58 protein-coding genes and 2 tRNA genes (2 of these 60 cut by a window edge) are annotated in these 55944 nt (G+C 71.1%); 38 read left to right on the top strand and 22 right to left on the bottom strand.

The window, feature by feature from the left end; all coding sequences use genetic code 11:
* Both ACFVU2_RS20575 and ACFVU2_RS20570 read right to left on the bottom strand, forming a co-directional pair.
* On the bottom strand, positions 1-945 hold the beginning of the coding sequence (locus tag ACFVU2_RS20575) for a CDP-glycerol glycerophosphotransferase family protein (RefSeq protein ID WP_387878425.1). The gene continues 1569 nt to the left of window position 1, outside the view; the window shows 945 of its 2514 coding nt (coding positions 1-945); its start codon is at positions 943-945; its stop codon lies off the left edge, out of view.
* A gap of 78 nt (positions 946-1023) precedes the next feature.
* Complete coding sequence (locus ACFVU2_RS20570) at positions 1024-1536, bottom strand: MarR family winged helix-turn-helix transcriptional regulator (RefSeq protein ID WP_387878424.1); 513 nt, start codon at positions 1534-1536, stop codon at positions 1024-1026.
* 85 nt (positions 1537-1621) lie between these two features.
* On the opposite strand from ACFVU2_RS20570, the gene ACFVU2_RS20565 reads away from it, so the two are divergent.
* The 3 genes from ACFVU2_RS20565 (at position 1622) to ACFVU2_RS20555 (ending at position 4127) form a co-directional block, all read left to right on the top strand.
* A tRNA-Gln gene (locus tag ACFVU2_RS20565) sits at positions 1622-1693 on the top strand.
* A 31-nt stretch (positions 1694-1724) separates the two neighbouring features.
* Positions 1725-3149: a bifunctional UDP-N-acetylglucosamine diphosphorylase/glucosamine-1-phosphate N-acetyltransferase GlmU gene (gene glmU / locus ACFVU2_RS20560; RefSeq protein WP_387878422.1), complete on the top strand. Its 1425-nt coding sequence runs from the start codon at positions 1725-1727 to the stop codon at positions 3147-3149.
* On the top strand, positions 3150-4127 hold the full coding sequence (locus ACFVU2_RS20555) for a ribose-phosphate diphosphokinase (RefSeq protein ID WP_387878419.1): 978 nt from the start codon (positions 3150-3152) through the stop codon (positions 4125-4127).
* Here the strand turns inward: ACFVU2_RS20555 and ACFVU2_RS20550 are convergent.
* Positions 4084-5409: a glycosyltransferase gene (locus ACFVU2_RS20550; RefSeq protein ID WP_387878417.1), complete on the bottom strand. Its 1326-nt coding sequence runs from the start codon at positions 5407-5409 to the stop codon at positions 4084-4086. The genes ACFVU2_RS20555 and ACFVU2_RS20550 overlap by 44 nt on opposite strands.
* 71 nt (positions 5410-5480) lie before the next feature.
* Here ACFVU2_RS20550 and ACFVU2_RS20545 point away from each other — a divergent pair, with 71 nt between their 5' ends.
* Entirely contained in the window at positions 5481-6149 is a 669-nt protein-coding gene (locus ACFVU2_RS20545) for a TetR family transcriptional regulator (protein ID WP_387878415.1), read from the top strand.
* On the opposite strand, the gene ACFVU2_RS20540 is transcribed toward ACFVU2_RS20545, so the two are convergent.
* Both ACFVU2_RS20540 and gndA read right to left on the bottom strand, forming a co-directional pair.
* A complete protein-coding gene (locus ACFVU2_RS20540; RefSeq protein WP_387878413.1) occupies positions 6118-6462 on the bottom strand; it encodes a hypothetical protein in 345 nt (114 codons plus the stop codon). The genes ACFVU2_RS20545 and ACFVU2_RS20540 overlap by 32 nt on opposite strands.
* Before the next feature lie 91 nt (positions 6463-6553).
* Complete coding sequence (gene gndA / locus ACFVU2_RS20535) at positions 6554-8038, bottom strand: NADP-dependent phosphogluconate dehydrogenase (RefSeq protein WP_387878411.1); 1485 nt, start codon at positions 8036-8038, stop codon at positions 6554-6556.
* 128 nt (positions 8039-8166) lie between these two features.
* On the opposite strand from gndA, the gene ACFVU2_RS20530 reads away from it, so the two are divergent.
* From ACFVU2_RS20530 to mfd, 7 genes are all read left to right on the top strand, one after another.
* Positions 8167-9219, top strand: a complete 1053-nt coding sequence (locus ACFVU2_RS20530; RefSeq protein WP_387878409.1) for a D-2-hydroxyacid dehydrogenase — start codon at positions 8167-8169, stop codon at positions 9217-9219.
* 2 nt (positions 9220-9221) lie between these two features.
* The gene (locus tag ACFVU2_RS20525) at positions 9222-9749 is read left to right on the top strand and encodes a gluconokinase (RefSeq protein WP_387878407.1); all 528 of its coding nucleotides are present in this window, start codon (positions 9222-9224) and stop codon (positions 9747-9749) included.
* A gap of 179 nt (positions 9750-9928) precedes the next feature.
* The gene (locus ACFVU2_RS20520; protein WP_387878405.1) at positions 9929-10543 is read left to right on the top strand and encodes a 50S ribosomal protein L25/general stress protein Ctc; all 615 of its coding nucleotides are present in this window, start codon (positions 9929-9931) and stop codon (positions 10541-10543) included.
* 9 nt (positions 10544-10552) lie between these two features.
* Positions 10553-11152 carry an aminoacyl-tRNA hydrolase gene (pth, locus tag ACFVU2_RS20515; protein ID WP_387878403.1) on the top strand — a complete coding sequence of 200 codons (600 nt, stop codon included), beginning with the start codon at positions 10553-10555 and terminating at the stop codon, positions 11150-11152.
* 102 nt (positions 11153-11254) lie between these two features.
* On the top strand, positions 11255-11959 hold the full coding sequence (locus ACFVU2_RS20510; RefSeq protein WP_387878400.1) for an alpha/beta fold hydrolase: 705 nt from the start codon (positions 11255-11257) through the stop codon (positions 11957-11959).
* A 36-nt stretch (positions 11960-11995) separates the two neighbouring features.
* Complete coding sequence (locus ACFVU2_RS20505) at positions 11996-12691, top strand: 4'-phosphopantetheinyl transferase superfamily protein (RefSeq protein ID WP_387878398.1); 696 nt, start codon at positions 11996-11998, stop codon at positions 12689-12691.
* Between the two features lie 10 nt (positions 12692-12701).
* Positions 12702-16337 carry a transcription-repair coupling factor gene (gene mfd, locus ACFVU2_RS20500; RefSeq protein WP_387878397.1) on the top strand — a complete coding sequence of 1212 codons (3636 nt, stop codon included), beginning with the start codon at positions 12702-12704 and terminating at the stop codon, positions 16335-16337.
* A gap of 111 nt (positions 16338-16448) precedes the next feature.
* On the opposite strand, the gene nhaA is transcribed toward mfd, so the two are convergent.
* A complete protein-coding gene (nhaA, locus tag ACFVU2_RS20495) occupies positions 16449-17594 on the bottom strand; it encodes a Na+/H+ antiporter NhaA (RefSeq protein WP_387878394.1) in 1146 nt (381 codons plus the stop codon).
* Positions 17595-17698: 104 nt separating this feature from the next.
* Complete coding sequence (locus tag ACFVU2_RS20490; protein ID WP_387878392.1) at positions 17699-18109, bottom strand: VOC family protein; 411 nt, start codon at positions 18107-18109, stop codon at positions 17699-17701.
* Positions 18110-18170: 61 nt separating this feature from the next.
* Between ACFVU2_RS20490 and ACFVU2_RS20485 the strand changes: the two genes are divergently transcribed.
* The 12 genes from ACFVU2_RS20485 (at position 18171) to ACFVU2_RS20430 (ending at position 30738) form a co-directional block, all read left to right on the top strand.
* The gene (locus tag ACFVU2_RS20485; RefSeq protein WP_387878390.1) at positions 18171-18833 is read left to right on the top strand and encodes a MazG family protein; all 663 of its coding nucleotides are present in this window, start codon (positions 18171-18173) and stop codon (positions 18831-18833) included.
* A gap of 109 nt (positions 18834-18942) precedes the next feature.
* Positions 18943-19998, top strand: a complete 1056-nt coding sequence (locus tag ACFVU2_RS20480; protein WP_387878388.1) for an iron-siderophore ABC transporter substrate-binding protein — start codon at positions 18943-18945, stop codon at positions 19996-19998.
* Positions 19999-20003: 5 nt separating this feature from the next.
* A complete protein-coding gene (locus ACFVU2_RS20475; RefSeq protein WP_387878387.1) occupies positions 20004-21065 on the top strand; it encodes a FecCD family ABC transporter permease in 1062 nt (353 codons plus the stop codon).
* Entirely contained in the window at positions 21062-22084 is a 1023-nt protein-coding gene (locus ACFVU2_RS20470; RefSeq protein WP_387878385.1) for a FecCD family ABC transporter permease, read from the top strand. The genes ACFVU2_RS20475 and ACFVU2_RS20470 overlap by 4 nt, the downstream gene beginning before the upstream one ends.
* 1 nt (position 22085) lies before the next feature.
* On the top strand, positions 22086-22886 hold the full coding sequence (locus ACFVU2_RS20465; RefSeq protein WP_387878383.1) for an ABC transporter ATP-binding protein: 801 nt from the start codon (positions 22086-22088) through the stop codon (positions 22884-22886).
* A gap of 335 nt (positions 22887-23221) precedes the next feature.
* Positions 23222-24514 (top strand): histidine--tRNA ligase, encoded by a 1293-nt coding sequence (hisS, locus tag ACFVU2_RS20460; protein ID WP_387878380.1) that lies wholly within the window; start codon positions 23222-23224, stop codon positions 24512-24514.
* Between the two features lie 114 nt (positions 24515-24628).
* Positions 24629-25909: a phosphopyruvate hydratase gene (gene eno / locus ACFVU2_RS20455; protein ID WP_387878378.1), complete on the top strand. Its 1281-nt coding sequence runs from the start codon at positions 24629-24631 to the stop codon at positions 25907-25909.
* A 351-nt stretch (positions 25910-26260) separates the two neighbouring features.
* Complete coding sequence (locus ACFVU2_RS20450; RefSeq protein WP_387878376.1) at positions 26261-26629, top strand: hypothetical protein; 369 nt, start codon at positions 26261-26263, stop codon at positions 26627-26629.
* A gap of 155 nt (positions 26630-26784) precedes the next feature.
* Positions 26785-27456 carry a septum formation initiator family protein gene (locus ACFVU2_RS20445; protein WP_387878374.1) on the top strand — a complete coding sequence of 224 codons (672 nt, stop codon included), beginning with the start codon at positions 26785-26787 and terminating at the stop codon, positions 27454-27456.
* Positions 27457-27466: 10 nt separating this feature from the next.
* The gene (locus ACFVU2_RS20440) at positions 27467-27982 is read left to right on the top strand and encodes a DUF501 domain-containing protein (RefSeq protein ID WP_387878371.1); all 516 of its coding nucleotides are present in this window, start codon (positions 27467-27469) and stop codon (positions 27980-27982) included.
* Positions 27979-29295, top strand: a complete 1317-nt coding sequence (locus ACFVU2_RS20435) for a S8 family serine peptidase (RefSeq protein WP_387878370.1) — start codon at positions 27979-27981, stop codon at positions 29293-29295. Before ACFVU2_RS20440 ends, ACFVU2_RS20435 begins: the two co-directional genes overlap by 4 nt.
* A gap of 39 nt (positions 29296-29334) precedes the next feature.
* Positions 29335-30738, top strand: coding sequence for an NAD(P)/FAD-dependent oxidoreductase (locus ACFVU2_RS20430; RefSeq protein WP_387878368.1), 1404 nt, complete (start codon positions 29335-29337; stop codon positions 30736-30738).
* Between the two features lie 71 nt (positions 30739-30809).
* Here the strand turns inward: ACFVU2_RS20430 and ACFVU2_RS20425 are convergent, their stop codons facing one another.
* Complete coding sequence (locus ACFVU2_RS20425; RefSeq protein WP_387878366.1) at positions 30810-31394, bottom strand: IMPACT family protein; 585 nt, start codon at positions 31392-31394, stop codon at positions 30810-30812.
* Between the two features lie 24 nt (positions 31395-31418).
* Positions 31419-31862, bottom strand: a complete 444-nt coding sequence (locus ACFVU2_RS20420; RefSeq protein WP_387878363.1) for a MarR family winged helix-turn-helix transcriptional regulator — start codon at positions 31860-31862, stop codon at positions 31419-31421.
* A gap of 46 nt (positions 31863-31908) precedes the next feature.
* Between ACFVU2_RS20420 and ACFVU2_RS20415 the strand changes: the two genes are divergently transcribed.
* Positions 31909-33315 carry an MFS transporter gene (locus ACFVU2_RS20415; protein WP_387878360.1) on the top strand — a complete coding sequence of 469 codons (1407 nt, stop codon included), beginning with the start codon at positions 31909-31911 and terminating at the stop codon, positions 33313-33315.
* A 17-nt stretch (positions 33316-33332) separates the two neighbouring features.
* Here ACFVU2_RS20415 and ACFVU2_RS20410 read toward each other — a convergent pair.
* Positions 33333-33406, bottom strand: a tRNA-Leu gene (locus ACFVU2_RS20410).
* A 234-nt stretch (positions 33407-33640) separates the two neighbouring features.
* On the opposite strand from ACFVU2_RS20410, the gene ACFVU2_RS20405 reads away from it, so the two are divergent.
* From ACFVU2_RS20405 to ACFVU2_RS20395, 3 genes are all read left to right on the top strand, one after another.
* The gene (locus tag ACFVU2_RS20405; protein ID WP_387878358.1) at positions 33641-34057 is read left to right on the top strand and encodes a VOC family protein; all 417 of its coding nucleotides are present in this window, start codon (positions 33641-33643) and stop codon (positions 34055-34057) included.
* A gap of 160 nt (positions 34058-34217) precedes the next feature.
* Entirely contained in the window at positions 34218-34589 is a 372-nt protein-coding gene (locus ACFVU2_RS20400; RefSeq protein ID WP_387878357.1) for a YchJ family protein, read from the top strand.
* Complete coding sequence (locus tag ACFVU2_RS20395; RefSeq protein ID WP_387878355.1) at positions 34590-35060, top strand: hemerythrin domain-containing protein; 471 nt, start codon at positions 34590-34592, stop codon at positions 35058-35060.
* 24 nt (positions 35061-35084) lie between these two features.
* Here the strand turns inward: ACFVU2_RS20395 and ACFVU2_RS20390 are convergent, their stop codons facing one another.
* Positions 35085-37277, bottom strand: a complete 2193-nt coding sequence (locus ACFVU2_RS20390; RefSeq protein WP_387878352.1) for a hypothetical protein — start codon at positions 37275-37277, stop codon at positions 35085-35087.
* Positions 37278-37413: 136 nt separating this feature from the next.
* Here ACFVU2_RS20390 and ACFVU2_RS20385 point away from each other — a divergent pair, with 136 nt between their 5' ends.
* From ACFVU2_RS20385 to ACFVU2_RS20370, 4 genes are read left to right on the top strand one after another with little or no spacing between them, the layout of a single operon-like run.
* On the top strand, positions 37414-38088 hold the full coding sequence (locus ACFVU2_RS20385) for a TetR/AcrR family transcriptional regulator (protein ID WP_387878351.1): 675 nt from the start codon (positions 37414-37416) through the stop codon (positions 38086-38088).
* Positions 38085-39341: an MFS transporter gene (locus ACFVU2_RS20380; RefSeq protein ID WP_387878348.1), complete on the top strand. Its 1257-nt coding sequence runs from the start codon at positions 38085-38087 to the stop codon at positions 39339-39341. The genes ACFVU2_RS20385 and ACFVU2_RS20380 overlap by 4 nt, the downstream gene beginning before the upstream one ends.
* A complete protein-coding gene (locus ACFVU2_RS20375) occupies positions 39341-40606 on the top strand; it encodes an amino acid deaminase/aldolase (RefSeq protein WP_387878346.1) in 1266 nt (421 codons plus the stop codon). The genes ACFVU2_RS20380 and ACFVU2_RS20375 overlap by 1 nt, the downstream gene beginning before the upstream one ends.
* Positions 40603-41925, top strand: coding sequence for a D-arabinono-1,4-lactone oxidase (locus ACFVU2_RS20370; RefSeq protein ID WP_387878343.1), 1323 nt, complete (start codon positions 40603-40605; stop codon positions 41923-41925). Before ACFVU2_RS20375 ends, ACFVU2_RS20370 begins: the two co-directional genes overlap by 4 nt.
* 4 nt (positions 41926-41929) lie before the next feature.
* On the opposite strand, the gene ACFVU2_RS20365 is transcribed toward ACFVU2_RS20370, so the two are convergent.
* The 8 genes from ACFVU2_RS20365 to ACFVU2_RS20330 form a co-directional block, all read right to left on the bottom strand.
* On the bottom strand, positions 41930-42370 hold the full coding sequence (locus tag ACFVU2_RS20365) for a hypothetical protein (protein WP_387878340.1): 441 nt from the start codon (positions 42368-42370) through the stop codon (positions 41930-41932).
* Positions 42367-43128, bottom strand: coding sequence for a hypothetical protein (locus ACFVU2_RS20360; protein WP_387878337.1), 762 nt, complete (start codon positions 43126-43128; stop codon positions 42367-42369). The genes ACFVU2_RS20365 and ACFVU2_RS20360 overlap by 4 nt, the downstream gene beginning before the upstream one ends.
* Complete coding sequence (locus ACFVU2_RS20355) at positions 43125-43448, bottom strand: hypothetical protein (protein WP_387878335.1); 324 nt, start codon at positions 43446-43448, stop codon at positions 43125-43127. Before ACFVU2_RS20355 ends, ACFVU2_RS20360 begins: the two co-directional genes overlap by 4 nt.
* Positions 43445-43984: a hypothetical protein gene (locus tag ACFVU2_RS20350; RefSeq protein ID WP_387878333.1), complete on the bottom strand. Its 540-nt coding sequence runs from the start codon at positions 43982-43984 to the stop codon at positions 43445-43447. The genes ACFVU2_RS20355 and ACFVU2_RS20350 overlap by 4 nt, the downstream gene beginning before the upstream one ends.
* Positions 43975-44265, bottom strand: coding sequence for a WXG100 family type VII secretion target (locus tag ACFVU2_RS20345; RefSeq protein WP_387878330.1), 291 nt, complete (start codon positions 44263-44265; stop codon positions 43975-43977). The genes ACFVU2_RS20350 and ACFVU2_RS20345 overlap by 10 nt, the downstream gene beginning before the upstream one ends.
* Before the next feature lie 69 nt (positions 44266-44334).
* A complete protein-coding gene (locus ACFVU2_RS20340; protein WP_387878327.1) occupies positions 44335-45069 on the bottom strand; it encodes an ABC transporter permease in 735 nt (244 codons plus the stop codon).
* Positions 45066-45851, bottom strand: coding sequence for an ABC transporter ATP-binding protein (locus ACFVU2_RS20335; protein WP_387878325.1), 786 nt, complete (start codon positions 45849-45851; stop codon positions 45066-45068). The genes ACFVU2_RS20340 and ACFVU2_RS20335 overlap by 4 nt, the downstream gene beginning before the upstream one ends.
* 47 nt (positions 45852-45898) lie before the next feature.
* Positions 45899-46543 carry a TetR family transcriptional regulator gene (locus ACFVU2_RS20330; protein WP_387878322.1) on the bottom strand — a complete coding sequence of 215 codons (645 nt, stop codon included), beginning with the start codon at positions 46541-46543 and terminating at the stop codon, positions 45899-45901.
* A gap of 170 nt (positions 46544-46713) precedes the next feature.
* Between ACFVU2_RS20330 and ACFVU2_RS20325 the strand changes: the two genes are divergently transcribed.
* Positions 46714-47280, top strand: a complete 567-nt coding sequence (locus ACFVU2_RS20325; RefSeq protein ID WP_025158674.1) for a LemA family protein — start codon at positions 46714-46716, stop codon at positions 47278-47280.
* Between the two features lie 7 nt (positions 47281-47287).
* On the top strand, positions 47288-48199 hold the full coding sequence (locus tag ACFVU2_RS20320) for a M48 family metalloprotease (RefSeq protein WP_387878321.1): 912 nt from the start codon (positions 47288-47290) through the stop codon (positions 48197-48199).
* A 17-nt stretch (positions 48200-48216) separates the two neighbouring features.
* Here ACFVU2_RS20320 and ACFVU2_RS20315 read toward each other — a convergent pair whose 3' ends face one another.
* Both ACFVU2_RS20315 and ACFVU2_RS20310 read right to left on the bottom strand, forming a co-directional pair.
* Complete coding sequence (locus ACFVU2_RS20315) at positions 48217-48762, bottom strand: AAA family ATPase (RefSeq protein WP_387878319.1); 546 nt, start codon at positions 48760-48762, stop codon at positions 48217-48219.
* A 32-nt stretch (positions 48763-48794) separates the two neighbouring features.
* Complete coding sequence (locus ACFVU2_RS20310) at positions 48795-50033, bottom strand: winged helix-turn-helix domain-containing protein (protein ID WP_387878619.1); 1239 nt, start codon at positions 50031-50033, stop codon at positions 48795-48797.
* 151 nt (positions 50034-50184) lie between these two features.
* Between ACFVU2_RS20310 and ACFVU2_RS20305 the strand changes: the two genes are divergently transcribed.
* The 4 genes from ACFVU2_RS20305 to ACFVU2_RS20290 are packed head-to-tail and all read left to right on the top strand — an operon-like array spanning position 50185 to position 54204.
* The gene (locus ACFVU2_RS20305) at positions 50185-51324 is read left to right on the top strand and encodes an ABC transporter substrate-binding protein (RefSeq protein WP_387878317.1); all 1140 of its coding nucleotides are present in this window, start codon (positions 50185-50187) and stop codon (positions 51322-51324) included.
* A complete protein-coding gene (locus ACFVU2_RS20300) occupies positions 51303-52295 on the top strand; it encodes an ABC transporter permease (RefSeq protein ID WP_387878616.1) in 993 nt (330 codons plus the stop codon). The genes ACFVU2_RS20305 and ACFVU2_RS20300 overlap by 22 nt, the downstream gene beginning before the upstream one ends.
* Positions 52292-53107, top strand: coding sequence for an ABC transporter permease (locus tag ACFVU2_RS20295; protein ID WP_387878316.1), 816 nt, complete (start codon positions 52292-52294; stop codon positions 53105-53107). Before ACFVU2_RS20300 ends, ACFVU2_RS20295 begins: the two co-directional genes overlap by 4 nt.
* Before the next feature lie 2 nt (positions 53108-53109).
* On the top strand, positions 53110-54204 hold the full coding sequence (locus ACFVU2_RS20290; protein ID WP_387878315.1) for an ABC transporter ATP-binding protein: 1095 nt from the start codon (positions 53110-53112) through the stop codon (positions 54202-54204).
* Here ACFVU2_RS20290 and ACFVU2_RS20285 read toward each other — a convergent pair.
* Complete coding sequence (locus tag ACFVU2_RS20285) at positions 54152-55459, bottom strand: FtsW/RodA/SpoVE family cell cycle protein (RefSeq protein ID WP_387878313.1); 1308 nt, start codon at positions 55457-55459, stop codon at positions 54152-54154. The two genes, ACFVU2_RS20290 and ACFVU2_RS20285, sit on opposite strands and share 53 nt — an antisense overlap.
* Before the next feature lie 235 nt (positions 55460-55694).
* Between ACFVU2_RS20285 and ACFVU2_RS20280 the strand changes: the two genes are divergently transcribed.
* Positions 55695-55944: the 5' end (the start) of an AI-2E family transporter gene (locus ACFVU2_RS20280; RefSeq protein WP_387878311.1), read on the top strand. It continues 995 nt past the right edge of the window; the window shows 250 of its 1245 coding nt (coding positions 1-250); it begins with the start codon at positions 55695-55697; its stop codon lies beyond the right edge, outside the window.

Below are 55944 nucleotides of genomic sequence, written 5' to 3'. Positions count from 1 at the left end.
GAAGAAGATGCTCGAGTAGTCCGAGACGAGCAGGTCCGAGACGCCGAGGACGAGGTTGGTCGGGATCTCGTTCGGGACCAGCAGGCGCTTCAGCTCCGGCCGGTGCGCGGCGAGCTTGTGCACCGACTGATGCGTCTTCAGGAGCACGACGTACCGGCTGGTGTCGATCTGCTCCTCGATGCGGTGGATGTGCCCGAGGAGCTCGTCGAGGTCGTCGGTCGGCCGGCCGAAGGTCGCGCCCTTCCAGGTCGGCGCGTAGAGCACCACCTTGCGGTCCCCCAGCGGGATCCCGGCCGCGACGAGCTGCCGGCGCACGGCAGCGCGCCCGGGCTCGTCGAGGAACTGCCGGTCGATGCGCGGGTACCCCTCCTCGACCAGGACGCCGCGGTAGATGCCGGTCAGCTTGTAGGCCGTCTGGTACATCTGCTCGGTCATGAACGGGTTCGCCGACAGCAGGTAGTCCGCCTGCACGAAGTTGCGGATGATGTTGGCGGTGCCGAGGGCGCCCTCGTCGATGTCGTAGCCCATCCGCTTCAACGGAGTGCCGTGCCAGGTGTTCAGATACACCTGTCCGCGACGCTTCGAGAAGTCCGGAGGGAAGGTCGCGTTGTTCACCAGGTACTGGCTGGTCGCCAGTGCCCGGTAGTACGCCGCGGAGCCGTAGCGCACGAAGCCGACCCGGTCGTCGCCCGCGAACTCCTCGACGGCCGAGCGGTACTGATCGAGGTCGGAGAGCGCCCAGATGTGCGTCAGGCCCTGGAGGTCGGGGGAGGCGAGCAGGGCGCGGAACACGGCCTCGGGGTTGTCGAGCATCCCGTTGCCCGAGAAGGACTCGTAGAAGACGCTGCCCGCGACCAGCGGCTGGCGACGCCAGTGCGCGTGGATCTCGAAACGGGCGGCGCGTTTCACCCGGGACGGCAGTCGCTTCAGTCGGGAGAGTCTCATATCGGGTGCGAGTTTATGAGAGCGGGATAACGGTCACCTGGGAGTGCGGCAGGAGGTGGCTGCACGACGACCGCGATATCAGGCGTCGAAACCCAGGCTCAGCTTGCGCAGGAGGCCTGCCAGGCGCTCCTGATCGGACGCGGACAGCGCGTCGAGCAGATCGGCCTCGGCGTCGACCAGCCGGGTGATCGCGGCGTCGACGCGGGCCAGGCCCTGCGCCGACATCTGCACGAGGATCCCGCGGCCGTCGTTGGGGTCGGTGCGACGCTCGACGAGGCCGCGGGCGACCAGGCGGTCGATCCGGTTGGTCATCGTCCCGCTGGAGACGAGCGTCTGCTGCAGGAGCGATTTGGGGCTCAGCTGGTACGGGGACCCGGCCCGCCGGAGGGCAGAGAGCACGTCGAACTCCCAGGAGTCGAGGTCCGACCGGTCGAAGGCCGCCCGGCGCGCCCGGTCGAGGTGCCGGGAGAGCCGGTCGACGCGCGAGAGCACCTGCAGGGGCGAGAAGTCGAGGTCGGGGCGCTCGCGCAGCCACGCGCCGACGATGCGGTCCACTTCGTCGCGCGGTCCACCGTCGCGTGCGTCACCCATCCCTCCATCGTATTCACCGTCGACGGGATTCACCGTCGCCGCAGTGCGCGTCTGGCAGACTGTCACGTGCGCGTTTTCCGCGCGTTCCGCCTTGGTGTAATGGCAGCACGACAGCCTTTGGAGCTGTTAGGTCCAGGTTCGAGTCCTGGAGGCGGAGCGGCATCAGCCGAACCGACCCCGGGAGGGACATGACCGACCAGAATCTCGCCATCGTCGTGCTTGCGGCGGGCCAGGGCACGCGGATGAAGTCCTCGACTCCGAAGCTCCTGCACGAGCTCGGGGGCATCCCGATCGTGGGCCACGTGCTCGCCACGGCGCGCGCGCTCGACGCGGCGCACGTCGTCGCCGTGGTCCGGCACGAGCGCGACCGCCTGGCCGCGGTCATCGCGTCCGACCTGCCGGAGGCCGTCATCGTCGACCAGGACGAGATCCCAGGCACCGGACGAGCCGTCGAGCAGGCCGTCGCCGCACTCCCCGCCGACTTCAGCGGCGACGTGCTCGTCGTCAACGGCGACGTGCCGCTGCTCGACGCGGCGACCCTGAACGAGCTCATCGCCACGCACCGCGGGAGCGGCTCGGCGGCGACCATCCTCTCCAGCTTCCCCGCCGACGCGACCGGCTACGGCCGCATCGTGCGCAACGCCGCAGGCACCCTCGACCGCATCGTGGAGCACAAGGACGCGAGCGACGAGGAGCGCGCCATCGGCGAGATCAACGCCGGCATCTACCTCTTCGGCGCGGCGGCGCTGCGCGACGAGCTCGCCGCGATCACCACGGACAACGCCCAGGGCGAGAAGTACCTCACCGACGTGATCGGGCTCCTCCGCGAGGCCGGCTTCGACGTGGACGCCCTCCCGGTCGCCGACTCCTGGCTGGTCGAGGGGATCAACGACCGTGCCCAGCTCAGCGAGATGGCCGCCAAGCTCAACGCGCTTCTCGTGCGCACCTGGCAGCTCGCCGGTGTGACGGTGCAGGACCCCGCGACCACCTGGATCGATGTGCGGGCCAAGCTCGCGCCCGACGTGACGATCCTCCCCGGCACGCAGCTGCGCGGCGCGACCCTGGTCGAGACCGGCGCGACGATCGGGCCCGACACCACCCTCCTCGACTGCGAGGTCGGCGCGGGAGCGACGGTCAAGCGCACCGACGCCACCCTCGCCGTCATCGGCGCCGGAGCCACCGTCGGACCCTTCGCCTACCTGCGGCCCGGGACCGTGCTCGGCGCCGACGGCAAGATCGGCACCTTCGTCGAGACCAAGAACGCCACCATCGGCGCCGGAACCAAGCTGGCGCACTTCAACTATGTCGGCGACGCCGAGGTGGGCGAGAAGTCGAACCTGGGCGCCGGGGTCATCACGGCGAACTACGACGGCGTGAACAAGCACCGCACGCAGATCGGATCGCACGTGCGTGCAGCGACGAACACGGTGTTCGTGGCGCCGGTTAGGATGGGTGACGGAGCGTACACAGGAGCGGGAACCGTCGTCCGCAAGGACGTCCCGGCGGGCTCGCTGGCCATCACCGTCGCCCCTCAACGCAACATCGAAGGCTGGGTCGCGCAGAAGCGGCCGGGCACCGACGCCGCCCGAGCTGCGGAAGAAAGCGGAGAATAAGTGTCTGGGATCACCGCGAACGGCCAGAAGCGCCTCGTCCTCATCTCGGGGAGGGCGCACCCCCAGCTGGCCCAGGAGATCGCCGAGAGCCTCGGCAGCGAGTTGGTCCCCACCGACGCCCGCACCTTCGCCAACGGCGAGATCTACGCCCGCTTCGACGAGAGCGTGCGCGGCTCCGATGCGTTCGTCATCCAGTCGCACACCTCGCCGATCAACGAGTGGCTGATGGAGCAGCTGATCATGGTGGACGCCCTCAAGCGGGCCTCCGCCAAGCGCATCACCGTCGTCGCCCCGTTCTACCCGTATGCACGGCAGGACAAGAAGGGTCGCGGCCGCGAGCCGATCTCGGCGCGCCTCGTCGCCGACCTGTTCAAGGCGGCGGGTGCCGACCGCATCATGTCGGTCGACCTCCACGCCGCCCAGATCCAGGGCTTCTTCGACGGTCCGGTCGACCATCTCTTCGCGATGCCGGTGCTCCTGGAGCACATGAAGCGCGAGCTCGACCCGTCGACGCTCACCGTCGTCTCTCCGGACATGGGCCGCGTGCGCGTCGCCGACATCTGGAGCGACAAGCTGGGCGCGCCGCTCGCGATCATCCACAAGCGCCGCGACCCGCTCGTCCCGAACCAGGTGTCGGTGCACGAGATCGTCGGCGATGTGAAGGGCCGCGTCTGCCTCCTGGTCGACGACCTGATCGACACCGGCCGGACGATCGTGAAGGCCGCGGAGGCCCTCAAGGCCGCCGGTGCGACCGGTGTCGTCGTCGCGGCGACGCACGCCGTCTTCAGCGACCCCGCCGTCGAGCTGCTGCAGTCCGACTTCATCGACTCGGTGGTCGTCACCGACACCCTCCCGCTGCCGGAGCACAAGCGCTGGGACAAGCTCACCGTCCTGCCGATCGCGCCGCTGCTCGCGGACGCGATCGAGCAGGTCTTCACCGACGGTTCGGTGACGTCGATGTTCGACGGGGCCGCGTAGTCCCGGAAGAACCGGCCGAAACGACGGCTTTCTCCACACCGTCGAGCCCGGACGAGGAGCGGATGGCCGCTCCGATCCGGCTGCTGGCGTCCGCGTAGCGGCGATCGCCGAGCACGGTCCTCACCGCGGCGGCGATGGCGTCCGGCGCCGGCTTGTTGGTCCCGAGGCTGATCCCCACGCCGGTCCATGCGACCCGGGCCGAGACCTCCGTCTTGTCCTCCGTCGTCCCGGCGATCACGACGGGCACCCCGTGCTCCATCGCGTAGTGCACCCCGCCGTACCCGCCATTGGTCACATAGACGGCCGTCCGGGGCAGGAGCTCGTCGTACGGCAGGTAGGGGGCGACGCGCGCGTTGGCCGGGAGGTCCGCGCCCAGGTCGACGACGGGCCGGCCGCCGGTGCTGGCGACGACCCAGACGTCGGCGTCCGCCAGGGCGCGGATCGTGGGGAGGATCAGGTCGCCGAGCTCGCGGTTGGCCACCGTGCCCTGGGTGACGTGCACGATCGGGCGGCCGTCGGCGAGGTCGTCCCACCAGGCGGGCAGCGGAGCGGCGGAGCGCTGGGTGCGCGAGACCGGTCCGACGAAGTGGACGGGGACGGCGGCATCCCGACGGGGGTACTCGAACTCGGGAACGGTGAACTGCACGACCCCGTCCGCGTGCGACGGCCAGTCGAGGATGAACCCGTCGAGGGGGGTTCCGGCCGCGCGGGCGATGCGCACCGCCTCCTTCTGCACCGGGGCGAACACGGCCTTCTCGGCGACGAGGGTGAGGAGCGCGTTGCGGACGCGACCGGCCGCGCCCGCCTTCGGCGGCACCCCGAGGCCGAACGGTGCGGTGTCCCTGCTCTTCAGTCCGAGCGGCACGATGCCGAGGTTGAGGACCGGCGGGCGCGCGGCACTGGGCCGGGCGGTGAGCAGCGCGGCGCCGAGGAAGAGGCTCTCGGCCAGGACCACGTCGATCCCGTGCCGGTCGATCGCGGCGTCCATCGCGGCGAGCTGCACCGGGGAGGGGCGGAGGAAGATGGCGCGCATGTCGTACCGGATGCCCGCGGGACCGGTGAGCCCGACCCGTCCGGGGAACGCCGCATCCATGTCGGTGTCGTCGTAGTCGGCGTCGGCGGGGAGGGGCAGGACGGTCGCCCCGGTGTCGGCCGCGCGGCCCGCGTACCGGGCTCCGGTGAGGAAGAAGACGTCGTGCCCGCGTTCGACGAGCGCACGGCTCACCGCGAGGAGGGGCGTGACGTGGCCGTGGACGGGTGTGCTGCAGAGGAGGATGTTCATGAGTTCTCGCATCTCGGGTTAGAGTTGAATAAACGTCAACAGTATTCACTACACACGAAGGGTAGTCAATAGTGCCGGAGTCGACCACGCGCCCCTATCGCTCCACGCTGCGTCAGGAGCAGGCCAGGCAGACCCGCGAGCGCATCCTGGATGCGGCGGGCGCGGTGTTCGCCGCGCGGGGATACGCCGGGGCGTCGCTGGCGGAGATCGCGACGGCGGCCGGTGTCTCGGTCGAGAGCGTGAAGGTGCACGGGCCCAAGCGCGCATTGCTGCTGGCGGCGTTCGAGCGCGCCTTCGCGGGGGAGGCCGGGGAGGCGTCGCTGACCGACCGCCCCGAGATCGCTGCGATCGCCGCGATCAAGGACCCGGACCGGATGCTCGGCGAGCTCGTCCCGTTCATCGCCGTCGCGAACGCGCGAACGGGCGCGCTCTGGGCGGCGTTCACGGCAGCGGCACGAGACGATGCCGAGGTGGGCGTCGCGATGGCCGGCCTGCTCGAGCGCCGGCACGCCGACTACGGCGGCATGGTCGAGCTGCTGGCGGTGCGAGGGCTGCCGGGGCTCCGCGACACCGGCGAGGGCGAGCGGCGGGAGCTGGCCGATGCCCTGTCGTTCGTGATGTCGCCGGAAGGGCATCAGCAGCTCGTCGGCGAGAGCGGCTGGACGTTCGAGCGTTACAGCGCGTGGCTGCTGGCGACCGTCCGGACCCTCACGGCAGGCGGTGCGGCGTCGAGGGGATGAGGCCGAGCGGAGCGACGAACGTCGCGTCGCCCTCGGTGTTGAGGGCGTAGCACTGCCAGCCGGGGCCGACCGGACCGGCGAGCTCGAACCGCGCCGATGAGCCGGTCGCGTCGGGCTCGTACTGGCGCACGTAGACCGCGCAGGTGCTCTCTGCGGTCGCGGTCTGGATGTTGATCGTCAGCAGGACGCCCGGCAGCACGAGTGCGGCGAGGGCGACGACCACGAACACGCGCGTGGCGATCATCCGCCGATGATTCGGCGATCGGTCGAGCGGCTCGTACTCCGCCAGCTCCGGGTGCTCATCGAACGTCACCCTCCGAGTCTCGTCTCCCGCGCGCCCCGAGTACAGCGGAAGTGCTCCGAATCCTGTCGATTCGGAGCACTTTCCCTGTGGTTCGCCGCTGTCAGTGCGAGGAGCCCTCGGACTCGATCTCGGTGCGGTCGCCCGACCACAGCGTGTGGAACGTGCCGTCCTTGTCGACGCGCTTGTAGGTGTGCGCGCCGAAGAAGTCGCGCTGGCCCTGGACCAGGGCGGCCGGGAGCCGCGTGGACGCGAGCGAGTCGTAGTACGACAGTGCGGCGCCGAATCCGGGGACCGGGACGCCCGAGAGCGCGGCCGTGGCGACGATGCGGCGCCAGGCGGCCTCGCCCTCGCGGACGGCGTCGGCGAAGTACGGCGCCTCGAGCAGCGTCGCGATGTCGGGGTTCTCGTCGTAGGCGTCGGCGATGCGGTTGAGGAACTGTGCGCGGATGATGCAGCCGCCGCGCCAGATCTTGGCGATCTTGTCCTTGTTGATGTTCCAGCCGTACTTCTCGGCGCCGGCGATGATCGCGTCGAAGCCCTGCGCGTACGCGACGACCTTCGAGGCGTAGAGCGCCTTGGAGACGTCGTCGGCGAAGGCGGCCACGTCGGAGGTCTTCTGCACCTGGGGGCGGGACTGGATGGTCGCCTGCACGGCGGCGCGCTGGCCCGGCTTGGAGGAGACCGCGCGGGCGAAGACCGCCTCGGCGATCCCGCCGACCGGCACGCCCAGGTCGAGCGCGTTCTGGACCGTCCAGACGCCGGTGCCCTTCGAGCCCGCCTGGTCGAGCACGATGTCGACGAACGGCTTGCCGGTCTCCGCATCCACCTGGCGCAGCACCTCGGCGGTGATCTCGATCAGGTACGACTCCAGGTAGCCCGCGTTCCACTCGGTGAACACGTCGGCGATCGCGGCGGGCTCGAGCCCGCCGACCGTGCGGAGCAGGTCGTAGGCCTCGGCGATGAGCTGCATGTCGGCGTACTCGATGCCGTTGTGGATCATCTTCACGAAGTGGCCGGCGCCGTCGGTGCCGACGTGCGTCACGCACGCCTCGCCCTCGGCGACCGCGGCGATGGACGACAGGATCGGGCCTAGGGTCTCCCACGACTCGGCCGATCCGCCCGGCATGATCGACGGGCCCTTGAGCGCGCCCTCCTCGCCGCCGGAGATCCCGGTGCCGACGAAGTGGATTCCGGAGGGGCTGATCCGCTTCTCGCGTTCGATGGTGTCGAGGAAGTTCGCGTTGCCGCCGTCGACGATGATGTCGCCGGGCTCGAAGCGCTCGGCGAGCTGCTCGATGACCGCGTCCGTGCCCTTCCCGGCCTGGACCATGATGATCGCCGTGCGCGGCGTGGCGAGCGAGGCCACGAAGTCGTCGATCGACTCGGAGGCGACGAACCCTGCTTCGGGATGCGCGCCGATCAGCTCCTCGGTGCGGGCGTAGGTGCGGTTGTAGACAGCGACCGTGTTGCCCTCGCGGGAGGCGAGGTTGCGGGCCAGGTTGGAGCCCATCACCGCCAGACCGACGACTCCGATGTTGGCGGTTGCTTCCTGTGACACGTGGTGCTCCTTCAGAGATGCCGTCATGGCGGAGGGCTTCCGCCACGACGGGGTGAGGTCGGGGGATCGGCTCTCCCGCTGGTGGCAAGAAATCGAGCGACTGCCCGTCCACCCTATCCCGCGGTCGGGGGCCGTCGTACGGATAGCGTGGGTATATGACGAACCCCGAGCTCCGCGTCGCCGTGGTGACGCCCTTCGATCCCGGTCTGGCGGAGCTCGTGGTCCGTCTGGAGCCGCGGATTCGGCTCGACTGGGATCCCGAGCTGCTTCCTCCCATGCGCCGGGCGGCCGACTTCGGCGGCGACCCGGCCTTCCGGCGGACATCCGAGCAGCAGCGGCGCTTCGAGGCGTCGATCGACCGTGCCGATGCTCTCTACGGCATCCCCGACCTGAGCGCCGACGAGATCGCCCGGGCGGTTCGGGCCAACCCGCGTCTGCGCTGGGTGCACACGATGGCCGCGGGCGGCGGCGGCACCGTCAAACGCGCCGGGCTCACAGCGGAGGAGCTGCGCCGAGTCGCGTTCACGACCTCCGCCGGCGTCCACGGGGGTCCGTTGGCCGAGTTCGCCCTGTTCGGATTGCTCGCCGGCGCCAAAGACCTCCCCCGCCTCCGGGCGGACCAGCAGTCGCGTACGTGGCCGGAGCGCTGGGGCATGGGCCAGCTCGCCGACCAGACCGTCCTCGTGCTCGGGCTCGGTGGCATCGGCGGCGAGGTCGCGCGCCTGCTGACGGCGTTCGGCGCCCGGGTGATCGGGACCTCCCGTCACGAGCGGCACGCGCCGGACGTGGACGAGCAGGTGCGACCGGAGGCCCTGATCGCGGTGGCGGCCCGGGTGGACGCGGTCGTCGTGGCGCTCCCCGGGACGACGGCCACCGACGGGATGCTGGGCCGGGCGTTCTTCGAGGCGGCGAAACCGGGACTCACCGTGGTCAACGTCGGCCGCGGCACGGTGATCGACGAGGACGCGCTGCTCGCCGCATTGGATGCCGGCCGGGTCGGCTTCGCGGCGCTCGACGTGACGGCGGTGGAGCCGCTCCCGGACTCCAGTCCGCTGTGGACCCATCCGCGGGTGCTCCTCAGCCCCCACACCGCCGCGCTGACCGACGGGGAGGAGCGTCGGATCGCCGAGCTGTTCGCCGACAACGCGACCCGGCTGCTCGACGGCCGGCCGCTCCGCAACCGCGTCGACACCGTCGACTTCTACTGAGGATGGACGACGAGATGGTGGTGGGGCAGGAGAGCGCGCAGGTCGTGGTCATGGGCGTGTCCGGGTCGGGCAAGAGCACGGTCGGCGCGCTCCTCGCCACCGTGCTCGGCGTGGCGTTCATCGACGGCGATGCTCTGCATCCGGCGGCGAACGTCGCGAAGATGACCTCCGGCATCCCGCTGACCGACGACGACCGCGAACCGTGGCTCGACGCGGTCGGCAGCGCCCTCGCGGCGGCCGCTCCCGGCGGGCTCGTCCTGGCCTGTTCGGCGCTGAAGCGCGCGTACCGCGACCGCATCCGCTCCCACGCCCCCGCGGTGCTCTTCGCCGAGCTCGACGGCACCCAGGCGCAGCTCGCGGCGCGCATGGACCGCCCGGGGCACTTCATGCCGGCCTCGCTCCTCGCCTCCCAGCTCGCGACCCTCGAGCCGCTCCAGGCGGACGAGCGGGGACTGCGCCTGGATGTCGCCGAGGAGCCCGGGACGCTGGCCGCCGTGATCGCGGACCGCGCCCGCTCAGAATTCCGGTAGACTGGGCCACTGAACTTCGGCGAGGGAAGCAGGCGGTGTTCCGCAGGCTTCCGTGATCGACGCGGTGGAGCAGGCTACGCAGTCTTTCCTCGCGCACCTCGATGCGCTCGAGTCGACAATCCCACACTGCGAGCACTGCTCGCCCGAATCCCCGGCCGCTGGCCGGCTAGGAGAACATCATGGCTGACGAGTCCAACAAGGTCGTCGCAGAGGTCCGCGACAGCTTCGGCAAGGGCGCGGCCCGCAAGATCCGTGCCGCAGGCAAGATCCCCGCCGTCATCTACGGTCACGGCACCGAGCCGGCGCACGTCACCGTGCCGGCCCACCAGGTCGGGCTGCTGCTCCGCAAGGCGAACGCGGTCCTCGACCTCGACATCGCCGGCAAGAGCCAGCTCGTCCTCGTCAAGGACGTCCAGAAGGACCCGGTGCTCCAGATCATCGAGCACCTCGACCTCATCGTGATCAAGAGCGGCGAGAAGGTCGCCGTCGAGGTCCCCGTGCACGTGCAGGGCGAGTCCTACCCGGGCACCATCGCGGTGCTCGAGGTCAACACCCTCCGTCTCGAGGTCGAGGCCACCCACATCCCAGAGAACATCGTCCTCGATGTCGAGGGCGCTGTCGAGGGCACCCAGTTCCACGCCAAGGACTTCACCCTCCCGAAGGGCGCGACCCTGGCCGAGGACGAGGACCTGCTCATCCTGAACGTCCTGGTCCCGGCCGCTGCGCGCGGCGACGAGGACGAGGCGGGCGAGGCCGCTGCGGAGTCCGAGGCCTCCGCCGAGGCTGCGGAGTAGTCACTCCCGATGGAATCATCCCGTCCGACGGACGGACCTTGGCTCGTAGTCGGGCTCGGCAACCCCGGGCCCGGCTACGCCGCCACCCGTCACAATGTGGGTCAGATGGTGCTCGACGAGCTCGCCTCGCGCGGCGGTCTCACCTTCAAGACCCACAAGACGAACGCGACCGTGGCCGAGGGGCGTCTCGCTCCCGGCGGCCCGCGGTTCGTGCTGGCCAAGCCGAACACGTACATGAACGTGTCCGGCGGACCGGTCTCGCAGCTGCTGCGGTTCTACTCGCTCGACCCGTCGCGCCTGATCGTCGTGCATGACGAGCTCGACATCCCGTTCGACACGGTGCGCCTGAAGTTCGGCGGCGGCCACGGCGGGCACAACGGCGTCCGCGACATCGTCGCAGCGACCGGGACCGGTGACTTCACCCGCGTGCGCGTCGGCGTCGGACGTCCTCCGGGTTCGCAGGCCGCCGCGGATCACGTGCTCAAGGCCTTCAGCGCCGACGAGCGCAAGAATCTGCCCATCCTCGTCGGCGACGCCGCGGACGCCGTGGAGCAGATCGCCGCCGAAGGCCTCACCTCGGCACAGAACCGCTTCCACGCCGCCCGCTGACCGCCGCGGGCCGCCGACATTCGTGCGAATGTCGCGTCGCGCACAGGCCGTGCCGGGAGACTGTACAGTCGCCGCACAGCGCGCCGCCGTACCGTGTCGGCCATGGAGTTGTTCACGCGCGAGTGGGGTCAGGGCGACCGCCATGCGGTCCTCGTCCACGGGGTGATGTCCGACTCCCGCAACTGGCGCCGGGTCGGTCCGGTGCTCGCGGATCGCGGCTACCACGTGGTCGCGGTCGATCTTCGCGGGCACGGCCACAGCCCGCGCACCGGCGAGTACTCCGCCGAGCTGATGGCGCAGGACATCGTCGACACCGTGCCCGCCGAGCCGGAGCTCATGATGGGGCACTCCCTCGGTGGTCTCACCGTGAGCCTGGCCGTCGAACGGTTGCGTCCCGAGCGCGTCGTCTACGTCGACCCGGCCTTCTCGTGCCCGGCGGCGAACTGGTTCCAGCGGATGCTGGCGCCCGCCTTCCTCAAGACGCTCGCCCGGCAGTCGGCCGCCCGCATCGCGAAGCGCAATCCGCGGTGGGACCCGGCCGACGTCGCGATCGAGGTCGAGACGTTCCGCGCATTCGACCGGGCCGCGATCCCGACCGTGCTCGCCCCGAGCGTCATGCGGGCCCCGACGACGATGATGGTGCCGTCCCTGGTCATGCTCGCCGACAACTCGCATCTGGTGAAGCCGGAGGTCGCCGACGGCCTGCGCGACGCCGGATTCGACGTGCGAGTGGTGCCGGGCTCCGGTCACGTCATCAACCGCGACGACCACGACGGCTTCATGCGGGCACTCGAGGGCTGGATCTGACGACGGCGGAGCGTGACGCTCGCCTACAGTGAAGCCGTGACCCCCTCCGGCTCGGCTCTCGTGCTCGTCGCGCGCACGGCGCGGGTGCTCACGGCACTTCCCGATGAACCGCTCGCGCCCGAGGCCGCAGAACGGCGCGACCGCCTGGGCGCCACCGCGGATCGCGACGACTTCACCGCGGCCAGACTGCTCGCGACGGCAGCCCATCGGGCACTGAGCGACGAGCCGTTTGCGGCCGGGCGGCTCGTGCAGCGGTGCGAGACGTGCAGCGGCCCGCACGGACGACCGCAGGTGACCCCCGCCGGTCTCCACCTGTCCTGGTCGCACGCGCACGGGGTGGTCGCAGCTGCGGCCGCACCCGGAAAGCTCGGCGTCGACGTCGAGACAGCCATGCGGCGTGGCGACGGTCCGATCGCCACGGCGCTCTCGGCGGCCGAGCGTCGCCTCGTGAGCGAGAGCGCCGACCCCGAGGCCGCCTTCCTGCTGGCCTGGACGGCCAAGGAGGCTCTGGTGAAGGCGGGCGTGGCCGAGCTCGACGGATTCGCCGGACTGACCGTGCTCGCGGGCGACGCCCGTCTCGTCCCGCGCTACGGAGGTCTGAGCCTGGATGCGCGCCGCGGCGACGGGTTCTCTGCGTCGGCGGCCACGCCTGGCCCCGCGCTGTGGCGGACGATCGATGCCGCGGGCGGCCTCGTGCCCCTCCCTCTCGGTGCTGTCGGAGGCTCCGCGTAGACTCTCCCGAGTGATACTCCAGGGCTTGATCACGGCGCTTCAGCGCGCCTCCACGTTCGCTGACGCGCTCGCGTACGCGGGCCGCGACGCCGACTTCTCGCTCACGGACGGGCTGCGCGCCCCGCTGCTCGCCGGCCTCATCCGCCGGCGCGCCGAGCAGGACGCCTCGCAGGCGGTCCTCGTGATCACGGCCACCGGGCGGGAGTCCGAGGCGGTGCGGGGCGCCCTGCCCTGCGTGCTGCCCGAGGCCGAGATCGTGGAGTTCCCCGCGTGGGAGACCCTCCCGCACGAGCGGCTCAGCCCGAGCGCCGAGATCGTCGGAAAGCGCCTGACCGCCCTGCGCCGCCTCGTCGACTGGGGGACGGGCGACCGGACGAAGCCGTTCGTGCTGGTCGCCTCCGTGCGTGCCGCCCTCCAGCCGCTGGCCGACAACCTGACCGACTACCCGACGGTGCGGCTGACGGCGGGCGGCCGCGGCTTCGACCTCTCCGGTCTCACCGCGCAGCTGGTCGACCTCGCGTACGCCCGCGTCGACATGGTCACCCGCCGGGGCGAGTTCGCAGTGCGCGGCGGCATCCTCGACGTCTTCCCGCCCACGGCTGACCACCCGTACCGGGTGGACTTCTTCGGCGACGAGGTCGAGCAGATCCGCGCGTTCTCGGTCGCCGACCAGCGCTCGCTGCCCGAGCCCATCCCCGCCGTCGTGCTGCCGCCGAGCCGTGAGCTGCTGCTCAGCGAGTCGGTCCGCCAGCGTGCACGCGAGATGGAGCACGAATTCCCGAGCCTGTCCGGGATGCTCGCGAAGATCGGAGAGGGCATCCCCGTCGAGGGCATGGAGTCGCTGGCGCCGGCGCTGGTCGACCGGCTCGTCCCGCTCACGCACTACCTCCCCGACGGTGCCGCGGTCGCCGTGCTCTCGCCCGAGCGCGTCGCCTCCCGCGCCGTGAGCCTCGCCGAGACCAACCGCGAGTTCCTCTCGGCCGCCTGGAGCGCGGCCACGGTCGGAGCGGCAGCCCCCATCGACCTCGCCGCCGGCGACTTCCTCACGCTGCAGAAGCTGCACGACTCGGTGAAGTTCAGCCGCCCCGGTGCACCGGCCCAGGACCACCCGTGGTGGACGATGAGCGGGTTCCAGGCGGACGCCGGTTCCAGTGAGACAGAAGTGTTGCCCGAGCACCGTGAGCTCGAGGAACATCTTCAGGTCCGCATCGCGGCGGACGCGGTGCCGAGCTTCCAGGGCAACGTCTCCGGCGCGGTCGGCCACGTCGCCGCGCGGCTGCGCGACGGCTGGCGGGTCGCGGTCGTCGCCCAGGGCAACGGGCTCGTCGAGCGCGCCGCCCAGGTCCTGGGCGAGGCCGAGCTGCCGGCCCGGCCCGTCGAGGAGTTCCCGGTGGACCCGGAGCCCGGTGTGGCGTACCTGCTGAAGGCGAACGTCGAGCACGGCTTCGAGGTGCCCGAGATCAAGCTCGCGATCGTCGGCGAGAGCGAGTTCTACGGGCGCACGATCGGCTACGACTCTCGACAGGTGAAGAAGCTCGCCGCCCGCCGCAAGAACGTGGTCGACCCGATGCAGCTCAAGCCCGGCGACTATGTCGTGCACGAGACCCACGGCATCGGCAAGTTCGTCGAGCTGACACAGCGCGAGGTGTCGAGCGGCGGCCGCAACGCGGTCAAGTCGAAGCGCGAGTACCTGGCCCTGGAGTACGCGCCGTCCAAGCGCGGCTACCCGGGCGACAAGCTCTACGTGCCGACCGACCAGCTCGACCTGCTCAGCCGCTACGTGGGCGGGGAGGCCCCGCAGCTCAGCAAGATGGGCGGCAGCGACTGGTCGGCCGCCAAGGGGCGGGCACGCAAGGCCGTGCGCGACATCGCCGTCGAGCTCGTCAAGCTCTATTCCGCGCGGATGGCGAGCAAGGGCTACGCGTTCGGGCCCGACACCCCGTGGCAGCACGAGTTGGAGGAGGCGTTCCCGTTCGCCGAGACGCTCGATCAGCTGCAGACCATCGACGAGGTGAAGTCCGACATGGAGCGGCCGATCCCGATGGACCGGCTCATCTCGGGCGACGTCGGCTTCGGCAAGACCGAGATCGCCGTGCGGGCCGCCTTCAAGGCCATCCAGGACGGCAAGCAGGTCGCGATGCTCGTGCCGACGACGCTGCTGGTGAAGCAGCACGCCGAGACGTTCCTCGAGCGCTTCGCCGGCTTCCCGGTGCACGTGCGGCAGCTGAGCCGCTTCCAGACCGACAAGGAGGCCCGGGAGACCCTGGCGGGCATGGCCGACGGCACCGTCGACCTCGTCATCGGAACCCACCGCATCCTCGCCGAAGGGGTCACCTTCAAAGACCTCGGCCTGGTCATCATCGACGAGGAGCAGCGCTTCGGCGTCGAGCACAAGGACCAGCTGAAGAAGCTCAAGACGAACGTCGACATCCTCGCGATGAGCGCGACGCCCATCCCGCGCACGCTCGAGATGGCCGTCACCGGCATCCGCGAGATGTCGACGCTCGCGACGCCGCCGGAGGACCGCCACCCGATCCTCACCTTCGTCGGGCCGTACTCGGACAAGCAGGTCGCCGCCGCCATCCGGCGCGAGCTGCTGCGGGAGGGGCAGATCTTCTTCGTGCACAACCGGGTCGGCTCGATCTCGGCGACGGCCGCCAAGCTGGCCGAGCTGGTGCCGGAGGCACGCATCGGCGTCGCGCACGGCAAGATGAACGAGCACGCGCTGGAGCAGGTGGTCGTCGACTTCTGGGAGCGCCGCTTCGACGTGCTCGTCTCGACGACGATCATCGAGACGGGTCTGGACATCTCCAATGCGAACACGATCATCATCGACCGCGCCGACAAGTACGGCCTGAGCCAGCTCCACCAGCTGCGCGGCCGTGTCGGTCGCGGGCGCGAGCGGGCGTACGCGTACTTCCTGTGGGATGAGAACAAGCCGCTCAGCGAGACGGCGCACGACCGTCTCTCCACGATCGCGGCCAACAACGACCTCGGAAGCGGCATGCAGGTCGCCCTGAAGGACCTCGAGATCCGCGGCGCGGGCAACCTGCTCGGCGGCGAGCAGTCCGGCCACATCGCCGGCGTCGGCTTCGACCTCTACCTGCGGATGATCGGCGAGGCCGTCTCGACGTTCCGCGGCGAGGTGGCGGAAGGCCAGACCGAGCTGCGGCTCGAGCTGCCGGTCGACGCGCACATCCCCGAGGAGTACGTGGACAGCGAGCGCCTGCGGCTGGAGGCGTACCAGAAGCTGTCGTCGGCCAGCGCGCCCACCTCGAAGGACGGCCAGATCGACCTCGTGCTGGAGGAGCTCACCGACCGGTACGGCGAGCCTCCCGTGCAGGTGCGGAACCTCGTCGCCGTATCCCGCCTCCGCCGCGCTGCGCAGAAGGCCGGGCTGGGGGAGGTCGTGGCCATGGGATCCAACCTCCGTCTGGCTCCCGCGCTGCTGCCCGACTCGCTCCAGGTGCGCCTGCAGCGCATGTACCCCGGGTCGAAGTACCACGCGGCCCCCAAGGTGGCCATGGTCCCGCTGCCGCGCGTGAACGGCGAGCCGGTCGACGACGCCGCCCTCATCGAGTGGGTCGCGACGCTGCTCGGCGCCCTCTTTCCCGTCCCCGAGCCCGCGACCGAACCCGCCGCCTGACACCCCGCCCCGTTGACGGGTGCGCACGCAACGGAGGAGATCCCGGTCCGACACGTCCGGATCTCCTCCGTCGGCTGCCGATCGCCGTCCCGGTCGAACGTTTCCCCTCCGCTACGGACGCGGGTGGAGACGGCGGAAGCGACGGGCGAGCAGCGTGACGAGGATGCCGGAGACGACGATGGCGATGCCGGAGCCGAGGAGGACGGCGAGGGTGCCCTCGGCGCGGACGAGGTCGGAGGATGCGAAGGCGAGCTCGTTCATCAGCAGCGACACGGTGAAGCCGATTCCCCCGAGCGCGCCGACGGCCACGAGCCCGAACAGCGGGATGCGGGCGCGCTCCTCCTTGGTGCGGGTGAAGGAGCCGAGCCAGCCGCCGAGGGTGATGCCGATCAGCTTGCCGACGGGCAGGGCGACGAGGATGCCCCAGAAGGCCGGCGTCAACTGGGCGGGGGAGACGGACGGGATGACGACGAGGGCCGCCGAGAACGCGAACAGCGGCAGGATGAGCCCGTTCGACCACGGCTCCAGAGCGTGGGCCGTGCGACGCGCCGGCGGCCGCGACATGACGAGGCCGAGGGCGACGCCGGCGATGGTGGCGTGCACGCCCGACTCGTGGACGAGCCACCAGGCGAGCACCGCCACGAGCACCATCAGCACGCCGATCGGCCAGCGCAGCCGTCCGCGCAGCATCCGGCTGAGCAGCCCGAACACCACCACGGCGACCGCCGCCAGCACCAGGTCGAGAAGGTTCGGGTCGGTGGTGAAGAAGACCGCGATGATCAGGATGGCGATGAGGTCGTCCAGCACGGCCAACGCCAGCAGGAACACGCGCAGCCGGTTGGGCAGCCCGCGCCCGAACACCGCGAGCACGCCGAGCGCGAAGGCGATGTCGGTCGCGGTCGGGATGGGCCAGCCGGCCTCCTGACCGGTGCCCGCGGTGAACGCCAGGTAGACGAGCGCCGGCACCGCGACTCCCGCGACGGCGGCGATCGCCGGATGGATGGCCTTGGCGAACGAGTTGAGCTCGCCGGCGACGAGCTCGTGCTTCAGCTCGATGGCGACGATGAAGAAGAAGATCGCGAGCAGGCCGTCGCTGATCCAGTGGCCCACGCTCATCGAGGCGATGCCGAGGTCGAGGTCGGCGTGCTGCAGGTCGACCAGCGCCGGGCCGGCGGCGGTGTTCGCCAGCAGCAGTCCGAGGGCGGCGGCGCCGAGCAGGAGGCCGGCGGCGGTGCGTTCGGATCGGATGATGCTCATCGGGAGTACAGCCCTTCTCGCACCGGGTGCGGGTGGGGTGGGTCACGGGAGCGACGCGAACACGTCACCCGCCGACCAGACTTCCCGGCACACCGGGGGCGAGTCTACCGGAGGGGCCGGACCAGGCAGAAGAGGTGGCCGTCGCGGTCCCGGAGGACGGACTGGCGCTCCTGCCAGGGCTGATCGGCCGGCGGGTCCACGATCACGGCCCCGGCGGCGACGGCGGCGACGGTCGCCTCGTCGACGTCGTCGACGCCGAAGCTGACGGCGACGCCCGCGTCGCCGGGGGTCGGTGTGCGGCGGTGCAGCAGCACCTGGGTCGCGGCGCCCGGCGCGGCGCCTGCCGTCTCCGCGGCGCCCGGCGCGGCGCCTGCCGGGTCGCCGGGGTCTGTCGTCAGCATCGCCACGTCGTCCGCGGTGTAGAGCTCGGCGAGTCCGAGCACGTCGCGGTACAGCGCGAGCGACGCGTCGAGATCGGTGACGGACACGGTGACGCGGGCGATGCGACTGGCCATGCAGCCAGGGTAGCCGGAGCTGCGGCGGTGAGAGGATGGGGGAGTCCTGAGGAGGAGCACGATGACCGACCCGGCCCCCAGCAAACTCGACGAGCTCGTCGCGGTGACCGCGCGGCTCCGCGCTCCCGGCGGATGCCCGTGGGATGCCGACCAGACGCACGAGTCGCTCGTCCAGTACCTCATCGAGGAGACCTACGAGCTGGTGGAGGCCATCGAGAACGGCACCCGCGAGGACATGATCGAGGAGCTCGGGGACGTGCTGTACCAGGTGCTGTTCCACGCCGACATCGCCGCCCACACCCCGGGGGAGGACTTCGACCTCCAGGACGTCGCGGCGCAGATGACCGCCAAGATGGTCGGCCGGCACCCGCATGTCTTCGGTGGCGGCCGGACCGCCGAGACCGCGGACGATGTGGTCGGGTTCTGGGACGACCTCAAGAAGGCGGAGAAGCCGGGGCGCACGAGCGTGCTCGACGGCATCCCGCAGGCGATGCCGTCGCTCGCGCTGGCCGACAAGCTGCTGGGACGTGCGCAGAAGGTCGGGCTGATCGACCTCGCCGAGGGCGGCGGAGTCGCTGTGAGCAGCGAGGACGAGCTCGGCCCGCTGCTGCTCGCGATCGTCGCCTCGGCGAAGTCTCAGGGGCTGGACGCGGAGCGCGCCCTGCGGTCGACCCTGCGGGAATTGCAGGGTGAGATCCGGGAGCAGGAGGCCCGGGAGGCCTGATCCGGGAACCGGAGCGACGGGTTCGGGTGGTGAGGTCCGAGAGCTTAGGTTAGGCTCTCCTAATGTGTCGATCGGCACGCCATCCACCCCTCCCGAACCCAGGAGAGCCATGCTCGAATACGCTCGCCGCGGCCGTCGCCGGTCGCGTCTCGTCCTGATCGCCTCGGCGGTCGTCGCCTCCGCCGCACTGGTGCTCACCGGCTGCAGCGCCGGCAGCTCCGGCAGCGAGAGCACCGCGGGCGGCGACGCTGGGGCCTTCCCGGTCACGGTCGACAGCGCGCTGGGGAAGACCACCGTCGACTCCAAGCCGAAGCGGATCGCGACGTGGGGCTGGGGCGCCCAGGACGTGGTGCTCGCGCTCGGCATCGTGCCGGTCGCCATGCCCGCGTTCACCTACGGGGGCGACAAGGACGGCGTTCTCCCGTGGGACGCGGACAAGATCAAGGAGCTGGGCGGCACCACTCCTCAGATCATCCCCTCCGACACCGGCGAGGTGCCGTTCGAGGCGTTCGTCAAGGCGAAGCCCGACGTGATCCTCGCGCCGTACTCCGGCCTGACGCAGACGGAGTTCGACAAGCTCAGCAAGATCGCCCCCGTCGTCGCCTACCCGGACAAGCCGTGGGCGACCAGCTGGCAGGACCAGACGGCCATCGTCGGCAAGGCGCTCGGCCTCTCCGACAAGGCGGACGCCCTCGTCACGAAGACGAAGGACGACGTCGCCACGCTCGCTGCGAAGTACCCGGTGCTGAAGGGCAAGACGTTCTTCTACGCCGCGGCCAACGAGCCGGGGCTGCTCAACGTGTACCGCGCCGAGGACCCGCGCGTGCAGCTCCTGAACGAGCTCGGCCTGACGAACTCGAAGAGCATCGCCACACTCGACACGACGCCGGACGACGGCAGCTTCTTCTTCCAGCTCAGCTACGAGAACCTCTCCAAGATCGACACCGATCTGCTGGTGATGTACTTCGACAAGCAGTCCTCGGTCGACGCGTTCACCGCCGACCCGCTCGTGGCCGCGATGCCCACGATCGCGGAGGGTCGCTTCGCCCCGATCGTCGGCGAGTCGTTCGTCGCCGCGACGAGCGCGCCCAGCGTCCTCGCCATCCCGTGGATGCTCGACAAGTACGTCCCGCAGCTGGCCGCCGCCGCCGAGAAGGTCAAGTAGCGTCGATGCCCACGAGCGTCACCGCCGCGAGCGCCGGTCGTGCCGAGGGGATCACCTCGGTCGGCCGGCGCCGCCGGCGTCTGCTCGTGGGATTCGCGGTCGCCGTCCTCGCATTGGTCGTCGTGAGCGTGCTGAGCCTGATGGTCGGCGCCCGCACCATCGCACCGGCGGACGTACTCGACGCCGTGTTCCACTACCGCCCGGGTGACCCCGAGCACCTCGTCGTGATCGGGAGCCGCCTCCCCCGCACGCTGCTCGGGTTGGCCGCCGGGCTCGCGCTCGGCCTCGCCGGCACCGTGATGCAGGGGCTGTCGCGCAACGCGCTCGCGGACCCGGGCATCCTCGGCGTCAACTTCGGGGCCTCCCTCGCCGTGGTCGTGGCGATCGCGTACCTCGGCGTCACGAGCGCCTCGGGCTACGTCTGGTTCGCCTTCGTCGGGGCCGCGCTCGCCTCCGTCCTCGTCTACGCCGTCTCGTCCGCCGGGCGCGAGGGCGCCACCCCGATCAAGCTCGCGATCGCCGGCGCCGCGGTCTCGGCCGCCCTCGGTTCGCTGATCACCGCCGTGCTGCTGACGAGCCGGGTCTCGCTCGACGCCATGCGGTTCTGGCAGGTCGGAGCGCTCGCGGGGCGCAGCTTCGACGTCTTCTGGCAGATCCTGCCCACCCTCGTGATCGGCGCCGTCATCGCCCTGGGGCTGGGACGCGTGCTCAACGGGCTGGCGCTCGGCGACGACGTCGCCCGCGGGCTCGGCCAGCGGGTCGGGGTCGCCCGCGGTGTCAGCGCCGTCGCCATCGTGCTGCTCTGCGGATCCGCCACGGCCGCGGTCGGGCCGATCGCGTTCGTCGGACTCGTCGTTCCGCACCTCGCCCGCTGGGTCGTCGGCGGGGACTACCGCTGGATCCTCGCCTACTCCGCCGTCGTCGCCCCGACACTGCTGCTCGCGTGCGACGTGATCGGCCGCGTGGTCGCGATGCCCGGGGAGCTGCAGGTCGGCGTCGTGATGGCGTTCGTCGGCGCCCCGCTCTTCATCGCTCTCGTCCGTCGCCGCAAGCTGGTCAGCCTGTGAGCGCCGTCGCCACGGACCGCCGTCGCCGGACCGGGCGCGCGACGCGGGTCGCCGTGATCCTCGGGGCGCTGCTCGTCGTGGTGGGCGCGATCTCGCTCACCCTCGGGGATGCCGGCGTCGCTCCGGAGGATGTTCTCGCCGCGCTCGTCGGCCGGGCCGATCGGCTCACGTCGTTCGTCATCCTGGAGCTGCGTCTGCCTCGGCTGATCGCGGGCGCCCTGGTCGGTGCCTGCCTGGGGGTCTCCGGCGCCCTGATCCAGTCGGTCGCCCGCAACCCGCTCGCGAGCCCGGACATCATCGGCATCACCGCGAGCGCGAGCGCGGTCGGCTCCGTCGCTCTGGTCTGGTTCGGCCTCACCGGTCTCGCCCTCTCCGGGGTCGTGCTCGGCGGCACGCTGCTCGCCGCCGTGCTCATCTACGCCCTGGCTTGGCGGCGCGGGGTGAGCGGGTACCGGTTCGTGCTGGTCGGCATCGGCTTCGCCGCGATCGCGTCCGGCGTCGTGTCGTACGTGCTCACCAAGGCCGACCTCTCCGACGTGCAGAGCGCCCTCGTGTGGATCACCGGGAGCCTGAACACGATCGACGGCATCTCCCTGATCGTGCTCGCGGTCGGCGCCGTCGTCCTCATCCCGTGCGCACTGCTGCTCGGGAGGCCGCTGGCCGCGCTCGGCCTCGGCGACGACACCGCGGCCGGCATCGGCGTGCGCGCCGAGCGCACGCGCCTGCTCGTCGTCGCCGTGGCGGTCGCGCTGGCCGCCGTCGCCGTGTCGGTCGCGGGACCCATCGGCTTCGTGGCGTTCCTCGCCGCGCCGATCGCGCGCCGGCTGGTCGGCCGGGGATCCCTCGCGCTGGTCTCCTCCGCGCTCGTCGGAGCGCTCGTCCTCGTGCTGTCGGACATCGTCGCCCAGTTCGCCGTGCCCGGCGTCGTGTTCCCGGTCGGCGTCGTGACCGGGATCGTCGGCGCCCCCTACCTGCTCTGGCTCCTCACCAGGACCAACCGAATCGGCCGAGGAGGCTGACGTGACCACTGCACACGAGCTCACCGCCCGCGACCTGACCCTCTCGTACGAGGGCCGGGTCGTCGTGGAGGGACTGGACCTGACCGTGCCGCCGGGGCGGGTGACCGCGATCGTCGGCCCGAACGCGTGCGGCAAGTCCACCCTCCTGCGCGGGCTGTCGCGGCTGCTCGCGCCGGCCGGCGGATCCGTCCTTCTCGACGGCGCCGACATCCACTCGCTGCCCACGAAGCAGGTCGCCACCCGGCTCGGCCTGCTGCCGCAGACCCCGATCGCCCCGGACGGCATCACCGTGGCCGATCTCGTGTCGCGCGGGCGCTACCCGCACCAGGGCTGGTTCCGCCGATGGACAGCGGAGGACGACGCCGCGGTCGCCGAGGCGATGACGGCGACGGGCATCGTCGAGCTCGCCGAGCGGAGTGTCGACGAGCTCTCCGGCGGACAGCGCCAGCGCGTCTGGATCGCGATGGCGCTCGCGCAGCAGACGGACATCCTGCTGCTGGACGAGCCCACGACCTTCCTCGACATCAGCCATCAGATCGACGTGCTCGACCTCCTGCTCGACCTCAACGCCGCCCGCGGCGCGACGGTCGTGATGGTGCTGCACGACCTCAACCTGGCCGCGCGCTACGCCGACCATCTGGTCGCGATGCGCGCCGGCTCGATCGTCGCGGCGGGGGACCCGTCCGCGGTCGTGACGGCGGAGCTCGTGCAGGACGTCTTCGGCGTGGAGTCCGTCATCGCCAGCGATCCCGTGACGGCGACCCCGCTCGTCGTCCCGCTCGGCCGGCACCACCGCGCCTGACCGGCGGAAACCTCCGGCGGGCGTGGGCGACGCCGGCAGCGCGTCCCGCCCTCCACCGGCTGCCACTCGGGTGAGGGCGCCTGTCGGCGCCTCTCCTGGCCTGGGTCTCGACCGATGGGCGGGGACGCGTTGCCGGCCTCGTCGTGTCTGGCAGCGCACATCGCGACCGTGGTCGGACGGATGCGGGGCTCATGCCAGGTCCTCCGGGACACCACCGAGTCGCACCGGTCGGGGTGCGGCATGAGGGTGGCAACGCCGTGAGTCTACGTCCGGGCCGCCTGCCGAGGCCATCCCCCCGGGAGGTGTCCACGCGTCCGTCGTGGAAGAATCGACGCATGGCTTCCCCGATCACCCCGCCCCGCGGCATGCGCGACTTCCTCCCCGCCGAGAAGGCCCGGCGGGAGCACGCGTTGGGCGTGATCCGTCGCAGTTTCGCCTCCCACGGGTTCGACGAGATCGAGACCCCCGTCGTCGAGGACGTCGCCCGCCTCCACTCCGGCCTCGGCGGCGACAACGAGAAGCTCGCCTTCAGCGTGCTCAAGCGCGGCCTCGACGCGGACGACCTGCGCGCGGCCCTCGAGTCCGGCGACACGCTCGCGCTCTGCGACCTCGGTCTCCGCTTCGACCTGACCGTTCCGCTCGCTCGGTTCTACGCGACCCACCGCGGAGACCTCCCTCCGGTGTTCCGCTCCATCCAGATCGCGCCGGTGTGGCGTGCGGAGCGACCGCAGAAGGGCCGCTACCGGCAGTTCGTCCAGTGCGACATCGACATCATCGGCGAAGGGTCGCAGCTGGCCGAGGTGGAGCTGATCACGGCAACGGCGGCCACCCTCGACGCGCTGGGGCTGAAGGACTGCACCATCCGCATCAACGACCGCCGCATCCTGAACGGGCTGCTGGAGTACTGCGGCTTCGAGGAGTCGCGCTGGCCGCAGGTGCTCATCTCGGTCGACAAGCTCGACAAGATCGGCGCGCAGGGCGTCGTCGCAGAGCTGAGCGAGGGCGGGGCCGATGCCGCCGCCGTGCTCGGCGGCATCCTGGCCGGACTCGAACCGCACCTGGCCGACGGCGGGGTGGGGCTGTCCGTCGAGGCGATCTCGGGCATCCTGCCCGCCGGCATCGACGCCGACGCCGTCGCGGCGCTGGAGGCGCTGGCCCACGCGCTCGACACGCTCCCCACCGGTGTCCGACTGCGCTTCGACCCCACGCTCGTGCGGGGGATGGGCTACTACACCGGCACGATCTTCGAGATCGCGCACCCGGGATCGGGCAGTTCCGTCGGCGGCGGCGGACGCTACGACGGCATGATCGGGCGCTTCCTCGGCACCGACGTCCCGGCGTGCGGCTTCTCGATCGGCTTCGAGCGGGTCGTCGACCTGATCGAGCTGCCCGAGGACGAGGGGGCCGAGTCCGTCGTGCTCGTCTACGACGCCTCCGTGCCGCTCGACCGGCTGATGGCCGTCAAGTCGGCGCTCGTCGCGGAGGGACGCCGGGTGCGGCTCGATCGTCGCGCCAAGAACCTCAAGGGAGTGCTCGACCGGGCGGCGGTCTCGGGATACCGTTCCTTCGCGTTCGTGAACGCTGAGACGGTCGACGCGGCAGCGCTCGAGATCAAGCCGCTGGGCTGAACGGCCGCCGGGTCCCGCCATTTGTCGCAAGCATCCTGCCGTCGGCATCGGCTGTTCACCCGGCGTCACTAGACTTGCCGGTGAAACCCACGAACTACCACTGAGGAGACTGTTGTGGCTCAGATCGAAGCTGTAGGCGCTCGCGAGATCCTGGATTCGCGCGGCAACCCGACCGTCGAGGTCGAGGTGCTCCTGGAGGACGGCACCGTCAGCCGTGCCGCCGTCCCGTCCGGAGCCTCCACCGGCGCCTTCGAGGCTTACGAGCTTCGCGACGGCGACAAGGACCGCTACCTGGGCAAGGGCGTCGAGAAGGCCGTGGACGCGGTCCTCGACGAGATCGGCCCGGCCATCGAGGGCTTCGAGGCCAGCGACCAGCGTCTCGTCGACGAGGCCATGATCGAGCTCGACGGCACCGACAACAAGAAGCGCCTCGGCGCCAACGCCATCCTCGGCGTCAGCCTGGCGGTCGCCAAGGCCGCTGCGGACTCCGCCGACCTGCCGCTCTTCCGCTACCTCGGCGGCCCGAACGCGCACGTGCTCCCGGTGCCGATGATGAACATCATCAACGGTGGCGCCCACGCCGACACCGGTGTCGACATCCAGGAGTTCATGGTCCTGCCGATCGGCGCGGACACCTTCTCCGAAGCCCTCCGCTGGGGTGTGGAGACCTACCACTCGCTCAAGTCCCTGCTGAAGTCGAAGGGCCTCAACACCGGCCTCGGCGACGAGGGCGGCTTCGCTCCCGAGCTCGAGCACAACCGCGCCGCGCTCGACCTCATCTCCGAGGCCATCGAGAAGGCCGGCTTCACCGTCGGCACCGACATCGCGCTCGGCCTCGACGTCGCCTCCACCGAGTTCTTCGAGAACGGCGTGTACCGCTTCGAGGGCCAGGACCGCACCGCGGCCCAGATGTCGGCCTACTACGCCGAGCTCGCCGCGAACTACCCGCTGGTCTCCATCGAGGACCCGCTGGCCGAGGACGACTGGGAGGGCTGGGCTCACCTGAACTCCGAGATCGGCTCGAAGCTGCAGCTCGTCGGCGACGACCTGTTCGTCACCAACCCGAAGCGTCTCGCCCAGGGCATCGCGGTCAAGGCCGCGAACAGCATCCTCGTCAAGGTCAACCAGATCGGCACTTTGACCGAGACGCTCGACGCCGTCTCCCTCGCCCAGCGCTCCGGCATGACCGCCGTGCTCTCGCACCGCTCCGGCGAGACCGAGGACACCACCATCGCCGACCTCGCCGTCGCGACGGACGCCGGCCAGATCAAGACCGGTGCCCCGGCCCGCTCCGAGCGCGTCGCGAAGTACAACCAGCTGCTCCGCATCGAGGAGGAGCTCGGCGACGCCGCCGTCTACGCCGGCCGCAGCGCCTTCCCGCGTTTCACCGCGTAACGCATCACGCGCACACAGGCCCCCGTCGCAAGACGGGGGCCTTCGTGTGCGTGTCTCCCGTCTCTGTCCGTCCGCACCACCCGGCTAAGATCCGAGACGTGGACGATGGTGATCGGCAGGAACCGGAGCCGGTAGCACCGGACATGCCGGTTCGCGGGGCACCGTTGACGGTCGGAGCATGGCTCGCCCTCCCGATTGCGACCGTCCTCGTATTCGTAGCTCTGGGCTGGTGGGTGCTCGCTCAGGGCGCTTCGCCGCTCGCCATGATCGTCCAGTGGGCCGCATGCCTCCTGCCCATCGCGGGCGCCGGTTCAGCGGCAGTCCTGGGCTATCGGGCGTACCGCGACCTGGATGAACGCGCAGTGCGCCGATGGATGGCTGGCCTCGTCCTGCTGCTCTTCGCCCGGGATCGCGCTGGTCATCGTGCCGATCGCACCCGTGGCGGTGCTTGGAGCCGTGTGGTGCTGGGGTGCGGGATACGGCTTCGGCTATCCGGCGCACTCCGGACGGCGCATCCCGCCCGACCGCTGCAGAGTGGACGGCTGGATGCGTCGGGCGGTGCTCCTTGGCGTGGGTGCACTGGCGGTGACCGTCGGTGCCCTCGTTGTCGCTCACGTGGTCGTCTTCCCCGCTGCAGCTCCCCTCGCGCTCATCGCGGGCGCTTCGGCCGCCGCCTCCGGCTTCGCCGCTCGACGGGGGAGTCCCCTGATCGAAACGTGAGCAGTTGCGGGTGCGGGCCCCTCCGCACCCGCAACGACCCACGTCTCGCGGCCGGTCCCGGAGGGGCGCACCGGGAGGCGGGAGGGTGATCGCCTACGATGAATGCGGGGCCGCACGGCCCCGCGTCCGAGTCGTCCGTCCACCCGGGAGGTGCCATGCCGAAGCGGCCAACGCTCCCCAACACGACACCGAAGCCCGAGAAGCGTCCCACCTCGGCGACCGAGCCCACCCCGGCCGCTGCGAAAACGACGAGACCCGCGAAATCGACCAGGGCTCGCGCGGCGGAAGAGCCGGGGAAGTCGCAGAAGGCGGCGAAGCCGGCCACCCAGACGGTGGCCCCCGTGATGTCGACGCCGGGCGGGACCGGGCGGTGGCTGCGCGGCATCCACTTCTCGGCCTTCTCGCTGGTGATGATGGGCATCCTGGTGCTCGCCGTCGTGATCCTCGCGCCGACGCTGCAGGCGTTCGCCCAGCAGCGGTCGCAGATCGCCGATCAGCAGGCCGCCGTCGACAAGCTGAGCGGTCAGGTCGATGCGGCGAAGGCCCAGCGCGCCCGCTGGAACGACCCCAGCTACATCCGCGCCCAGGCGCGCGACCGTCTCTACTATGTGATGCCGGGCGAGACGAGCTATCTCGTCATCGACGACCGCCCGCCGGCCGCGGCGCAGAGCGACGCCCCGGTCAGCTCCACCATCCAGAAGACCCACACGGACTGGGTGGGCTCGCTGTTCGGCTCGTTCATGGGAGCGGGTCTCACGGAGGCCACGCCTCAGCAGTTGAGCGGCCAGACCGGCACCCCGACTCCGACCCCCACCCCGACCAAGTGAGCACCGCACCATGACCAGACCGCCCTTCGAACCCGTCACCGCCGAGGACATCGCCGTCGTCAGCAGCCAGCTCGGCCGACCCGCCCGCGATGTGGTCGGCATCGCGGCACGCTGCGTCTGCGGGCGCCCCACGGTCGTGTCGACCGCGCCGCGGCTCGCCGACGGCACGCCGTTCCCGACGTTCTACTACCTGACCCATCCGGCGGCGACGGCGGCGATGTCGACGCTCGAGGCGACGCAGGTGATGAACGAGTACAACGACCTCCTGGCGGAGGACGAGGGTCTGCGCGACCGGTATGCCGCCGCCCACGAGCAGTTCCTCGCGGACCGCGAGTCGATCGCCGTGGTCGAGGAGATCTCCGGCATCTCCTCGGGCGGCATGCCGGTCCGGGTGAAGTGCCTGCATGCCCTCGCCGCGCACGCTCTCGCCGCGGGCCCGGGCGTGAACCCGATCGGCGATCTCGCGCTCGCCCGCGGCGACTGGTCGCCCGAGGTCTGCGAGTGTCAGGTCGACGTGACGGAATGAGCGCGGCCCAGGGGGGAGGCCGCACGCATCGGGGACGGATGCGGCGCGGCGCCGGGCAGGCGGCCCGCTCCATCGCCACGATCGCCGTCGCGCTGACGCTCTCGCTCGTCGCCCCGACCGCGGCGCGAGCCGACCAGGTGCGCGACCTCGAGTACTGGCTTTCCGACTACGGTTTCACCACGGCATGGCAGACGACGCGCGGCGCGGGGGTGAAGGTCGCGGTGATCGACACCGGCGTCGACGGCAGCGTGCCCGATCTGGCCGGAGCGATGGGCGCCGGCACGGATGTCTCCGAAGTCGGTGCTCCCAACGGCCAGAAGCCGCTCGGCGACGGGGACGCCGCCAATCACGGCACGTGGGTCGCCTCCCTCCTCGCGGGTCGCGGCACCGGCGACGGCAACGGCGTGCTCGGCGCCGCGCCGGAGGCGACCATCCTCCCGGCGTCGGTGGCGCTCGGCAAGGCGATGGGACCCGTCGGCAGCGACGAGCAGATCGCGCAGGCGGTCCGCTGGGCCGTCGACCAGGGCGCCACGGTCATCAACATGTCGCTCACCCGGAACACCCTCGACTGGCCGACCAGCTGGGACGACGCGTTCCAGTACGCCTTCCAGCACGACGTGGTGATCGTCGCGGCCGCCGGCAACCGGGGGAGCGGGACGACCGAGGTCGGTGCACCGGCGACCATCCCCGGTGTGCTCACCGTGGCGGGCGTCGACAGGCAGGGGCAGGCGAGCTTCGACGCGTCGTCCCAGGGCATCACCATCGGCGTCTCCGCGCCGAGCGAGCAGCTCGTGGGAGCGAACCCGGGCGGCGGCTACGTGCAGTGGGAGGGCACGAGCGGTGCGGCGCCCCTGGTGTCGGGAGCGGTCGCGCTCGTCCGCGCGGCGCATCCCGAACTGAAGGCCGCCGACGTCATCGAGCGCATCATCAAGACGGCGCGCCCGGCCGGCGGCGGCAGCGTCCCGAGCCCGATCTACGGTTTCGGGTTGCTGGACGCCGCGGCCGCGGTGACCGCGTCCGTCCCGCACGTGACCGCGAATCCGATGGGCGACCTCACCGAATGGATCCGCGTGCACCGGCGCGCCGACACCCCCACGACGCCCGCGCCGACCGGGAATCCGCAGGCTCTTCCGGCCCCGGAGAAGCTCGCGCCCGAACGCGCGGTAGGATGGATGCGGTTCTTCTGGCCGCAATGGAGCGTCCTCACCACCTTCTGGATTCCGTTCGCGTTGATCTCGGGTTTCGTGGCCCTCGCCGCCCTGGGCGGCGTGGGTGCGTGGCTGCATTTCAGGCGAAGGGTGCGCAGGGGGTAGATTAACGACCATTGTTTCGTGTTGAGGAGACGCATCACTGTGCCCAAAATCCTGATCGTCGGCGGAGGCTACGCCGGTTTCTACACGGCGTGGAAGCTCGAGAAGCAGCTGCGCAAGGGTGAAGCCGAGGTCACCATGGTCGACCCGCTGCCCTATATGACGTACCAGCCCTTCCTTCCAGAGGTCGCGGCAGGCTCCATCGAGCCGCGTCATGCGGTGGTCGCCCACCGGCGCCACCTGAAGAGCACGAACGTCATCACGGCGAAGGTCACGTACATCGACCACGCCAAGAAGACCGCCACCATCCAGCCCCCGGTCGGCGAGGCGTACGAGTTCGCGTACGACATCGTCGTGGTCACGGCCGGTGCGGTGTCGCGCACGTTCCCGATCCCGGGCGTCGCCGACCAGGCCGTCGGTCTCAAGACCATCGAAGAGGCCGTGTACATCCGCGACACGATGCTCACGAACTTCGACAAGGCCGCGACCCTGCCGGCCGGCCCCGAGCGCGACCGCCTGCTCACCACCGTCGTGGTCGGCGGCGGCTTCGCCGGCATCGAGATCTTCGCGGAGCTGCGCTCGTTCGCCAGCGCGCTGCTGCAGAAGTACCCCGAGCTGTCGTTCGAGGACACGCACTTCCACCTGATCGAGGCCATGGGCCGGATCATGCCGGAGGTCAGCCTCCCGACCAGCCACTGGGTGATCAAGAACCTCGCCGAGCGCGGTGCGGAGATCCACCTCGACACGCAGCTCACCAGCGCGGTCGACGGCGTGATCCAGCTCTCCACGGGCGAGTCGTTCGAGACCGACCTCATCGTCTGGACCGCCGGTGTCATGGCGAACCCGACCGTGGTGCGTCACACCGACCTCCCGATCGAGGAGCGCGGCCGACTCCGGGTCCGCGCCGACCTGCGCGTCGGAACCGACGAGGAGATCGTCGCGGACGCCTGGGGCGCCGGCGATGTCTCGGCCGTCCCCGACCTGACCGGTGCCGGCGTCGGCGGCTACTGCGTGCCGAACGCTCAGCACGCCGTCCGCCAGGGCAAGCTGCTCGCCAAGAACATCGTCGCCGTCCTCCGTGGCGAACTCCCGCGTCAGTACTTCCACAAGAGCCTGGGCGCCGTCGCCGGCCTCGGTCTCGGCATCGGTGTGCTGCAGTCCGGCAAGCTCGCTTTCAAGGGCGTGCTCGGCTGGCTCGCACACCGTGGCTACCACGGTCTCGCGATGCCGAGCTGGGAGCGCAAGTGGCGCGTCATCTGGGGCTGGTGGAACAACTTCTGGCTCGGCCGCGACATCGTGTCGATCGAGGCCCTGCGGACCCCGCGTGCGGTCTTCGAGGAGTTTGCCTCGCGTCCGAAGCCGGCCGTCGAGGCTCCGGCGGAGCCCGCGAAGGCTCCGGCCAAGAAGGCTCCCGCGAAGGAGCCGGCCGAGGTCACCGCGAAGTAACGCGATCCGACTCGTCCCGAAGGCCCGGTGCCCGCATCAGCGGGGCCGGGCCTCGGCGTTCCACAGGGTGCTCAGCCCTCGGGCGAGGAACGGCCGCCCGTGAGGTCGCGGATCGTATCGGCGGCCTCGGCGGAGCGTGCCTGCGGCAGCACCATCGCGAGTCGCACGGTCGCGCCGTAGTCGATGTCGGGGACGGCGAATCCCTCGCCTTCCGCCCAGCGCCTAATCCGCTCCGCGTCGGCGTAGTCGGCCGTCACGGTCAGGGTCGTCTCCGGGATTCGCTCGACGATCTCGGCGTGCAGCAGGGCCGTGGCGATCGCGTCGGTGTACGCGCGGACCAGCCCGCCCGCTCCGAGCTTGACTCCGCCGAAGTAGCGCACGACGACGCCGAGCACCCCGTCGAGGTCGTGGTGGCGCAGCACTTCGAGGATCGGCCGTCCCGCGGTGCCCCTCGGCTCCCTGTCGTCCGACATGCCGGAGTGGCCGCCCGCGAGCAGTGCCCAGCAGACGTGGTTCGCGCCGGGGTGCTCCGCTCGCAGGAGGGCGACCCGTTCGGCGGCCTCCTCCCTCCCGGAGACGGCGAGGGCGAAGCCGAGGAACCGGCTGCGGCGCACCTCGAGCTCCGCGGTGGCGGGGGAGGCGAGGGTGCGGGGCATCCCCTCCACGCTACGGGATGAGCGTCAGTCGTCCGCGATCGCGCCGAGGATCGCGGCCGCACGGCGGAGGACGTCCTGCTCCTCGGCGCCGAGGCCGGCGAGGCGCTCGCGGAACCAGCGGTGCCGTTGCTCGCGGGACTCCGCGGCCAGCGCGCGGCCCTTCTCCGTCGGGGCGAACAGCACCCGGCGGCCGTCGTCGGGGTCCGGTGTCCGGACGGCGAGGTCGAGCTCCACGAGACGGTTCACGGTCTGGCTCATGGAGGCCGGTGTCACCTTCTCGTGCTCGCTGAGCGCGCCGAGGGAGGTCGGGCCGTACCGATGCAGGTGGCTCAACGCCGAGACTGCGGCGTCACCGAGTTCGCCGTTCGCCCGTTCCGCCCGGAACCGGCGGTAGATCCGTGCGACCGCACGGGTGACCTCCTCGTCTAGATCCCGCAGGGAGTCGGCGCCGGTTGCGTTCGCGTCCATAAGTCTTTAGTATACCTAAAGAAGTAGTTAACGCATCTGAACCAGTTTGGGAGTCCCCACGGCCACCACCACCGATCGCACCACGACCACGCCCTTCGGCTGGCGCTTCACGGCGCCGCTGCTGCTCGGCTCCACCCTCAATCCGATCAACAGCTCGATGCTGGCCACCGGGTTGCTCGCGATCGGCCTCGACTTCCATCTCGGCCCGGGCAAGACCGCCAGCCTGATCTCCGTGCTGTACCTCTGCAGCGCGATCATGCAGCCCACGATGGGCAAGCTGTCGACCGTGTTCGGGCCGAGGCGCGTGTTCGTGTCCGGAATCGTGATCCTGCTCATCGCCGGCGTGGTGGGGGCGGCGGCCCCGAACTTCGGGTTCCTGCTCGTCTCGCGCGCGCTGATCGGCATCGGGAGCTCGGCGGCGTACCCGACCGCCATGGCGATGGTGCGTCGGCGTGCGGACGAGCGAGGCGTCGGTGTCCCGTCGCGGGTGCTCGGGAACTTCTCCATCGCCGCGCAGATCACGGCCGTCGTCGGCCTCCCTCTCGGCGGCGTGCTCGCCGGGGCGTTCGGGTGGCGTGCCCTCTTCCTCGTGAACGTGCCCCTCGCGCTCATCGTGCTGACCTTCACCCTGCTCGGCGTCGAGAAGGACGCCCAACGCGAGCGCGGCGGTGTCCGCTCGCTCCTGGTCTCGGTCGATCTGCCCGGCATCGGCCTCTTCGCCGCGACCATCGTCAGCCTCCTGCTCTTCCTCTCGAGCCTCTCCGCTCCGGTCTGGTGGCTGCTGCCGGTGATCCTCGTGTGCGGGGCCGCGCTGATGGTCTGGGAACGACGGGCGACCCGTCCGCTCATCGACGTCCGGATGCTCGGCAGCAACGGACCGCTGCAGCGCACCTACCTGCGTCAGACGCTCTCGGCGCTCGTCAGCTACTCGACCCTGTACGGCGTGAGCCAGTGGATGGAGCAGTCCGCCGGCTATTCCGCGACCCAGGTCGGGCTCATCCTGCTGCCGCTCTCGGGTGTCAGCATCGTGCTCGCCCGCATCGTGTCGAACCGGGGCTGGGTGCGCAGCCCGCTGCTGCTCGGGGCGCTCGCCATCGCTGCGGCCGCCGCGCTGCTCCTGCTCATGGACGCTCACACCAGCGTCTGGCTGCTCCTGCTGATGGCCGCGCTGCTCGGGGTCGCCAACGGCCTGACCGGCTTCGCGAACCAGGCCAGCCTCTACGTACAGGCGCCGGCGGGGGAGATCGCGGTCGCCTCGGGCCTGTACCGCACCTTCGCCTACATCGGAGCGATCTTCTCGTCGAGCCTGATCGGCATCACCTTCGGGGAGGCCGCGACGGACGCGGGCCTGCACACGCTCGCGTGGGTGATGGCCGGGATCGGAGTCGCGCTGCTCGTCATCACGGCGATCGACCGACGGATCCCGCGCGGGACGGCGGGGGAGCGGGTGTAACGGCGCGGCAGGCGGAGTACCCCCAGTGGGACTCGAACCCACACTGAGGCGATTTTAAGTCGCCTGCCTCTGCCAATTGGGCTATGGGGGCCCGGCGTCCATCGTAACGATCGCCGGCCCGAAGCCAGGGAGGAAACGAGAAGCGGTGGCGTCCGCTACTTGCCGCGGTAGGGCGACTTGACCATCTGCACGATGGCCGCGAGTGCGGTCACGCCGCCGACGACGACGACGAGCGAGATGATTCCGATGAGAACGCCAGCCATGTGGTCAACGGTACACCGTCGCGACCCTTGCCGATGGCACGCCGACGGGGGAAGGTGGGCGCATGATCCGGATCGGCTCGGTGGTGTGGGGTGTACGGGATGTGCCGCGAGGCATCGCGTTCTGGACGGCGGTGCTCGGGTACGAGCCCGTGTACGAGCCGGACGCTGATTGGGCGTTGCTCGCGCCGGCATCGGGGCACGGGCCGCGGCTGGCGCTGAAGGAGGTGGGGGCGGAGACGAACCGGTCACCGCATCACCATCTCGACCTGTACGCGGACGACCAGAAGGCCGAAGTCGCGCGCCTCATCGGACTCGGCGCGTCGGAGGTCGAGTGGGACTACGAGGACGGCGCGGACTACGTGGTGCTCGCCGACCCGACGGCAACCGGTTCTGCGTCGTGGCGGCCGGCCCCGCGGCGCGAGAACCGTAAGCGCCCGGGCATCGCCGCGACACGCGCGGGCGTGCGGCGAGGGTTGTGAGAGGACCCTCAGGCCCTCCATAGCTGACGCTCACGTGGGCATCGCACACTGGGTACCGGCACCCTTTCTGGTGAGGTGTCCTCCCCCGGCCGAGGCTTGCGATCCCCCGATACCCGCCTCGGCCGGGTTCTCTTCGTCCGGGCCCGGATAGGCTCGACGGGTGACCTCCGACCGGTGCCCCTGCCTCAGCGGCTCGACGTACGACGAGTGCTGCGGCCCGCTCCACCGGGGCGAGCCCGCCCCGACGGCCGAGCGGCTGATGCGGTCGCGGTTCAGCGCCTTCGCCCTCGGCGACGCGGCCTACCTGCTGCGCAGCTGGGATGCGTCCACGAGACCTGCCGAGCTCGACCTCGACGAGGGGCTGCGCTGGTACCGGCTCGACATCGAGCGCACCGAGCGAGGCGGTCCGTTCGACCGGGAGGGCGTCGTGGAGTTCCGCGCCTTCTACCGCGGAGCCGAGCGCGGCGAGCTCCACGAGGTCTCCCGCTTCGTCAAGGACGGCCGCGACTGGTTCTATGTCGAGGCGGTCTAGATGACCGGAGGCGAGACGACCCGGCTGATCGCCTGGGGCGAGGAGTTGCGCAGTGTGCACGCGCGGCTGCGGAACGCACTGTCGGTCGTGCGGGACGCCGTCGCGGCGGGCGAGCCGGCCGAGGCTGCGGGCCGCGACCTGCTCCTGTTCTGCCACGGCTTCTGCACCGCGCTCACCGGGCATCACGAGGGCGAGGATCGGGAGCTGTTCCCGGCGATCGCCGCCGCGCATCCCGAGCTCCGCGAGACGCTGACGCAGCTGGAGCAGGATCACGCGATGATCGCCCACCTGATCGGCGGCCTGGAGCAGGCGGTCGCCTCGGCGGCGACGCCTGCGGAGCTGGGGCGTCACGTGGAGGGGATCGCGGCGATCATGGAGAGCCACTTCCGCTTCGAAGAACGCCGGTTGGTCGCCGTGCTGCAGACGCTGGCGCTCGACGCCGAACCGGAGCGAGTGCTCGGCCCGCTCTGAGTGCTGACCGGCGGACGGGCGAGACTAGCGGGCGGGCTCCACGTAGCGCTCCCAGAGCCAGGCCGACACGCTGAGCACGGCGAAGACGAGAGCGACCACCGTCGCGGCGAGGAATCCGGTGCCGTTCTCCACCAGGGAGGCCACAGGCAGGAGGAGCGCGAACAGCAGCGTGTAGACGACCAGGCTCATGCCGGTCCACATCAGGCGGCTCCACTGGAAGATCGCGCGGCCGGCGAGGCCGCCGAGCGGCAGCAGGGCGATGGCGCTCGATCCGATCCCCACCATGGCGAGGGCGTTGGCGCACTCCAGGACGAACGCCGACACGCCGCCGGTGGGCGCGGGGAGGACTCCGGTCAGCAGCCACGCGAGCACGCCCAGGGCGGCTGTCGCAGAGACCTGGACCGCCGCGATGCGCCCGCGCGCGACGCGGGCCAGCTCGGGCGCGATCGTCACGCCGAGCACGAGCCCGAACAGCAGTGCCGGCTCGAGTCCGAACAGCCGGGAGCCGATCGCGGCGACGGCGACGATCACGAGCAGCCCCGGCCGCACGGTCACGGCGGGCACGGTCAGGTGCAGCTGGCGGGCCAGCCCCCGGGCCGAGAGCACCCAGACGGCGTTGACGAGCACGATCGCGAGCACGACGGCGATGAGCAGCCGGGTGTACGCACCCGGATCCTTCACCGAGGTCGAGAGGGTGACCAGCGCGGCCGCGAGAACGCCCGTGAGAGGCGCCAGCCACACCGGCTGAACCGCGGGCGCGGAGGCGTTTCCGCCCTCCGCGCCGTCGGGGGACCGCGGCCCGAACAGCGCGTCGGCCTCACCGAGCTCGCCCCGCGCGCGGTTGCGGCCGAAGATCGACGAGCGTGGCCGCGGCGTGTAGCCGGAGGCCGCCCGCGCCGCACGGCCGCGGGAGACGGTGGCGGCGAGGAGCCGCGCCGGCAGGACGAGCAGCACGAGCGCGGCGAGGGCGAGCAGGGCGGAGCGCAGCCAGCCGGGGAAGGCCTCGGCCGACACGACCGGGGCGGAGGCCGTCGTGAACGGGGTGTCGATCCACCCCTTGGTCCCGGGATGCTGCTGTCCCGCGGCCGGCGGCGCCGGCGCGACCGTCCCCGGAGGGGTCGTCGGCGTCGGGGTCGGCGTCGGAGTCGGCGTGGGCGTCGGCTTGCGCGTCGCCGGGGGAGCTGCAGGGGCGCCTGCGGCGGCGACCGTGACGGCGACGGTGTTGCTGCCCGCGCTGATGTTGCCGGCCGCGTCGCGCTGGAGCGCCGTGATCAGGAACCCGCCCTCGGGGAGGGATCCGGCGCACGACCACGCTCCTCCCGTCACCGGGGAGGTGCAGGCGACAGCGGCTCCGGCCGAGGTGTTGGCGTAGACGGTGATCGTCCCGCCGTCCTCTCCGGCACCGCTGAACGTCATCGACTCGCCGGTGTTGACCGTCGTGCCGGGCGCCGGTGACGTGATCGTGGGCGCCGACGGGGCGACGGTGTCGACCACGATGGTCACCGTCGCGCTGACGGCGCTGCGGGTGCCCGAGAAGGGGGCGACCTGTGTCGCGGTCACGGTGTGCCGGCCGTCGGGGAGCGAGCCGCTGAGCACGCACCCCCACGCGCCGGTGGAGTCGGCGGGGAACTGGCAGGTCGCGCCGCTGTCGGCCGTGACGGTGACGCGGGCGCCGGGGTAGGCGGTGCCGCGCACGCCGCCGCCGGAGGGGGTGCCGTCCGACGTGATCACCGGAGGGGAGAGGACGGCGACATGAGCGGTGTCCGACTGCCCGGTGGCGGCCGATTCGGCGCGCAGCGTGACGTTGGGGCCGTCGGGGACGACCCGGAGGTCGCACGAGAAGCGGCCGGAGGGGTCCACGGTCGCCTGGCAGCGGTTCGCCGCGGAACCGGCGCCCCCGGCGGAGACGGCGATGGTGTCGCCGGGCTCGCCGCTGCCGCGGACGGTGAGCGGGAAGCGGGTGACGAGATCGTCGCCCGGGTCGTCGAGCGACACGGGCGACGGGGTCGGGGTCGGTGTGCCCGACGAGGGGAGGGTGGCGGAGGGGCGATCGGGGGTCGGCGTTCCCTCGGGGGCGGCGTTCGCGGGTGCGGCCAGGCCGAGCACGCCGGCGGCCACGAGGAGCAGAGCGGAGACGGCGAGGGAGGCGAACGCACGACGGCGCGGTCCCGTCGCCCCCCGCGACCGGACTGGAGGAGAAGTATCAGAGAAGTACACCCGCATTCCACCCCATTCCAGGGGGCCGGACGGGGGGATGTCAAACCACCCGGCCGGATTTGGGGCATACTGACATCTGGGTCAACCGTCCCACTTTCTCGTGCACCGTCGCACGAGGCATCCCGAGGAGACTCCGATGACGCGCATCCCACCCGCAGCTCGTCGCACCGCCCTCGTCCAGGCTGCCCTCCGGGTCGTCGCCCGCGACGGCGTCGCCGCGGCCACCACGCGCCGCATCGTGGCCGAGGCCGGCATGCCGCTGGCGAGCTTCCACTACGTGTTCTCCTCCCGCGACGAGCTGATGGCCGAACTCGTCGACGTCGCCGTCGCGGGGGAGCAGTCCGACCTCGCCCCGGCGTTCGAACCGGCGCCCGCCGACCTGCGCGACGCGGTCCGCAGCGGGCTGGAGCACTACTTCGCCGGGGTCCGCGCCGACCCGGACCGCGAGAAGGCGATGTTCGAGCTGACGCAGTGGGCGCTCCGTGAACCGGGGTTCGCGCCCCTCGCACGGCGGCAGTACGAGCGCTACTACGAGGTCGCCGAGCGCGCGGCCGAGGATGCCGCCCGGCTCACCGGCAGCACGTGGTCCCTCCCGCTCGCCGACGTCGCGCGGCTGCTCGTCACCCTGACCGACGGCCTCACCGTCGCCTGGCTCGCCACACGCGACGACCGCGCGGCGGCCGCCACCATCGATTTCGCCGCCCAGGCGCTCGCCGCCCTCGCGACGCCTGCACCATCCGCATCGCCCGCACCATCTGCACCGCCCGCGTCACCCTCCGAATCCCTCCTCCCGAACGCAGGTGCCCGATGACCGAGACATCCACCCCGGCGGTCTTCGCCGAACCGACCCGCCGCATCCCGGGCCACTGGATCGCGTTCTTCGCGATCGCCTGGCTGGGCGTGTGGATGGCGCAGCTGGCGCCCATCCAGAAGCTCCTGCCCGATCAGGTGCAGGCGCAGCTGCACACCACCTACTGGGTCGACAACGTCGTCGTCTTCGGGATCATCTCCGGGATCTCGGGCGTCTGCGCGATCATCGCCTATCCGCTCACCGGGGCCCTCTCGGACCGCACGACGAGCAGGTTCGGCCGGCGCCGCCCCTGGATCGCCGGCGGCGCGCTGCTCTTCGCGGCCTCCCTGCTCCTGCTCGGTCTGCAGACCACGATCGTCGGCATCGGCGTCTTCTGGTCCCTCGCGCTCACCGGGTTCTGCGTCCTGACCGCCGCACTCACCGCGACGATCAGCGATCAGGTGCCCGTCGCGCAGCGCGGCTACGTGTCGGGCTGGATCAGCGCCCCGCAGGCCATCGGCATCATCCTCGGCGTCTCGCTCGTCACCTACGTCTTCGTGGGCGCCGTCGTCGGCTACGCGGCGATGGCGGTGCTCCTGCTGATCCTGGTGCTGCCGTTCCTCTTCCTGCCCGACGCCGTGCTCCCGAAGGCGCTCCGCCAGCCGATGACGGCGCGCAGCCTCATCGAGGGGCTCTGGATCAGCCCGCGGGAGCACCCCGACTTCGGCTGGACGCTGCTCAGCCGCATCCTGGTCAACTTCGGAAACGCGTTCGGCACGTCCCTGCTGCTTTACTTCCTCGAGTTCGGCCTGAAAGACCCGGACGCGGACGACGACCTCCTGATCCTGATCCTCATCTACATGGTGTTCGTCATCATCGCGTCGCTGGTGTTCGGCCGGCTCTCGGACAAGCTCGGGAAGCGCAAGGCGTTCGTCTTCCTCTCCTCGGCCATCCAGGGCGTCGCCGCCCTCCTGCTGGCGTTCGTGCCGGAGCTGTCGGCCGCGATGATCGCGGCGGGCCTCCTCGGCCTCGGCTACGGCTGCTTCCTCTCGGTCGACCAGGCCCTCGCCACCCAGGTGCTCCCCGACCCCGAGAGCCGCGGCAAGGACCTCGGCATCATGAACATCGCCACCGCGGTCCCGCAGGCGATGGCGCCCCTGATCGGCGCCGGCATCGTCGCCGCGCTCGGCGGGTTCATGGGTCTCTTCATCCTGTCCGGATTGTTCGCGTTCGCGGGTGCTCTCGCGGTCGCCCGAGTGAAAGCGGTCCGCTGATGGATCTGACCACCCCACCCACCCCCGCCGAGCGCACCTGGACGACGCCCGACGTGTTCTGGCCGTCGCTCTCCGCGGCGACCACCCGGCTCGACCCGGCGCTCGCGGTGCTGCACCTGCCGGCCCTGCGACACAACACGCACGACATGCTGCGGCGGGCCGGGGGCAAGCCCATCCGGGTCGCGTCGAAGTCCGTGCGGGTACGCTCGGTGCTCGACGCCGTGCTCGCACTGCCGGGCTATGCGGGAGTGCTGGCGTACACCCTCCCGGAGGCCCTGTGGCTGGCGGAGGGCGACGCGGAGCACCCGCCGATCGATGACGTCGTCGTGGGGTACCCGACGGCGGACCGCGGCGCGATCGCCCGCCTGGCGCACTCTCCCGAGCTCGCCGCCCGGGTCACGCTGATGGTCGACTCGATCGCCCACCTCGACCTGATCGACGCCGTCGTCCCGCCCGCGGAGCGCGAGAGCATCCGCCTCTGCCTCGAGCTGGACTCGTCGTGGAACGCCCCGGTCCTCGGCCACATCGGCGTCTTCCGCTCGCCGCTCCACACGGTCGAGGAGGTGCGCGCCGTCGCCGAAGAGATCGTCCGCCGCCCGGGCTTCCATCTGGTCGGGATGATGGGGTACGAGGCGCAGATCGCCGGGCAGGGCGACAACCCCTCCGGCCGGCCAGCCTGGGGCGCGACGCTGCGCTGGATGCAGAAGAACTCCCAGGAGGAGCTCCTCACGCGCCGCGGAGAGGCCGTCGCAGCCGTGCGGGCGCTCGCCGACCTCGAGTTCGTCAACGGCGGCGGGACGGGCTCCCTCGAGTTCACCTCCCGAGACGACGCCGTCACCGAGATCGCCGCCGGGAGCGGTCTGTTCGGCGGCCATCTGTTCGACACCTACCGCGGGTTCCGGCCGGCACCGGCGGCGTCGTTCGCCCTCTCCGTCGTGCGGCGCCCCGGACCCGACATCGCGACCCTGCTCGGCGGCGGCTGGATCGCCTCCGGGCCGCCCGGAGCCGACCGGATGCCGAAGGTGGTCTGGCCGACCGGGCTGTCGATGGTCGACCGCGAGATGGCGGGCGAGGTGCAGACCCCGCTCACCGGAGCCGCGGCGAGCGTGCTGCGCGTCGGCGATCGGGTGTGGCTGCGTCACACCAAGTCCGGCGAGCTGAGCGAGCACGTCGACGTGTTCCACCTGGTGGATGCCGTCGACGGGCGCGCGACCGTGGTCGGCGAGACCCCGAGCTACCGCGGCGAGGGCAAGGTGTTCCTGTGACGGCGGTCGATGCGCGCACCGGCGTCTGGCGCAACTGGGGGCGCAGCGAGTCCATCCGCCCGCAGCGCATCGAGCGCCCGGCGACCCCGGAGGCCGTGCAGCGCGCGGTCGCGGCTGCCGCGAGACAGGGCATGCGTGTCAAAGCGATCGGAGCCGGGCACAGCTTCACGGCGATCTCGGCCGCACCCGGCGTGCTCCTCGACCTCGAAGGCCTCAGCGGCGTGCTCGACGTGGACCTCGAGCGCGGCCGCGTCACCCTCGCGGCCGGCACCCACCTCCACCAGCTCCCCGCACTGCTGCGCCCGCACGGCCTCGCCCTGCAGAACATGGGCGACATCGACCGCCAGACCATCGCAGGGGCGACCTCCACCGGCACCCACGGCACCGGCGGCTCGTTCGGCGGCCTCGCCACCCAGATCGTCGCCCTCACACTCGTGATCGGCTCGGGGGAGGTCCTGCGCATCACCGAGACGGAGAACGCCGATCTGCTGCCCGCCGCCCGTCTCGGACTCGGTGCGCTCGGGGTCATCCTCGATGTCACGATCCAGTGCGTCCCCGCGTTCCTGCTCAAGGCGGTGGAGCGGCCGGAGCCGCTGCAGGATGTGCTCGACGGCTACCTCGACCGCTCGGCCGCCGAGGACCACTTCGAGTTCTACTGGTTCCCGCACACCGAGACGGCGCTCACCAAGACCAACACCCGGCTCCCGCTCACGGAGCAGCGCGCGCCGCTTTCGCCGGTCGGGCGCTGGATGGACGACGAACTGCTCGCGAACGGCCTCTACCGCGGCGTATGTGCCGTGGGCACCGCCGTCCCCGCGATCGTCCCGCCGTTCAGTCGCCTCGCCCAGAAGCTGACCGGCAACCGCGACTTCACCGACCACTCGCCGCGCGTCTACGTCACCAATCGCACGGTGCGCTTCCGCGAGATGGAGTACGCGATCCCGCGCGACGCGGTGCCCGAGGCGCTCGCCGACGTCAAGGCGCTCATCGAGAAGCGCGGCTGGCGCATCTCGTTCCCGATCGAGGTGCGGTCGGCCGCCGCCGACGAGAACTGGCTCTCGACCGCGTACGGTCGCGAGACCGGCTACATCGCGGTGCACCGGTACTACCGGGAGGACCCGAGCGCGTACTTCCACGCGGTTGAAGAGATCATGACGGCGCACGGCGGTCGACCGCACTGGGGCAAGATGCACTATCGCGACGCGGACTCGCTGCGCGCGGTCTACCCGCGCTTCGACGACTTCCTCGCCGTACGCGACCGACTGGACCCCGAACGCCGCTTCGAGAACAGCTACCTGCGGCGGGTGCTGGGGGAGTAGGCCGCTACGCCGTCGGGCGCGGCGCGTAGGCGTACGCGTCGACAAGCAGCCAGGGTGCTCCCGCGTCGTCCTTCTCGCGACGCAGCCGCAGCTCGACACCCTGCGGCGACGGGACCGGGCGGCCGGCCTGGAGCCGACGGACGTCGACTCCCGGGTGGCCGCCGAGCGTGAGGGCGTCGGACAGGGCGTTGCGCTGATCGCTCTGCTTCGCGAGCACCACGAACACCGAGACGATCCCGACCACGGCGAGCACCGCCGTCACCAGCCCGCTGACGAGCAGCGGCGCGTAGTCGTGCGCGTAGAGCGCGACGAATAGCAGGGCGAGCACGGCGAAGGCGCCGAGGATCGCCAGGACGAGCGCGGCGACGCCGATGATCCGCCAGGTGCGGATCGCGCCGCCGAAGGCGTCCGGGAGCGCGACGCCCGACGTCGCCGGGGCGCTCACGCGAGCACCCGCGGCCAGTCGGGGATCTCGCCGCTCAGGCCGCCGGTGATGGATCGCGCGTTCTGCTCGGCGGTGACCGCGAGCTGGAAGATGGCGATGCCTGCGGTGATCCCGCCGAGCAGCATCCCGACGACGCCGATGATGGCCGCCGGTGCCGTGATGACGCCGACCAGGCTCAGGATGGTCTCGACCATGCTGAGGATGAACGTGCACACCCCGACGACCGCCGCGAGCAGCGCGAGGTAGTAGTTCTCGATGGCGTCGGCCAGGTCGTCGAGCGCCGACGAGATCGGGTTCGCGTAGGTGTCGATCGCGGTCACCGCGTCGTCGCGGCCGTCCACGGCGCGCACGTAGTTCCCGCTGGCCTCCCCGTCGTTCCAGTTGGACGGGGAGGTCGACGGCAGCTTGCCGAGGACGATGCCGGAGGCGAGGCCGCGCGCCGGCGTGACGACCTTGTCGCCGATGGCGGAGGCCGCCGCACGGAGCCGGTCGGGGCTGCCCACGTAGGCGATCTGCCGTTCCGCTTCGTCGAGCGACTTTCGGATCTCCTTCGTCGCCTCGTGCATCTTCTCGATGGCCTCGTTCGCCAGCCGGTCGGTGACGAAACCGGGGACCGGCAGGTGGAGGACCGTGTCGAGATACATGTTCAGCGCCGTGCGGATGATCGAGGGGCCGTTGGCATCGATCCAGTCGAGGCCCTTCTTGCCCGACTCCAGCTGCTCGACGATCTGGTCGCGGATGACGTCGACGTAGCTCATGATTCGAGCTCCTTCTCCATGCGGGTGATGTCGTCGACGGTCGCGCCGTGCGCTTTGCCGTAGGCGATCGCGGTCTGCAGCAGCAGGTGCTCGAACGCGAGGAACTCGCTCTGGCCGCCGGCGATGTAGTCCGACAGCGCCTGGCGGGCGGTCACGTAGAGCTTCGCCGCCTCCTGGCCGCCGGGGATGATCGAGAAGTCAGGGGCAGCGATGGTGGGAAGCGCGTCCTCCATCCCCTTCAGCGTGTCGGCGCCGGCCTGCCACACGCTCTCGGCGTCCTTCTCGAGGACGGCTCCGTTGATGACCACGGTGTCGGTCACACCGTCCCCCTTTCGTCTTCGGCGGCCGCGGCCGCCTGTCGTGCGAGTCGGACGATCGTCGCGCCGAGCTCCGTGGACGGCTCGGACAGGACCCAGCCGGGGCGCGTCGTGACGCCGACCGGACGTCCGTCGACGCTCTGCAGCGTGAGTGCGCCGTCGCGGGTCGAGAACTCGTCCCGGGGCAGGCGTTCCGTGCGGGCGGCGGCGGAGGCGACCAGGGCGTTCAGCCGGGCCGCGAGCGCGTGCGGATCGCGGCCGACTCCGACGGCCGGGCTCACGATGAGCGCCGCCTCGAGCTGAGCCAGGAGCTGGGCCTCGCTGAGCTGCTTGCGGGCCTCGCCGTCGATCCGGAGGTAGGCGAGCACGCCGTCCGCACCGTACTCGGCGGTGACCGCCGGCGGCCCGAAGCCCTCTGCGAGCTGCGCGCGCGACGACGAGAGGAAGGCGGCGAGGTCGGCCTGGACGGTGCGCGCCTCGGCGAGCAGCCGCCGCGACCGCGCCGCCGGGTCCGCGTCGAGCTCGGGTCTCACTGCCACAGCTTCGCCACCTCCGCCCGCGCCGCCAGGTGCCGACCGACCGCGTTCTCCGCGGCCGACGCGGACCGGTCGAGAGCGGCGTTCAGCGCACTCAGGGACTGCGTCCACTCGGCGTGCACCCGGTCGTAAGCGGCCGATGCCTCGCCGGTCCAGGAGGAGCGGAGCCGCGCGGCCTCCTCGTCCAGGGTGGACAGTTCCGTTTCGATGTCCCGGACGGCAGAGCGCAGCTTGTCCACAAGAGCCCCCATACCGCCGAGTTCCATTCCGTACTCGACGCTCACGCGTTCCACCCTAGCCCCGGGTTCCGGGCCGTGCCCATCCGTGCCAGCACGGGTGTCGGGCGTCTGCGATCAGGGAGTCCGGCGCTGGAGCGTCAGCGCTCCCAGCACCACGGCGCCCAGTGCGAACGCGCCGATGATGAGCAGCTCGCCGCCGATGTAGGCCGCGTCGTGCGAATCGGTCGCGACGGCGTTCAGGGCGTCGATGGCGTGGGAGAGGGGGAGCCAGTCGCTGATCGCGTGCAGCACGTCCGGGAGCTGGTCGCGCGGGAGGAAGATCCCGCCGAGCAGGATCTGCGGGAACACGATGACCGGCATGAACTGCACGACCTGGAACTCCGTGCGGGCGAAGGCGCTCACGAGAAGCCCCAGCGTCGTGCCCAGGACGGCGTCCGACACCGCCACCGCCAGGAGCAGCCAGACGTTCCCGGCGATGTCGAGCCCGCAGACCCAGACCGCGAAACCGACCGCGACGCACGACTGCACGATCGCCAGGACGGCGAAGGCGAGGGTGTAGCCCAGGATGAAGTCGCCCTTGCCGAGCGGCATGGAGAGGAGTCGCTCCAGCGTGCCGGTGCGCCGCTCCCGCAGCGTCGTGATGCTCGTGACGAGGAACATCACGATGAACGGGAAGAGCGCCAGCATCGCCGGGCCGATGGTCTGGAACACGTTCGTGTCGGTGAAGATCCACGCCACGAGCCCGGTGAGCAGCGCAGGGACGAGGACGAGCAGGGCGACGGTGCGCGGGTCGTGGCGGATCTGGGTCAGGACGCGCCCGGTCGTCGCGAAGGTGCGGGTCGCGTTCATCGCTCCTCCTCGCCGGTCAGCTCGTGCCGCGGATGGCGCCGTCGCAGCAGTGCGAGGAAGGCGCCCTCGGCATCGGAGGCGCCGGTCTCGGCCAGCAGCTCCTCGGGCGTGCTGTCGGCGATGATGGCCCCCTCCCGCATCAGCAGCAGCCGGTCGCAGCGGGTCGCCTCGTCCATGACGTGGCTGGAGATCAGGAGGCTCGTCCCGCCCTCCGCGAGGCGGTGGAACAGTCCCCAGAGATCGGCCCGCAGCAGCGGGTCCAGCCCGACCGTGGGCTCGTCGAGCACCAGCACGTCGGGGGAGCCCAGCAGTGCGGCGGCGAGCGAGACGCGGCTGCGCTGGCCGCCGGAGAGGGTGGAGACCAGCTGCCGTGCGTTCCCGCCCAGGTCCGTCGCCTCGATCGCGCGGTCGACGTCGTCCGCCCCCGCGCCGAGCACCCGACGGAAGTACTGGAGGTTCTGCGCCACGGTCAGATCGTCGTAGACGCTCGCGGCCTGCGTCACGTAGCCGACCCGGTGCCGGAGTGCGGCCGACCCCGCCGGCTGACCCAGCACCGTGACCTCGCCGCCCGCGACCCGCTGCACGCCCACGATCGAGCGCATGAGGGTCGTCTTGCCGCAGCCGCTCGGCCCGAGGAGGCCCACGACCTGGCCGCGCGGGACGGAGACGGACAGGCCGTCGATCACCGTCGTCCGGCCGCGTCTCACCCGGAGAGCGTCGACGACGACGGCGGCGGCGGTGGCGGTGGCGGCGTCGTCGGTGTTCGATGAGGAATTCATCATGTGATGAATTATTCGCCGCCGCCCGCGCCCCGGTCAAGAGGGGATCGTCAGACCTCGCTCGCCTCTCCCCGCGCGATCGCGGGGTCTCCGAAGAGATGCCACTGCAGGACCGGGCCGACGCGCCGCGCCAGCTCGTCCGCCGGCGTCGTGGCCACCGGATCGAGCTTCAGCACGTACCGGGTGACGATGAGTCCGACGATCTGCGCCGCCGCGAGGTCTGCGCGCAGTCCGGCGTCGCCGGCGCCCTCGTTGAGCGCCGCGAGCCGGGAGAAGACCTCTCGGGTGAGGAACTCCCGCACCATCCGCGTCCCGGGGCCGCTGCCCAGCGCCGTGCGGAGCACGACGACCATCCGCCCCGCGGCCGGGCCGTCGTCGAGCTGCTCGCAGAGGTACCGGACGAGCCGCTCGCCGATCTCCGCGCGCGGGGCGCTGAGCACGACGTCCAGCACGCGATCGGGCCGCAGCGGAGCCTCCAGCGCGGCCGCGAACAGGGCGGGCTTGCCGTCGAAGTAGTGATGGACGAGAGCGGAGTCGACGCCCGCCCGGCGGGCGACCGCACGCAGGGACGTGGCGTCGTAGCCGCGCTCGACGAACTCCTCCGCCGCAGCCCGCACGATCGCGTCGCGCGCGGAGGCCGTCCCACGCGCTTTGCGCGGCCGGCCACGCCCGCGCCGCTCGGTCACCTCGCTCACGCCTCCATTGTGCACCTCGGTCCGTCGCCTCCCCGGCTCCTCCGCCTTCCGTGCGAACACCCCTCCACCTAGCTTTGAGAGTCATGGGAACGCGGTGGGAGGCCCCCACGCCGCCGTTAGGATGATCGTGCGCTCGAAAAGTCCGCACCCCACGCAAGGAGTACCCGAAAATGGAATGGCTCATTCCGGTCATCATCGTCGTCGTGATCGTCGCGATCATCGGGATCTACCTGTGGGCCACCTACAACTCCCTCGTGACCCTCAAGGTGCGTGTGGACGAGGCGTGGAGCGACATCACCGTGCAGCTCAAGCGCCGTGCCGACCTCATCCCGAACCTCATCGAGACGGTCAAGGGCTATGCGGCGCACGAGAAGGGCGTCTTCGAAGCGGTGACGCAGGCGCGCGCCGAGACGCTGTCCGCCCAGGGTCCGGCCGACGCCTCCGTGGCCGAGGGCCACATGCAGTCCGCCCTGAAGAGCATCTTCGCGGTGGCCGAGGCCTACCCGCAGCTGCAGGCGAGCCAGAACTTCCTCCGGCTGCAGGCCGACCTGGTCGACACCGAGGACAAGATCCAGGCCTCGCGCCGCTTCTACAACGGTGGAGTGCGCGAGTTCAACACGAAGATCAAGGTGTTCCCGAACAACCTCTTCGCCCGCCGCCTGGGCTTCAGCGAGCGCGACTTCTTCGAGGTCGAGAACCTCGCCGCGATCGCCGAACCTCCGCGCGTCCAGTTCTAGGGCTTCGATGTACAGAGCGATCGCCAGGAACAAGCGCAACACCGTCTTCATCATCCTGCTGTTCCTGATCATCATCGGCGCGCTCGGCTGGCTGGCCGCGTACCTCTACAACAGCTGGACGATCTTCATCGTGATCGTCATCGGGGCCGTGCTGTTCTCGGTGTTCCAGTACTTCATGGCGAGCAGCCAGGCGCTGAGCATGTCCGGTGCCGTGCCGATCACGAAGGCCGACAACCCGCGCCTCTGGAACGTCGTCGAGAACCTCGCGATCACGACGGGGACGCCGATGCCGGCGGTCTACATCGTCAACGACCCGGCGCCCAACGCGTTCGCCACCGGGCGTGATCCGCAGCACGCCTCCGTCGCCGCGACCACGGGGCTGCTCGACATCATGAACGACGCCGAGCTGGAGGGCGTGATGGCGCATGAGCTCGGGCACGTGCGCAATTACGACATCCGGCTCTCCATGATCGTCTTCGGCCTGACCGTCGCGATCGGGCTCGTCGCCGACATCTTCATGCGGATGGCGTTCTTCGGCGCCATCGGCGGCAACAACCGCGGCGGCAACAACAACAACGGGGGCGGCGGCGGTGGCAACCCCGTCATCCTGATCTTCGGCCTCGTCGCCGCGATCGTGGCGCCGCTGCTGGCTACCCTCATCCAGCTCGCCGTGTCGCGCCAGCGCGAGTACCTGGCCGACGCGACCGGTGCGATGACCACGCGTCACCCGGACGCCCTCGCCAGCGCACTGCTCAAGCTGGAGACGTACGCGCAGCCGATGCGCAAGCAGAACACCTCCATGGCGCACCTCTGGATCGCCGAGCCGCTGAAGCCGAGCCTGATGAGCCGCCTGTTCAGCACCCACCCGCCGATCCCCGAGCGCGTCGAGCGCCTCGAGAAGATGGGCGCCGGCTTCTAAGAGGGCGTCGGCGGCACTCAGCGCACGCCGACGAGGGCTTCAAGCCGGGCGAGCCTCTCCTCGGGTGAGCCGACGAGCTCGGCGATGCGCACGTGTGTACCCACGAGGTCGGGGTCGTCGACGAGCTCCAGGAGCACGTCGTCCATCGCGCTCCGCAGCTCAGGGTCCTCATCGTCGCCCACGTCGATCGGATCGGCCGCAGTCAGCGGCAGCACGACGAGCAGGTCGACGTGCTGCATCGCCGCGGCGGTGATCTCCGCGGAGCGCTCGAGGAGTGCGGGCGCGCTGGAGACGCCCGTCGTCTCGCCGAGGGCGATCAGATAGGCGAGGAAGTCGAGGGGGCCGCGCTCGGCGATGACATCGCCCGTGTCGTGCCCGGGGTCGAGCCGATCCGCCGCGAGCCGCAGTTGCGAGGCGAACAGCGCGGGGGAGGGGCTGTCCCAGGCTTCGTCGACGAGGTCGAACGGGTCGGGAAGCACGGTGTAGTCCGGGTGCCGGAGGGCGAAGTCGGAGAGGAGGGTGCTCTTGCCGCTGGCGTGGGTCCCGGAGACGACGATCCGCATGCCGTCACCCTAGCGGTGCCCGGCGTCCTCGGTCAGCGCAGAAGCGCGAGTTCGGCGCTGAGGGCCGGCACGAGGTCGCCGCGTGCGGCGGGTGAGACCTCCACACTTCCGAGGCCCTGCCAGGCCGCGGTCTCAGCCAGCAGTGGACCGAGTCGCTCCGCGGTCGCGGTGGGCGCGCCGGGCTCCGTCCACGCGGACTGCACGCGAAGCACCCCGGCCTGCCGGTCGCTCTTGAGGTCGATGCGCCCCACGACTGCGTCGTCGAGCAGGATCGGCAGCGAGTAGTAGCCGTAGATGCGCTGCGGGGCCGGCGTGTAGATCTCGATGCGGTAGTGGAAGTCGAAGAGCCGCAGACCGCGGTCGCGGAACCACACGACCGGATCGAAGGGGGAGAGCAGCGCCGCTCCCTCGATGCGGCGCGGACGGCGGGCGTCACGGTGCATCCAGGCGGATGCGGGGCGCCCGGCGGACTCCCACCCGGGCACGCGGACCGGGACCAGCTCGCCGGAGTCCTCCAGATCACGGATGGCGGCCATCGCCGGTGCGACCTTGATGCGGTAGTAGTCGGCGAAGTCTTTCGCGGTGCCGATGCCGTGCGCGACGGCGGAGCGGCGGATCAGTTCGCGCACCGAGTCCTCCGTGGAGACGGAGCGTTCGAGGATGCGCGCGTCGAGCACATCCTCCACGAGGGCGTAGCGGCGCTGGAACCGCGTGCGGCCCGCGATCGCGACCTCGCCGAAGAGGAAGAGGAACTCCAGCGCGCGCTTCACGGCCGACCATCCCCACCAGGGTCCCGTGCGTGTATTGGCGTCGTGCTCGATCTCGCTCGCGGCGAGGGGGCCGTTGGCGGCGAGCTCCCGGCGCAGCCACTCGACCGTCTCGCGGTTGGCATCGAACCAGCCGTCCGCCGCGCCGTAGCGTGCGCGGTACGCCTCCATGCGCCAGCGGAAGAGCGGCCAGTCGTCCTTGCGCATGAACGCCGCCTCGTGCGCCCAGTACTCGGTGTGTGGCCCGCGGGCGTCGAAGGTCAGCCGGTCGAGAAGCGACCTGTCGTAGCTGCCGAGCCGGGCGAAGGCGGGGAGGTAGTGGCTGCGCTCGAACACGTTGACCGAGTCGATCTGCAGGAGGTTGAGCCGGTCCACGAGCGCGTTGAGCTGGCGCGTGCCGACCACCTCCGGGCGCGGGCGGCCGAAGCCCTGCGCGCCCAGAGCGATCCGGCGCGCGAGCGCAGCGGAGACGACGTCGGCGGAGAGCCGTTCAGCGGAGACCAGTGCGACCACGGGTCAAACCTACCGACCACGGCCGACACCGGGAGTTCATCTGCGCGTCACCGCTCGCTGGCCCACGCGACTCCCGCCCTGCATACGGTGACTGTCGGACCGGGCACACGCCCGTTCTCACCCGTGCACTGGAGGATATTCCGTGATCAACAAGCGCGCACGCGTCGCCGGCCTCGCGGCCGCGGCCACCGTGGTCGCCCTCTCGCTCGCCGCCTGCTCCGGCGGAGCGGACGCGAGCAGCACCGCCGGCAGCAACTCGGCGGCCACCGCAACCGACGTCGCCTCCGCCGGCGGCATGGACGCACTCGTCGCCGCCGCGAAGAAAGAGGGCAGCCTCAACATCATCGCGACCCCGGGCGACTGGGCGAACTACCAGGAGATCTTCGACGGCTTCACCAAGAAGTACGGCATCACGATCAACCCGAGCCAGGACAGCGCCTCCAGCCAGGAGGAGATCGACGCCGCCAAGAAGCTCAAGGGTCAGGACACCGCTCCCGACACCTTCGACATCGGCTCGTCCGTCGCGCTCGCCAACACCGAGTACTTCGCGGCCTACAAGCCGACCGGCTGGGACGACATCCCCACCGACCAGAAGGAGAAGGACGGCCTCTGGAAGGTCGGCTACTACGGCGTGATGGCGGTCGGCTACGACGCCAACAAGATCAAGACCGCGCCGAAGTCCTTCGACGACCTGCTCAAGCCGGAGTTCAAGGGCGCCGTGGCGCTCAACGGCAACCCGACCCAGGCGGCCGCTGCGGCCGGTGCGGTCGCCTGGGCGACCCTCCAGGCCGGCGGAAGCCTCGACGACCTGAAGACCGGCGTCGACTGGTTCTCGAAGCTCAAGGCGGCGGGCAACTGGAACGCCGCCGACGGCAAGCCGAACACCATCGCCTCGGGCGAGACCCCGGTGCTTCTCGACTGGTCGTTCAACCAGAAGGGCTACACCACCTCCGACACGATCAAGTCGGGCGGTATCGACTGGAAGTACGTCGTCCTGCCGGGCAAGGCGTACGTCGGCTACTACAACCAGGCCATCAACAAGGACGCCCCGCACCCGGCGGCCGCCCGCCTGTGGGAGGAGTACCTCTACAGCGACGCCGCTCAGAACGCGTGGCTGAAGGGCGGCGCCTACCCGGCGCGCGTCGACGCGATGGAGAAGGCCAAGACCCTGGACACCAAGGAGTTCCCGGGCAAGCTCGACGAGGTCGCCGTCATGACCGAGAAGCAGGCCACCGACGCGGGCACGCTCCTCAACTCGACCTGGGCCAACGCGGTCGGCTGATGACCCGCACCCTCGCTGACGCTCCGGCGTCGGCGGTCGACAGCGCTGCCGCCGGGGAGACCCGGCGGCAGTCGCCGTCCGGCCCCCGGCGCGCGCGCCGCGCCGGATCCGCCCGCCGCCCGCCGCGCGGACTCGTCGCGGCGCTCGGGCTCACCCCGTTCGCCTTCTACGTCGTGATCTTCCTGGCCGTGCCGACGCTCGTCGCCGTGGGCAGCGGCTTCGTCGACGGGGAGGGGCGCTTCACCTGGTCGAACCTCAGCGGTCTCGCCGAGCCTGCGATCGCCGGATCGTTCTTCGGCGCGTTCTGGCTCTCCGCGGTGACCGCCGTCGTCGGCGCGATCGCCGGTGCGGCCCTCTGCTTCGCGCTGCTCGGCTCGCGTCAGGGCGGCCTCGGCCGCTCCCTGGTCGACTCCGCCAGCAGCGTCCTCGCCCAGTTCGGCGGCGTCATGCTCGCGTTCGCGTTCATCGCGACGATCGGCGCCCAGGGACTCGTCACCGTGCTGCTGCGCAACCAGTTCCACATCAACATCTACGAGAACGGCGTCTGGCTCTACACGGTGCCCGGCCTCATCCTCCCGTACCTCTACTTCCAGATCCCCCTCATGGTTATCACCTTCCTCCCCGCGCTCGAAGGCCTGCGGCCGCAATGGCTGGAGGCGACGGCGACCCTCGGCGGCAGCCGCTGGACCTACTGGACGCGCGTCGGCGGCCCCATCCTGCTCCCGTCGTTCCTGGGCAGCCTGCTGCTGCTGTTCGCCAACGCGTTCTCGTCGTACGCGACCGCCGCGGCCCTCGTGGGGCAGGCCAACAACATCGTGTCGCTGCAGATCCGCCAGGCGCTGATCAGCGAGACGGTCCTCGGTCGCTCGAACCTCGCGGGTGCGATGGCGCTCGGGATGCTGGTCGTCATGGTCGTCGTCATGCTCGCCTACTCGGCGCTGGTGCGGCGCACCGCCCGGTGGCAGCGATGAGCCGCGGCGCCGCGCAGCCGCGGCTGGGCCCCGGCCCGGTCGCGCGCACGATCATCTGGACGCTGCTCGGACTGTTCTTCCTCATCCCGCTGCTCTCCATGCTGGAGTTCACCCTCCGCACCGCGAAGCCGGGCGTCTACAGCTTCGACCGCTGGGAGGCGGTGTTCAGCGGCGAGACCACGCGCTACGACCGCGTCTACCAGGGGCTCGGCAACTCGCTCGTGCTCGCGGTCGTGACCGTCGCGATCGTGCTCCTGGTGCTGCTGCCGACGATGGTCCTGGTGGAGCTGCGCTTCGCCCGGCTCCGGAGGCTGCTGGAGGCCGTCTGCCTGCTGCCGATCATGATCCCGGCGATCGTGATGGTCGTGGGCCTGGCTCCGACCTACGCCGTCGTCACGCAGATCTTCGGCTCCGGCACCTGGACGCTGGCGTTCGCGTACGGCATCACGGTGCTCCCGTACGCCTACCGTGCGATCCAGGGCAATGTCGCCGCCGTCGATCTCATCACGCTGAGCGAGGCCGCCCGGTCGCTGGGTGCCGGATGGGCGTCCGTGTTCTGGCGCGCGATCGTCCCGAACCTCCGGCGCGGGATCCTCGCGGCCTCCGCGCTGTCGGTCGCCGTCGTGCTCGGCGAGTTCACCATCGCATCGCTGCTCAGCCGCGTGAACCTGCAGACGTCGCTGCTGCTCGTCTCGCAGTCCGACCCGTTCGTCGCGGTCATCTTCGCACTGCTCGCGCTGGTGTTCGCCTTCGTCCTCCTCGTCGTCGTGGACCGCCTCGTCGCGGCCCGCCGGCGCATCCCGAAAGGCTAGGAATGTCCGCTCTCCCGTCGGCCGTCGACACGGTCGCCCCCACCCTCGCCGCCGGACACGGCAGCACCGTCGAACTGCGCGGGCTCGTCCGTGACTTCGGCGGCGGCGTCGGCCTCAACGGGCTCGACCTGGCAGCCGAGCCGGGCGAGCTGATCGCGCTGCTCGGCCCGAGCGGCTGCGGCAAGACGACCGCTCTGCGCGCCCTCTCGGGTCTCGAGCGCGTCGACGAGGGCAGCATCCTCGTCGACGGACGCGATGTCACCGACGAACCCGCCAACCGCCGCGACCTCGGAATGGTCTTCCAGTCCTACTCGCTCTTCCCGCACCTGACCTCGGGCCAGAACGTCGAGTTCGGGCTGCGGATGCGCAAGGTCCCTGCGGCCGAGCGTCGCCGTCGCGCTGCCGAGGCGCTCGATCTCGTCGGCCTCGGCCAGCACGGCGCCCGCTACGCGCATCAGCTCTCGGGAGGCCAGCAGCAGCGCGTCGCCCTCGCCCGGGCCTTGGTCACCCGCCCGCGCGTGCTGCTGCTCGACGAACCGCTCTCGGCTCTCGACGCCAAGGTGCGCGTGCAGCTCCGGGAGGAGATCCGTCGCATCCAGACCGAGCTCGGGATCACCACCTTCTTCGTCACGCACGACCAGGAGGAGGCCCTCGCTGTCGCCGATCGGGTCGCCGTGATGCGCGCGGGAGTGATCGAGCAGATCGGGCGACCGGAGGAGCTGTACCGCAGGCCGGTCTCCGCTTTCGTCGCCGAGTTCGTCGGGCTCACCAACCGCATTCCGGCGACCGTCGCCGGAGGCCGCCTCACCGTCCTTGGCCAGGAGGTCCCGCTCGCGTCGGCGACGGCCGACGGGCCGGTCACGGCCTACATCCGCCCGGAGGACGTCGTGCTCGGCGCGACCGGGCTCCCCGGCGAAGTGCTCACGTCGAGCTTCCTCGGCGCGCTGCGCCGCACCGGCGTCCGTCTCGCGGACGGCACCGAACTCGCCGTCCAGCACGGCGCAGGCGAGACCCTCGCACCGGGCGACCGGGTGAACATCGCGCTCAGCGGCGCGCCGGCCACCGTCGCACCGGCGCCGGTCGCGCCGGCCGCCTGAACGGCGGGGTCCGGGCCGCCCCGGTCGGGTCCGCTCCCGACCGGGCACCCGGGACGTGCGCTCCGTCGAGGCGGTCACGCGGCGGCCGCCGCGTGTACGACAGGACCACTCCCATCGCCACCAGCGAAGCGATGAGGGCCGTCCCTCCCGCGGAGATGAACGGCAAAGGCACTCCGAGGGTCGGGATGAGGCCGAGCACCACCCCGATGTTGACGAACGCCTGGAACAGCAGCCAGACGAGCACGGTGCCGGTGGTGATGCGCACCACCGGGTCCGGCGTCGACCGGACCAGCCGCACCAGGAGGACCGCCAGGAGCGCGAACAGCAGCAGCACCACGCACGCGCCGATCAGCCCGAGCTCCTCCCCGATCACGGCGAAGATGAAGTCGGTGTCGGCCGACGGCAGCCACGACCACTTGGCGTGCGAGTTGCCGAGTCCGACGCCCCATAGCCCGCCCGACGCCAACGCGTAGTGCGCGTTGTCGACCTGCCAGTTCACGTCCGGGTTGACGGCACTCGTCCCGCCGAAGAACGCCGAGATGCGGCCGCGGCGGGTCGCGCTGGAGAGCGCGATCAGGACGGCGGCGAATGCCCCGGCTCCGAGCACGACGCCCAGGTGCTTCAGGCGCACGCCCGCGAAGAAGAGGGCGCCCAGGGTGAACGCCGCCATCACCACGGTCGTGCCGAGGTCGCCGCCGAGGACGACGAGCAGGAGGGACGGGGCGACGACGGGGAGCACGCGCTTGGCGAGCAGCCGCCAGTCCTGCAGTTCTTCGGGCCGACGCCCGAGCGCCATCCCGAGCCAGATCACCAGCCCGAGCTTGATGCCCTCGGACGGCTGACCGGCGACCGGTCCGATCCGGATCCAGTTCGTGTTGTCGCCGATCTTCACGCCGAGCGGGGTCGCCAGGGCCAGGATCTGGAGCACGCACGAGAGCACGAGCACGACGACGGCGACCCGCTGCACGGTGCGCCGCGGCAGCCGGGCGACGATCAGCATCAGCACGACGCCGAGCACGGCATAGCCGCCCTGCGAGCCGAAGCGCCCGAAGAAGCCGTTGCCGTCCGTGTACGACTCGACCGCGGAGGCCGAGAGCACCATCACGAGGCCGAACACGACGAGGAAGAGGACCACGGCGGCGAGCAGCGTCCCGAAGGCCGACGGCAGCGCGACGCCCTCCTTCAGGCGGATGAGGATGCGGCGGGGCCCGGAGCCGGTCGAGGCGGTGGGCCGGGGCGGGAGAGGTGCTGTCATGCAGTGCTGCTCGGTGTTCTCGTGTGCTCGGTGCGCGTGGTGCGGTCGGGGCGTATGCCGTCCTCCCGACGTTAGGCGAGCGGTGCTCCGCGACCCCCTCGACCCACCGGCCTCCAGCCATCCCACGGGACGCGCGGACGGCGGCGCGCCGGCTCTCTGGAAGCTCCCTGTGATTTCGACGGGGTCTCCTGAGAGGGCCCTGAGGAAGAGTCTTGCGCCCGCCTAGACTGCCAGCATGGCCGACAGCGAGACCTCCGTTCCCCCTCCCGCCGGTGAGAACCGCGCACCTGCGCGGTCGTGGTTCCTGCGCAGGCGACGCGACCTCGGCGAGTCGCTGGAGGCGCTCGAGCCGGTCGACGCGTCCCTCCCGCGCGGGGTCCGGCTCGCCGGCGCCTGGTCGTGGCGGTTGCTGGTCATCGGCGCCGTCATCGCCGTCGTCGTCTTCCTGATCGTGCAACTGCGCCTGATCGTCATCCCGGTGCTCA

This window comes from Leifsonia sp. NPDC058194 (assembly GCF_042883605.1).
In the GTDB taxonomy this organism is placed as follows: Bacteria; Actinomycetota; Actinomycetes; order Actinomycetales; family Microbacteriaceae; genus Leifsonia.
Note: the sequence above shows the minus strand (reverse complement) of the source record. Positions and strands in the feature narration are given on the sequence as shown.

Coding starts and splice junctions, on each gene's coding strand:
- ACFVU2_RS20570 (WP_387878424.1), bottom strand. CDS start 1,536: ATGGGTGACGCACGCGACGGTGGACCGCGCGACGAAGTGGACCGCATC.
- glmU (WP_387878422.1), top strand. CDS start 1,725: ATGACCGACCAGAATCTCGCCATCGTCGTGCTTGCGGCGGGCCAGGGC.
- ACFVU2_RS20550 (WP_387878417.1), bottom strand. CDS start 5,409: ATGAACATCCTCCTCTGCAGCACACCCGTCCACGGCCACGTCACGCCC.
- gndA (WP_387878411.1), bottom strand. CDS start 8,038: ATGACGGCATCTCTGAAGGAGCACCACGTGTCACAGGAAGCAACCGCC.
- ACFVU2_RS20530 (WP_387878409.1), top strand. CDS start 8,167: ATGACGAACCCCGAGCTCCGCGTCGCCGTGGTGACGCCCTTCGATCCC.
- ACFVU2_RS20525 (WP_387878407.1), top strand. CDS start 9,222: ATGGACGACGAGATGGTGGTGGGGCAGGAGAGCGCGCAGGTCGTGGTC.
- ACFVU2_RS20520 (WP_387878405.1), top strand. CDS start 9,929: ATGGCTGACGAGTCCAACAAGGTCGTCGCAGAGGTCCGCGACAGCTTC.
- pth (WP_387878403.1), top strand. CDS start 10,553: ATGGAATCATCCCGTCCGACGGACGGACCTTGGCTCGTAGTCGGGCTC.
- ACFVU2_RS20510 (WP_387878400.1), top strand. CDS start 11,255: ATGGAGTTGTTCACGCGCGAGTGGGGTCAGGGCGACCGCCATGCGGTC.
- nhaA (WP_387878394.1), bottom strand. CDS start 17,594: ATGAGCATCATCCGATCCGAACGCACCGCCGCCGGCCTCCTGCTCGGC.
- ACFVU2_RS20490 (WP_387878392.1), bottom strand. CDS start 18,109: ATGGCCAGTCGCATCGCCCGCGTCACCGTGTCCGTCACCGATCTCGAC.
- ACFVU2_RS20485 (WP_387878390.1), top strand. CDS start 18,171: ATGACCGACCCGGCCCCCAGCAAACTCGACGAGCTCGTCGCGGTGACC.
- ACFVU2_RS20480 (WP_387878388.1), top strand. CDS start 18,943: ATGCTCGAATACGCTCGCCGCGGCCGTCGCCGGTCGCGTCTCGTCCTG.
- ACFVU2_RS20475 (WP_387878387.1), top strand. CDS start 20,004: ATGCCCACGAGCGTCACCGCCGCGAGCGCCGGTCGTGCCGAGGGGATC.
- hisS (WP_387878380.1), top strand. CDS start 23,222: ATGGCTTCCCCGATCACCCCGCCCCGCGGCATGCGCGACTTCCTCCCC.
- ACFVU2_RS20450 (WP_387878376.1), top strand. CDS start 26,261: ATGAACGCGCAGTGCGCCGATGGATGGCTGGCCTCGTCCTGCTGCTCT.
- ACFVU2_RS20445 (WP_387878374.1), top strand. CDS start 26,785: ATGCCGAAGCGGCCAACGCTCCCCAACACGACACCGAAGCCCGAGAAG.
- ACFVU2_RS20440 (WP_387878371.1), top strand. CDS start 27,467: ATGACCAGACCGCCCTTCGAACCCGTCACCGCCGAGGACATCGCCGTC.
- ACFVU2_RS20435 (WP_387878370.1), top strand. CDS start 27,979: ATGAGCGCGGCCCAGGGGGGAGGCCGCACGCATCGGGGACGGATGCGG.
- ACFVU2_RS20425 (WP_387878366.1), bottom strand. CDS start 31,394: ATGCCCCGCACCCTCGCCTCCCCCGCCACCGCGGAGCTCGAGGTGCGC.
- ACFVU2_RS20420 (WP_387878363.1), bottom strand. CDS start 31,862: ATGGACGCGAACGCAACCGGCGCCGACTCCCTGCGGGATCTAGACGAG.
- ACFVU2_RS20405 (WP_387878358.1), top strand. CDS start 33,641: ATGATCCGGATCGGCTCGGTGGTGTGGGGTGTACGGGATGTGCCGCGA.
- ACFVU2_RS20395 (WP_387878355.1), top strand. CDS start 34,590: ATGACCGGAGGCGAGACGACCCGGCTGATCGCCTGGGGCGAGGAGTTG.
- ACFVU2_RS20385 (WP_387878351.1), top strand. CDS start 37,414: ATGACGCGCATCCCACCCGCAGCTCGTCGCACCGCCCTCGTCCAGGCT.
- ACFVU2_RS20380 (WP_387878348.1), top strand. CDS start 38,085: ATGACCGAGACATCCACCCCGGCGGTCTTCGCCGAACCGACCCGCCGC.
- ACFVU2_RS20375 (WP_387878346.1), top strand. CDS start 39,341: ATGGATCTGACCACCCCACCCACCCCCGCCGAGCGCACCTGGACGACG.
- ACFVU2_RS20360 (WP_387878337.1), bottom strand. CDS start 43,128: ATGAGCTACGTCGACGTCATCCGCGACCAGATCGTCGAGCAGCTGGAG.
- ACFVU2_RS20340 (WP_387878327.1), bottom strand. CDS start 45,069: ATGAACGCGACCCGCACCTTCGCGACGACCGGGCGCGTCCTGACCCAG.
- ACFVU2_RS20335 (WP_387878325.1), bottom strand. CDS start 45,851: ATGATGAATTCCTCATCGAACACCGACGACGCCGCCACCGCCACCGCC.
- ACFVU2_RS20325 (WP_025158674.1), top strand. CDS start 46,714: ATGGAATGGCTCATTCCGGTCATCATCGTCGTCGTGATCGTCGCGATC.
- ACFVU2_RS20320 (WP_387878321.1), top strand. CDS start 47,288: ATGTACAGAGCGATCGCCAGGAACAAGCGCAACACCGTCTTCATCATC.
- ACFVU2_RS20315 (WP_387878319.1), bottom strand. CDS start 48,762: ATGCGGATCGTCGTCTCCGGGACCCACGCCAGCGGCAAGAGCACCCTC.
- ACFVU2_RS20295 (WP_387878316.1), top strand. CDS start 52,292: ATGAGCCGCGGCGCCGCGCAGCCGCGGCTGGGCCCCGGCCCGGTCGCG.
- ACFVU2_RS20290 (WP_387878315.1), top strand. CDS start 53,110: ATGTCCGCTCTCCCGTCGGCCGTCGACACGGTCGCCCCCACCCTCGCC.
- ACFVU2_RS20285 (WP_387878313.1), bottom strand. CDS start 55,459: ATGACAGCACCTCTCCCGCCCCGGCCCACCGCCTCGACCGGCTCCGGG.